This window comes from Photorhabdus sp. P32 (genome assembly GCF_038085095.1).
Lineage (GTDB): Bacteria > Pseudomonadota > Gammaproteobacteria > Enterobacterales > Enterobacteriaceae > Photorhabdus > Photorhabdus luminescens.
Genome location: NZ_JAZGJN010000257.1, coordinates 1 through 42788, shown reverse-complemented (window position 1 = coordinate 42788; position 42788 = coordinate 1). Strand labels below are relative to the sequence as shown.

Genomic DNA, 42788 nt, shown 5'->3' with positions numbered 1-42788 from the left:
TAGTACAACAGATTCCTGTTTATTTGATTACTCATCCACAACCAGGATTATTAGGTTCAGGTACCTATTTACGGCAACAGCTTTCACTTATTGGTTAAATTATAAATTCAGATATATTTAATATTGAAAGCAATGAAAATCTATTTTATTTATATGATGGCTGGATTTTATAATAATCTTATGGATTTTTAAGAATAAATTTAAAGAATATACATTATGATTTGTAAAATTAATGTGTGAAATTTTTATCTTTATAATTCACATTGAAAACAGGATATGAAATTTCAATTTAAGATCTTAATTCTATAAAATTGAATAATAATGAAGTTGATAATTTTCCCATATAATTTATATGGTTACGATTTTTTCTGGTAAATCATGAATATTATATGTAAATAAAAGGTGGGTAATTTATTAAAGCGCATTTTCTGTCAAGATTTACTGGTAATAAGCATACGTCTCCATGAATTTAAACTATTTTACTGTCTATAATCAATCTTCCTGTGCGCTGCTTAATCTCCCTAGATTGAATTTATTATCGGCAATATTTTAACCAAGTTTTATGATTATTTGGATGTAATATCAGAATAAATTATTATGTGATTATCAACGCCTAAATAGGTGGTATTAAAAGATCGACATGACATTTGACAATGAGATTTATATTCACAATATTTATGTAACTGATTGATTTGTTTTAGATGAAAACGGATATTTTGTTATGTTGTTTTTTTACATTTAAATACTTTTAAGTTATTGAAATTTTAATTGTTTTGTTTTCTCTTTTTATACTTTATAATCTGCAAAAATTTTTTATTTAGAACAGTACTGGATAGAAATGAAAACGATAGAAGTTGATGAAGACCTTTACCGCTATATTGCCAGCCATACACAACATATTGGTGAAAGTGCATCTGATATTTTGCGGCGAATGCTGAAATTTAACGCCGAGCAGCCAGTACAAAATGCGCAGCCTATCAGCGCGGTGGAGAAAGCGCCAGTAGCCCGCCAGCGTGATTCTGTTCGTGTGATACGAGAATTGTTGCTTTCAGATGACTATTCTGACAAGAAAAAATCTGTTGAGCGCTTTATGTTGATCTTATCTACGTTATACAGCTTGAATAGTGAAAGCTTTTCCCGGACGACTGATGCGATGCACGGTCGTACCCGTGTTTATTTTGCTGGTGATGAACAGACATTGCTCGCCAGCGGTAAACAAACTAAACCTCGCCACATTCCGGGCACACCTTTTTGGGTAATTACTAACACCAATACTGACCGTAAGCGTAGTATGGTTGAGCAAATTATGCAGGATATGAAATTCACCGCCAATTTTATCGACAAAGTGTGTGGCACAATTTAACTGATTAAGGCTGTGCTGGCAGACAAAGTACAGCGCAGCTCTTGTCCAGGGGAGATTTAAAGTGGTAAATCATCCGCGTGCGGGGCAGATTGCCCTCCAAAGTGATCTGATAAATGTAGCGCAGCTTACATCGCAGTATTACACCTTACATCCTCAGCCGGAAAACTCAGAGCATAAGGTTAAATTCGGTACATCCGGTCATCGTGGTAGCTCTCAGCGTCACAGCTTTAATGAAGCGCATATTCTGGCAATTACTCAGGCTGTTGCGGAAGTTCGCAAGCAGAGAGGAATCAACGGCCCTTGTTATGTGGGGAAAGATACCCATGCTTTATCGGAAGCGGCATTTATTTCCGTATTGGAAGTCTTAACGGCTAACAGCGTGAATGTGATTGTGCAGGAAAATAATGGGTTTACGCCAACACCTGCGATTTCTCATGCCATCCTTTGTTATAACCGATTGGGGAAAGCATTGGCTGATGGGATTGTGATTACCCCTTCCCATAATCCACCGGAAGACGGCGGGATTAAATATAATCCGCCTGATGGCGGCCCCGCAGATACGGATTTGACAGCAATTATAGAACGTCGTGCCAATGAGTTGCTGGCAGAAGGTTTGAGAGGTGTTAAGCGTTTGCCGTTTGTTCAGGTATTGAACAGCGAATATTTGCATCAGCAGGATTTAGTCGAACCGTATGTTAGCGCGTTGGGTGATGTGGTTGATATGGCTGCTATCCAGCGGGCCGGGTTGAAAATCGGTATTGATCCTTTAGGGGGCTCTGGCATTGCGTTTTGGCAGCGTATCGGCGAGCGCTACAATTTGGATCTGACATTGGTTAATGATCAAATCGATCAAACATTCCGGTTTATGCACTTGGATCATGATGGCGTCATTCGTATGGATTGCTCGTCCCCTTGGGCAATGGCGGGTTTGTTAGCCATGCGCGATAAGTTTGATTTGGCTTTTGCCAACGATCCTGATTATGACCGCCACGGTATTGTCACCCCTGCCGGTTTGATGAATCCGAACCATTATCTGGCGACCGCGATAAATTACCTATTCCGCCATCGTCCGCAATGGTCAGAAAGTGTTGCGATAGGTAAGACATTGGTATCCAGCGCCATGATTGATCGGGTCGTCGCGGATCTTGGCCGTAAATTGGTGGAAGTACCCGTAGGTTTCAAGTGGTTTGTTGATGGGTTACATAAAGGTGAGCTAGGCTTTGGCGGAGAGGAGAGTGCGGGTGCTTCTTTCTTACGTTTTGATGGAACGCCGTGGTCTACAGATAAGGATGGGATTATCTTGTGTTTGCTGGCGGCGGAAATGACCGCAGTAACAGGGGAAAATCCGCAGCAGCATTACAATAAGTTGGCAGCCCGCTTCGGTACACCAAGTTACAGCCGTATTCAGGCGCCGGCAACTTATCAACAGAAAGCATTATTAGCCAAATTATCGCCAGAAATGGTGAAAGCGGATAAGCTTGCTGGTGATTCAATCACAGCTCGGTTGACAAAAGCTTCTGGTAACGGAGCGTCAATCGGCGGTTTAAAAGTGATAACGGAAAATGGCTGGTTTGCTGCTCGCCCATCGGGGACAGAAGAAGCCTACAAAATTTATTGTGAAAGTCTCCTTGGCCCTGAGCACCGGCAGAAGATTGAGCAGGAAGCACTGGATATCGTTAACCAAGTTTTTGCCGCTGGTTGATCTTTTTGGCCGATTAAAAAGAATCCGCAATAGTGATAACGGCTTTTGCGGATTTTTTATTTTTCAGCCTAGAGCAACCATTAATGCACCGGCAGCAATTAATACAACACCGCCTGCGGCCATCAGTGATATTTTTTCACCAAATAGGATAACGGCCAAGATGACAGCAAACACGACACTGAGTTTATCAATCGGGGCAACCTGAGAAACATTGCCGTTTCTAATTGCCAGAAAGTAAAACAACCATGACAACGCCCCCGCCACACCGCTTAAAACGATAAAAAGCAGCGCCTTGCGGTTTACCAGTATTTCACTAACCAGATTTAATTTTCCCTGCACTACAACCACGCCGACAAGAAACAACGCCATAATGACTGCGCGTATTGCTGTTGCTGTATTGGCATCGAGATTTTGCAAACCGATTTTCCCGAAGATAGCGACTAAAGCGGCAGTAAACGCTGATAATAAGGCATAAATAAGCCAGGTACCCATCGCGAATAAATCCTGTTGTTAGTATCAAATGAATGGAGATGATAAGACAATTCTCTTTGTGTGAATATACCATTACTCTCATTAAGGAAATTAAAGAATAAACTCATTACTAATCCCAATTTTAGTTAGTGAATATTTTGTGCCTGTGAAATAGTTTCCAGTTTTAATCTCAGATGGCTTCATATAAATCTATAAATAATAATTATCCCTACCGGAGTTTAGCTATTAAACTAAAATATAGTTTTATTTATATGTTTCACTTTGAACATAATATTACAGTTTATTTTGGGGTTAGATTAAGTTGCGTTTCTCAGTTGATTAATGACTATTTGAATAGATAAATATTGAACTGAAAGGTTTTTATCTGAGATTAAGGGCCCTTTTTACCTGTGTTTTTGCCTGTTAAAGTGCAGGGTACTTATGTCATTATGTTGCTCATTAACATCACCAGCATTTGCTCTACGTTTAACATGTAACAAAAATGTCATATTCTGTTTGCAATTAACATCTGTTTTGATAATATATTAAAGATAAATTATATACCATTGGGTTTGCTTTATCGTACAGATCATCCTAGTGCTTTCCTCTACATTTTATTTTTTGTAGGGGCGAGTGGGTTTTATGTGATTCCATAAATATCTCAAATGATTGGTTTAAAAGATATCAATATAAATAATATAAGAACATAGCAATGAAAAATTTTTCTCTTAATAATTATACATCCATACCGGCATGTATATGGGGTCTATTCCTGGGGACTTTTGTAACAAGATCAACATCAATGATGGTATGGCCTTTTATATCCATCATATTATATACAAAGTTCAATTTTACTGCATCGATGATTGGATTAGTTCTCTCTTTATCCATTGCGATTTCATCAATATTAAGTTTTTATGCAGGTTACTTCTCTGATAAAGTCGGCCGGGCTAAGATAATTGTCATTGGATGTCTTATATCTTCATTGGCATATTTAATATTATGGTTATCTGAACATCAGTCTGGTTTTATTATTGGCACTTTATTAGCGAATATTTCTTGGGCGCTTGTAAATAACCCAATAAAAGCAGTTATTGGTGATATTATTGAGGAAAAGCAGGTAAGAGAGAATGCCATGTACTTAAGGTATTTATTTCTAAATGCGGGAGCGGTAGTTGGACCTTATTTAGGAATAAAATTAAGTCTGGATATTAATTCTATTTCTTTTCTGATTGTTTCGGTATCCTATGTGATTTTTATGATCCCTGTTTATCTATTTGGTAAGAAAATAAAAATAAACTTAACAAATAATGATGATTTTAAAGGAACGATAAAGGTTTTATTGAATGATCGTGTGTTTTTAATGCTGGTCATAAATAATATTCTCATGATGTTTATTTTTGGTCATTTTGATTCAACTTTGCCACAGTTAATTACTTCATTAGGGTTTAATGGGTATGCTGAATTTATTGCTTCGCTTATTATGTTACATGCGATAACCATCGTTGTTATGCAGTTACCGTTTTCCATGTTAACGCAAAAAATGGAGTTAGAAACTAAAATAAATATAGGGTCTGTATTACTCATTTTATCTGAATTAATGTTCTTTATTTCATTCAAGTATTATGATGTTTATTTATTGTGGTATATAGCCGCGTTTACCATGAGTATCAGTCAAACTATTTTGTTTCCATGTGTGAATGTTTTTATCGATCGTTTGGCGCCAAATGATTTACGTGGCGCATATTTTGGTGCAGCGTCACTTTATAGTATTGGTTTTTCTATCTCTCCATTGGTTGGTGGCGCTATTATCCAATTATTTGATGGTGGAGTATTATTTCAATTATTAGCTATATTAAGTGTGTTGATGTTGGTAATTTTCTGTCGGATGTTTAAACTAAGGGATAAACATGAAATTAATATTAGAAGAAGTCTCAAATCTTAGACCAACTGAATTACATTGTCCTGTTCGTGTTGAGCAATTAATAGAGAAAGTTAAACTTGAGGGTTTTTGGACTCAACCAATCTGGATTGATGAAGCAACGAATGTAGTTATTGATGGTCATCATAGGCTTGAATTAGCCAAAACACTAAAATTAAGTTGTATTCCTTGTTTGGCATTTGATTATGAGAAGGAATTGTTGGTTTATTCCCGCAATGAGGATAAAACAATTAATCACAGTGATGTTATTAAGGCGGGTTTGGATGGGCAACCTCTTGGTTATAAACAGACTCGTCATGAGTTTGCCGGGAATGTTATGGAAACACAAATTTCGTTAAAAATGTTAGGGTTTGTCAATGAATAAGCAGTTTTATGATGTAGTAATGTGTGGTGCGGGGCCTGCAAATATTTCATTAATCCCGGATTTATTAAAAGATGAAGCCATAAATAATTGTCTGATTTTAGAAAAAACAGAAATGGTTGGTTCTGGTTCATTAAAGAAATATAAGATTACCGCGAACTCTTTAGGTAGTGTATTTTTAGAGAAATTTGACGGCTGTGATGATGAATTGAGTCAATATATAAGATCAACATCGGAGTGGGAATATTTTAGCGCCAATAAAGATAAGCCAGTTGAATTGAGGTTTGTCGGCCAATATTTGGAGAGAGTTGCACACTTTATTCAGGAAAACAAATATGGTGATCGGTTTGGTGTTTTGACTGGTGCGGAAGTAAAAAAGATTAAGCAGAATGAAGATGGTAACTACGATATAACTTATCATAAAAATAATGAAGATTATATTGTATCAGCGCGGAAAGTATTGTTTAATATCGGTGGAAGTCCAAATAAATCCAGATTATTACATAATAGCAAAAATATTACATCAGGTGATTTCATTAAAGGTTTTTATGATGAGATCATTAATAGCGGCAGTGTAAGAAATATATCAATATTGGGTTCGTCACATAGTTCTGTTTCTTGTTTGATTAGGCTTATAGAACAATTAAAATTTGCAGGAAAAATAAATGTTTTTGTGAATAAAGATTTCAAGTTGTTTTTTGATTCACCTTTAAGTGCAGAATCTTATGGTTATGACTTCACGCAGGAAGATATTTGTCCTTTAAGTGGTCGGGTTAATCGATATTCAGGTCTGAGATATGATTCTTTTGCTTTTGCACAAGAAATTAAAGAAAGAAAATATAAAAATATTTCTATCTTGAATATTTCAGAAATTTCTGATGATGAAATTATTAAACTCATTAACTGTGATGATTTGCTTATTCATTGTACCGGGTATCATTCTAAACTTGTTGAAATAGTTAATGAAAATAATATTCCTATTGAATTTAAGAGTGATAGATATGGTTTGCTAACTAATGAAAAATTAAATCCTATATCAACTTCTGGTGAAGCACTCAATGATTTTCACACATTCGGTCTGGGATCTGGTGTAAAGACTGGCGGTGAAAATGGTGGAGAGGCAAGTTTTCATGGAAGAATTGACGGGGTTTGGGTATATCAGCATGTTATATATGACATCGTATTTAATTGATATTTAATTCAATATCAATTTTATATTATTAACGGACTACATTTTAGGTTAATTCCTATTTAACAATAAAAATAACCTTTTAACATCTATTTAAAATAATCAATTAATACTGACTATGAATATAAAAACCGTAATACTTCTCTGTGCCGGAAGAGGCAGTAGATTATCAACTAGAACAGCAAATAAACCAAAACCTTTGGTAGAAACAAATCAGATATCATTTATCGATAATGCGCTAAGGAATATCGAATCTGTCGGTATTGAAAAAGTTATTATTGTGGTGGGTTATAAGAGCGATGTTTTAATGTCTCATATTAAACAAAACGCATATAACTTGCATATTGAATTTGTTAATAGTGATAAGTGGGAATCGACGAATAATATCTATTCTTTATATCTCGCTAGAAATTGGATTAAGCAGGATACCCTGATTCTTGAAGGCGATATCTTCTTTACTAAGAAATGCTTAGAAAGTGTCATGTTAAAAGCGGGAGATCTTAATGTACTTGTTTCTCCTCTTAGCCCAAATATGGAAGGAACTTATGCAAAAGTCGATAATGATAATATCATTGCGCTAAATTCCACGAAAGATAGCAACTATCAGGTTGAAGAAGGTCAATATAAGACGGTAAATATTTATAATATTTGCACCGCTAATTTTGCTGAATATGTTGTTAAAGAGCTAGAAAGTTACGTTAATAGCGGATCGACTGGGTTATATTATGAAGATATATTTAAACAGTGTTTACTGAATAATGTCGCTGAATTTAAAGCCAGTATTGTTGATAATTCTCAATGGTATGAAGTAGATAATACTTATGATCTTGCTATTTGTGATTTCATTTCAAGTAATAATAAATTAGACCTTGTGCAAAACAGACACGGTGGTTACTGGCGTTACCCCATTATTGACTTTGGTTTAATTTATAATTTCAACTTTCCACCTAAGAAATTGAAAGATGAAATAAAGAATAATTTTGATGAAATATTGTTAAATTATCCTGGCGGGAATCGTTTAGTCGAGCATGCTTTATCTGAATTTATTGGGATAGAGAGAACGCAATTATGTATTTCAAATGGTGCTGCTGAGATAATTAAACGGCTTCCTGATGTTTATACAGGAAAAGTATTAGTCACTGTACCTTCATTTAATGAATATGCTAATTGCTTTGGAAAAGCAAGAGCGATATATAGTTATACCAAAGAGCATCAGCATTTTGAGATAGATATTGAAGAAGTATTAACTTTGGTAAAGGAAGAGCAACCAAGTGTGGTTGTTATTGAATCACCTAATAACCCGACAGGTAAATTGACACCTATTGATAGCCTGTTATATTTGGCTGACGAATTGTTGACATTAAATATCGACTTAGTTGTTGATGAATCTTTCTTAGATTTCTCTAAAATGCGTGATGACACAATGTTAAAGCATTTAGATAACTATAAGAATTTATCTGTTATCCGAAGCATGAGTAAAACCTTCGGGATTGGTGGTATTCGTATAGGATATATTGCCACGGCAAATCAAGAATTACTTAGTAAAATAAGAGCCGTGTTGCCAATTTGGAATATTAATGGTTTTGCCGAAGAGTTTCTATTAAGACTGCCTCAATATAGAGAGAGCTATAAATTAAGCTGTGAAAAAGTGATTAGTGATACGTTAAAATTACAGCAGGAATTAAACTCAATAGAGGGTATTACTGCATTTGAGACAGACTCTAATTTTGTTTACTGTAAATTGCACATTTCTGATGCAAATACTATTTCACGGTTACTTTTAGATATTCACGGGCTATATGTAAAAGAGTGTTCTGGTAAAGGAAATGTAGACTCTGATCTCTATTTACGTATTTCTTGCAGAACACAAAGCGATAATGAAGTTTTAATAAATGCATTACGTACAATTATGCAATGGCAAATAAACATTAATGACATGAAGTCGATTAAAGAAGTTAAAGAGGTTTGCGAATGAATAATCCCAAAACAGTGGTAATTTGTGGTAAAGGAGAATTGGCAATTTTCATTTGTCAATATTTCTTAAATCATAAAGGCTATAAAATATCGCACGTGGTGGCAGATAAATTCGAACCTGTAAGCACTGATCAGACGTTAATTGATTTCTGTTATCAAAATAATATTTCTGTTATTGAAGATAATAAGGTTGAAAATCTACCAGGTTATGAAAGTGGTGATTTCACTTGCGATTTATGTTTTGTTGTATTTCATAAGCGGATATTGCCTTTAAAATTCATTAATTCGTGTAAGAAAATATTAAATATCCATTTGTCTTATTTGCCTAAATATCGAGGCGTAAGACCGGTTAATTGGGCTTTGAAAAACGGAGATCAGTCTCATGGTGTGACGATCCATGAAATCAACGAAGGTATTGATGCCGGGCCGATTGTCAATCAGATCTCATTTTCTATTTACCCTGAATTTGAAGAGGTCATCGAGACTTATACAAGGGCTATTAGCTATGCCAGACAATTATTCCTTGACACGATGCCAATATTGGAAAAAATAACACCAAGACCTCAGATTGATTCAGAGGCAACAATTTATTATGAAAAGGATAATCATAGTCTGGAAGAGCGGATGACATTTACCAAGCAGGCATCGCTCGAATTACTTAATAAAGCTTAGATAATATACCCTATGGATTTCAAGTTGCATCGCGACGGCAAGGGAGCGAATCCCCGGGAGCATAGATAACTATGTGACCGGGGTGAGTGAGTGCAGCCAACAAAGAGGCAGCTTGAAAGATGACGGGTATAACTAAATACTGGAACGCTCTATGTATAATCTCATTGCCACAGATCTCGATGGGACGCTTCTACTTCAAGGAGATACAATTGGTAAGTTTACCCGCAAGGTGCTTACTGATTTATCAAGTATGGGAAAGCAAATCGTATTTGCAACGGGTAGACATCATGCTGATGTAAATTCCATTATTGGTGATTTTGATATCCCTGTGCATTTGATTACGTCGAATGGCGCTAGATTAACCAGTGCTTGTAAGAACCTGGATATTAGCCAACATTTACCAAGTCACGTAGTAAAAAGAGTGATTGAAGCAACTCAGGCGGATAATGACTTAGTGATCAATATGTATTGTGGTTCTCAATGGCTAACCAGTGAAGTAAAGCATAATTTTAGCGATTTTAGTCAGAATGATAATTTCAATCCAATATTCAAGCATGTTGATGAAATGCCTTGTGATGCGGTTGAAAAAGTTTTTTTCATTCATAAGAGTAGAGATCATGATGCATTGATTAAATTAGAACGTCATTTAATTGATCTCTTTTCTGATAATGTCAATGTTGCTTTTTCATTCCCTTGGTGTCTGGAGGTAATGGGTCGTGGTGTTTCGAAGGGGCAAGCTTTAATTCAACTCGCCGGGTTTCTTGGTATCCCAATTGATAAAACGATTGCGTTTGGTGATGGTATGAATGATGTGGAAATGCTTTCAACCGTCGCTAAAGGGGTCATAATGGGAACGGCGCATAATAGGGTGAAACAAGCTCTTCCGGGTGCCGATATTATTGGTTCTTGCTGTGAAGAATCTGTCGCCCATTATTTATCTGAAAATATGTGTCAGGCGAGTAGCGGTATCTTGTAACTGTCTGAGCTGAGTTTCTTTAAAATAAGGCTGTTAATTGCCTGAGGTTCGAGCAACGTTTTTATTTGAAATGTTATTCGTAGTCAGCCTCAGGCATTAAGGCATAAATCGATAACCAATACCGGTTTCAGTCAATAAATGTTTTGGTCTGGTTGGGTCGGTTTCCAATTTTTGTCGTAAATGCCCCATATAAATCCGTAAATAATGATTGTGTTCAACATAATTAGGGCCCCAAACTTGGTTGAGTAATTGGCGTTGGGTGAGTACTTTGCCGCTATTTGCTAATAATTCGCCTAGCAACCGGAATTCAATCGGGGTGAGATGCAGTTCTTCATCATTTTTGGTGATTCGGCGGTTAACCAGATCGACAACTACATCAGAAAAATGGACGATCGATTCTTCTTTATTAGTTCTGGCAAAACGACGTAAGGCAACCCGGACTCTTGCTAATAGTTCACTGATGCCAAAAGGTTTACTCAGATAGTCATCAGCGCCGACATCCAATGCCGCAACTTTATCCGCTTCTTTATCACGGGCAGAGAGAACAATAATGGGAATTGAACTCCATTGGCGCAAGTCACGGATCAGATTAATGCCGTCACCATCCGGCAAGCCCAGATCAAGAATAATTAAATCAGGCTTACGAGTTCCCGCTTCAATCAGGCCCCGTTTTAGCGTATCACTGTCAAATACGCGATAGCCTTCACCTTCCAACGCTAGCCGGACAAAGCGTCGGATCTCTTTTTCATCTTCAATAATCAAAATGGTGTTATTGCTAGTAATAATCACATCTCCTCAGTGAGCTCTTCAATTTCTGGTGGTTTTTCTAACGGTAAAACAAAGTGAAAACTTGCTCCACCTTTTTCGTTATTGGCCGCCCAAATCTTTCCTTGGTGGAGTTCAATGATTGCCCGGCAAATCGCTAATCCAAGGCCCACGCCCGGAATTGCAGATTCTTTACGAGCGCGGGAAAATTTATCGAAAATTAACTGTTCTTGTTCCGGCGGAATGCCTTTACCTGCATCCCAAACTTCAATATGAATTTGATTTTTTTCTGTTATCGCTTTAATGCCCAGTGGTGTTTGTTCATCGGTATATTTGATCGCGTTTTCCAACAGGTTGATAAATACCCGCTCCAATAAACTGGCATCGCAATGCAACAGTAAATCGGATGGCAGGGAAACCGCGACTGGGTGACGATTGAGCGCATATTCCAGCGAACGTAAGGTACTGCCGACGATCTCTTCCAGCGATTGCCATTCCAGATTGAGCTGAATTCCTCCCGATTGGATACGGGCCATATCCAGTAAGTTATTAACCAAACGGGAAGTGCTAAGAATTTGTTGGCGGATCTGATTCACCTGTTTGGTGTGTGGCGAGCCTTCAGCAGATAAATCCAGCATCAGGATTTCCGCTTGTCCGAACAGAACTGTCAGCGGTGTGCGTAGATCATGGGATAAAGCTGCCAGAAGCGAGTTACGTAACTGCTCCCGCTCTGTATCCAGTTTAGCGGATTCTGCCCGGCGCGAGAGTTGCAATCTTTCCAGTGCATTGGCGATCAGGCCGGTGAATGTTTGCAATAATCGCTGTTGTTCAGGGATCAGTAACTGGCGCAAATAGGATGGCTCAATAGCTAATACAGCCAGCGTCTGTGAAGGTGTGGCGATAGGCTGTAGTTGGTAAGGCACACTGGGTAGAGTATCTGTTCCCGCCCCGGCCGGCAGATTTTTATCAAAACTCCATTTTGCAATAGCGTCATCAATCAGCATATGGCCGCCATTATTTGTCGTTAGTTGATATAAGTTGCCATCCTTATTGGGTAAAAAGAGGCCAGTTTTAGCCTGAAAACCATTAGTAAGAAAATGGTAACTGGTGCGGGCAATATCTTCTTCATTCAGCGCTCGGCTTAGTTCACGGGTCATTTCATAGAGATTGCGGGTTCGTTGTTCGCGGTAACGGGCAATTCGCGCCTGATATCTCATTCCCGCTGTTAGGTTTCCGACGACGACACCCACTATCAACATAACAGTGAAGGTCAGCAGGTACTGCATATCGGTGACGGCAAGGGACCAGTGAGGCTGTACAAAGAAGATATCGAAACTAATGACATTAATAAAAGCGGCAAATATTGATGGTCGGCGTCCGTAAAATAGCGCAATGATGACGACGCCAAGCAGATAAAGCGTGACAAGATTGGCTTTATCAAGGGTCAACAAGAATGTTCGGGAGAACAAGGTGATCAGTGTGCAGAGCGCAATGGCGATCAGACAGCCTTGAACCTGTGCTCGCCATTTTTCACTGACAGAGCGGTTGTCCTGCTCTTTATCTGATTGTCTGCGTTCTTCTAATGCGACAATGACCAGATCTAAATCTGGCCCCAGTTTTCCCAGCCGGTCAGCAAAACTTGGGCGCCATTGCCAGCCAAATAGCTTCTGTTTGGATGTACAGCGACGGCCTATCAGAATTTTGCCAAGGTTATGTTCTCTGGCATAACGTAATACCGCTTTCTCTTTGTTTGAATCGGAAAGTGTCGCGGTTTCAGCGCCCAATTCATGGGCTAATCTGAGCGCTTTTAAAATAGTGCGTCGTTTACCTTCGGGCAATTGGTATAGTTTTGGGGTTTCAACATAGATTGCATGCCAGATACAGCCTAATCGGGCCGCAAGGCGAGCGGCAGTGCGGATGAGTTTTTCGTTACCAGAGCTGTTACCAATGCATAGCAAAAGATTATCACGGGTATGCCAAACCGGTTCATGTCCTTGTGTGTCGCGGAAAGCCCGCATTTGATCATCAACGCGATCGGCTGTACGGCGTAAGGCCAGTTCCCGTAATGCAATCAAATTACCTTTGCGAAAAAAATGTTCAATAGCACGTTCAGCCTGGCTAGGGATATAGACTTTACCTTCATTGAGTCGCTGGCGCAGATCATCTGGGGGCAAATCAACCAGGACAATTTCATTCGCCTGATCAAAGATATGATCCGGGATGGTTTCCCTGACCCGGATACCCGTAATATCGCCTACAACATCATTGAGGCTTTCTAGATGCTGAACGTTGATGGTAGTCAGTACATCTATGCCAGCCTCAAGCAACTCTTCAACGTCTTGCCAGCGTTTGGGATGACGGCTGGTGTGGGGATTACTGAATGCCAACTCATCCATCAAGATCATGGCTGGATGGCGGGCAATGGCGGCATCAAGATCAAAGACAGTGATTCTTCGCCGCCGGTAGTGGATCTGTTTAAGCGGCAGTTGTGGCAGACCAGCAAGTAAAGCGGCAGTTCCTTGCCGCTCATGAGTTTCTACTACGCCGATAACCACATCCAGCCCTTGAGCACGCAATCTCTGCGCTTCCTGTAACATGGCATAGGTTTTTCCCACGCCAGCGCAGGCACCGAAAAATATTTTTAATTTACCGCGCTGTTTCTCATTAACCAGTGTCAGTAATTCGTCAGGGTCAGGGCGCTGTGGTTCGTGTTGATCCATATTCCAGCCTTACTGTTTTTTCTTTTGCAAATTATCAAGGGCAAAATTAAGTTTTAACACATTAATCACTGGCTCACCGAGGAATTCCGATGGCGGCGGCTCAATATTATCCCTGATTACTTGTTTTATCACGTTAACCGGTAAACGGCGCGCCTCAGCGACCCTCTGGGCTTGAAAGTCAGCGGCTGCGGGTGAAATGTGGGGATCAAGGCCGCTAGCAGATGCAGTTACCAGATCAACCGGCACAGGAATGTCTGGTTGGCGGTTAAATTGACGCAGTTGCTCAACTCTGCGTTTGATTTCATCATTTAATATCGGGTTGGAGGCCGCTAAATCGCTGCCGCCAGAGGACATCGTATTATAGGGATAATCTACGGTAGCAGAAGGGCGCCCCTGAAAATAGATCGCTTTAGTGAACGGTTGACCAATCAGTTCAGAGCCAACGGTTTGACCATCATGTTTTACCATAGAGCCTTGTGCTTGATAAGGAAACAGCAACTCTGATAAACCAGTCGCCAGCAATGGATAAGCTACGCCGGTAATCAGTGTCAGAAATATCAACAACACAACAGAAGAACGTAACCAAATCATTTTCATCACCTTTATTTAAGTATCAGCAAAGTCAGCAACATATCTATCAGTTTGATGCCGATGAAAGGCGCTATCAGACCACCCAAACCGTAAATCCACAGGTTGCGGCGTAAAAGCGACAAGGCATTCATTGGCCGGTAGCTCACGCCTTTTAACGCCAATGGGATCAAGAAAATAATGATCAGTGCGTTAAAGATAACTGTCGATAAAACCGCCGAGGAGGGAGAGTGCAGATGCATGATATTCAAGATATTTAATTGCGGATAAGTGACAGCAAACGCCGCTGGGATAATGGCAAAATATTTTGCTATATCATTGGCAATACTGAATGTGGTCAGAGAACCACGTGTCATCAACATCTGTTTACCAATGTGGACGACTTCAATCAGTTTGGTTGGGTTGGAATCCAGATCCACCATATTGCCGGCTTCTTTGGCTGCCTGAGTGCCTGAATTCATGGCAACAGCAACATCGGCCTGAGCAAGCGCAGGGGCATCATTAGTGCCATCGCCTGTCATGGCGACCAGACGACCTTCGGATTGATATTGGCGGATCAGCGCTAGTTTGGCTTCGGGGGTAGCTTCCGCCAGAAAATCATCGACTCCGGCTTCTGCGGCAATTGCAGCCGCGGTCAGACGGTTATCGCCGGTAATCATAACGGTTTTGATTCCCATACGGCGCATTTCACTGAACCGTTCTTTAATGCCGCCTTTGACAATATCTTTCAGTGCGACAACCCCAAGGACTTGCTGATTTTCTGCGACAACCAGCGGGGTACCCCCTTTACGTGCTACTGTCTGTACCAAAATTTCCACTGCTTCTGGGAATTTTCCGTGATTGACTTCAATGTGGCGGCGGATGGCATCGACTGCGCCTTTGCGGATCATACGATTTTCCACATTAACGCCGCTCATTCGAGTCATGGCGGAGAAAGGCACAAAAGTCGCGTTCAGTGATCGCAAATCCCGTTCACGCAGATTGAATCGCTGTTTTGCCAGAATGACAATGCTGCGGCCTTCTGGCGTTTCATCGGCTAAAGAAGAGAGTTGAGCGGCATCTGCCAACTGTTGTTCCGTTATGCCGGGAACAGGTAAAAATTGGGATGCCTGACGATTTCCCAAGGTGATGGTACCGGTTTTATCCAGTAGCAACACGTCCACATCACCCGCTGCTTCAACGGCTCGTCCGCTGGTGGCAATAACATTCGCGCCTAGCATGCGGCTCATGCCTGCGACACCAATTGCAGAAAGTAGACCACCAATTGTGGTAGGAATAAGACAGACTAATAACGCTATCAATACCGTGATGGTGATAGGTTGACCCGATTGGTTAGCTTCCACGCTGAATATTGAAAATGGCAGTAGGGTGACACACACCAATAGAAAAATGATTGTCAGAGCCGTCAACAGGATAGTCAGTGCGATTTCGTTGGGGGTTTTACGACGTTTAGCTCCTTCCACCATTGAAATCATGCGATCAAGAAAAGTTTCGCCGGGATTAACTGAACATTCGACCACCAGCCAGTCAGATAGTACATGGGTGCCGCCAGTCACAGAGGAAAAGTCACCACCAGATTCGCGGATAACTGGGGCAGATTCTCCGGTGATTGCACTTTCGTCAACAGAAGCGCCGCCTTCGATAACTTCACCATCGCAAGGGATGGTTTCACCGGCTTCAATAATGACGATATCCCCTTTGCGCAGGCTGTCAGAAGGGACTTTCTCTCTGACTGCATTACGATTGGCTGAGGTGAGTTTAGTCGCCCAACTGGTTTTCCTTACCCCTTTGAGACTGGCTGCTTGAGCTTTGCTTCTGCCTTCTGCCAGTGCTTCGGCAAAGTTAGCGAATAGCACAGTAAACCACAGCCATAAGGCAATGCTGCCGGTGAATAACGCATTTCCCTTGAATTGACCCGCTAACATGGCGATCCATAAAATGGTGGTTAATCCACTGCCTAGATAGACGACAAACATCACTGGGTTACGCCATTGTGCGGCCGGATGACATTTTTTTACTGAATCAATCAGGGCATTACGAATTAAAGCGGGCTCGAATAATGTCTGTTGCTTGTTTGTCATGATATTCCTCTCTTTGGCGCTTATCGGGCCATTAGCCAGATTTGTAAATGTTCAATTACCGGGCCAAGGATTAGAGCCGGAATAAAAGTCAACGCACCGATTAGCATGATGGTCAAAATCAATAGACTGATAAACAGTGGGCTGTAGGTGGGGAGTGTACCGTTGCTGGCAGGCTGGCGTTTTTTTACGGCCAAAGAACCGGCAATAGCAAGTACTGGCAGGATTATGCCAAAGCGACCTAAAAATAGGATGATGGCTAGCAACAGGTTGTAGAACATACTGTTGGCACTGAGGCCCGAGAAAGCACTGCCATTATTGTTGGCCGCGGAGGAGAGGGCATAGAGCACTTCACTGAAACCATGAGCGCCAGGATTCAAAATACCTGCCCGCCCACTGGCGGTGGATATGGCAAGCGCTGTTCCTAAAAGAGCCAGCGTAGGGGGAACCAGAATCGCCAGCGCCACCATTTTTATTTCGAATACTTCGATTTTTTTACCGAGATATTCAGGCGCACGGCCTATCATTAAACCGGCGATAAAAACGGTCAGCAGAACGAACAGTAACATACCGTATAAACCAGAACCTACACCGCCAAACACCACTTCGCCAATTTGTATCAACCACATTGGGATCATGCCGCCAAGCGCAGTGAAAGAATCATGCATAGCATTGACTGCTCCACAGGAAGCGGCGGTTGTTACTACCGCATAAATTGAGGTTGCGAGGATGCCAAAGCGATTCTCTTTACCTTCCATATTGATATTACTGTTGGCGCCTAACAGACTGAAATGGGGATTTCCTTTCAATTCGGCATACATGACGCCTACGGCGGCAATGACAAAGATGATGCTCATTACCCATAATAGAGCGTGCCCTTGACGGTTATCGCCAACCACTTGCCCAAAAGCAAAACAGAGTGCGCAAGGGATCAAGAAGATAGACAGTATTTGAATGAAATTGCTGATAGCGGTTGGATTTTCAAAGGGGTGTGATGAGTTAGCGCCAAAGAATCCACCACCATTGGTTCCCAATAATTTGATAGCTTCCTGCGAGGCGACGGGTCCCATCGGGATTAATTGCTGTTGGCCTTCAATGGTATGGGTTAATTGATATGGTTCGAAATTCTGAATCACGCCCTGACTGACAAAAACTAGCGCGATAATCATAGACAGCGGTAACAGCAGATAAAGTGTGATACGTGTGATATCAACCCAGGCATTTCCTACGGTTTTGACGCCATGACGGGAAAATGCGCGTATCAGCGCAAATGCTACTGCAATACCGGTCGCCGCAGAAAGAAAGTTCTGCACGGTTAGACCTGTCATTTGGCTAAAGTAACTTAGTGTGTTTTCTCCACTGTATGCCTGCCAATCAGTATTGGTGATAAAGCTGACGGCTGTATTCAGCGCCAAGTCCCATTTGAGTCCTGGGAAATGTTCAGGATTAAGGGGAAGGGCTTGTTGTGTGACTAAAAGCGTGAATAGCAGTAATAATCCAGTCAGATTAAAAATAATGATGGCTAATGCGTATTGCCACCAGTTCATTTCTTTGATTATGCCGCCGGGTTTCTGTAAGCCACAGCAACGCCAAAGGCCAGATTCTGCTTTAGTCAACCCGTGTGGAATATTACCGTCGATCATGTTGGCGATAACATTTCCAAGTGGTTTTGCCAGTACCATCAAAATCAGCAAGAAACTGGCGATCAATAAGAAAGCGGATGCTGCCATTTAAAAATCCTCCGCATGGAGTAGCGCATAAATCAGATAAATCAGTAACAGGACTACTAATAACGCGCCGGAAATGAAGAATATGCTCACTGCTTATCTCCTGAAAACTTGGATGAATAAAGATTAGGGAAGGAGATGCAAAGAAGCTGATAAAAGAGTGAGGGGATGTGTAAAAAAAGTATAAAAATGATAATAGATGAGGTTAAGCAGAGCCGCCGTCACAAGTTACTCGGCTTAGTACTACTGTCGTATTTCTCTTTTTCAGCAGAAGATACATTTATAGGAAAGTTTAATATTATGATAAAAGATTTAAGTACTGTTGAGTATTAATATGATTATTAGCATTTAGCAAAAAATACTTAATTAATCTATGGCTTTTTTTCGGGAAAAATAAGCCATAGATTTTCGTCAATTTAAAGAGTTGACTATTTATTCAAATGTTGTATTTGAGTCTATTGCCTGATAGAAGCCATTTTCGACATGCATTGGCGTAATTATATTGGTATCTTTCAATATTGGTTTATTGTTAAAGAAAACAGATAATTTTTTTCCTACGTTTTGCTTTATAAGGAGATTAAATGGTTTGCTGCAATGAGAGTTGTTTTTCACTTTGATGAAAATGGAATAGTAATTATCCCCTTTTTTCGGGGTGATTTCCTCTATACATAATGGAGTCAAATGAAAAATTTCGCCATTTGCTTTATAGTCAATAGAAAAAAATGTTTTTTGGAGATGCAACCTGAAATATTTGTTATTAATATCAATAATATAACAGTTAATATCTTCATCTTTCCTCCTATTACCTGTTATAGTTAATTCACAATCATTCTGAGAAAATAGTATGCTTCAAAAGCTTACATCATTTTTCCGTGCTCATATAATAATTATCAATAAAAATTTTCTATTAGCAATCTCCGCTTCTATTTCTAGAATCAGAAGGGTATTTTCACATGCCTATATCGTTATCCGTAAGCATTTTTTTATTTTTTCCAATAGGATTATCTATTGAGTCCAATCCATTCTCTGAGCAAATGAGCAAATGAGCAAAGTGGAACCGATGATGACAGGAATATGAGTAAGGATTACGAAAAAATTAACGCTTATTGCTATTAATAACATTTTCACTGATCGTTAATAAAATGTTCATAATTTGTTTGTAATATTACATCTTTACTCTATTTTGTGTAATAAAATTACATAAAATAGAAAATATAGCGATAATAACGTCTTAAAAGTGGTCAGATAAGTGGTAAATTTTCATTTTTTGCGATAAAATTTTAAGCAATTTACAGATTGATTATTTTTAAGATTCTACGAAAAAGTGGGATCATTTTAAGGAGGACTAATATGTCTTCATATCGTGAATATCCTTGGTATCAAGTTCTTTTACGCCGTATTGGCGCTGTCACTTTCGGTATCTTGGCATTACCGGTGATGTTGTTTCGTCGTGATCGCGTCCGTTTTTACAGTTATTTGTATCGCATATGGGTAAAAACCAGCGATAAACCCGTATGGTTAAAACAGTCAGAGCAGGTTATGGCGGTCAGAAGTAGCTGACAACTGACAATTGGAGGCAGGTAACGGTATATTATTGCCATACAATCAATACACAGGACGAATATGATGCGTAATATTGAGCTGGAAAATGTGATTAACCGAGAACTGAAAATTAACGAGTTTCAGGATTACGCCCCCAATGGTTTACAAGTTGAAGGGCGTGCTCATATTCAGCGGGTTGTTACTGGCGTTACTGCTTGTCAGGCTTTATTAGATGAAGCGGTTCGTCATCAGGCTGATGCCATTATCGTTCATCATGGCTATTTTTGGAAAAATGAGCCAACAGTGATTCGTGGTATGAAACGTAATCGCCTGAAAACGCTGCTCTGTAATGATATAAATTTATATGGTTATCATCTGCCCCTTGATGCTCATCCATCACTGGGAAATAACGTGCAATTGGCTCATCAGATCGGCGCCAAAGTTGTTGGATTAATTGATGCATTCGTGCCGCATGGGGAATTTGAACAGCCGATAACACCGTTTGAGTTAACTTCACGTATTGAACAGGCTCTTGGTCGCAAAGCGTTTCATGTCGGTGACAATGCACCTGTGGAGATTCGTACCCTTGTTTGGTGTACCGGTGGTGGTCAGAGTTTTATTCAACAGGCGGCTGAATTTGGTGTTGATGCTTTCATTACCGGTGAAGTGTCAGAGCAGACGGTTCATATCGCCCGTGAAATGGGGCTGCATTTTTATGCTGCGGGTCATCATGCCACTGAACGTTATGGTATTAAAGCGCTGGGTGAATGGTTGGCTGATAATCATGGGCTGGATGTTACTTTTATCGATATTCCAAATCCGGCTTGATCACGTTTTCCTAAGGCGGAAATAAACGAAGCCCACTAACCGTGGGCTTCAAAGCTTTTGACAGACTTTTCATAATTAACGTTTTTTTGTCAATAACGTTATTCTATCCGATTCATAGAACTGTGAATTTTGATCCTGGTGATCTCGCTACACACGCAAATAGAGGCTACGTTTGATAATTTAGAGAGCAAGTCGCTAGTACCTACTCTTGGATAACGAGCATACACAAGGAAGGTGATGAGATCAATTTCTACGATGCTTTAAACCTTACGGGTATGGCATCAAATTTCACCGAATAATCTTTCCAATTAAATAAAGCCCTAACTATTAAGCTAGAGCTTCGCCCTTATCGTAATCGAATTTTATTATTATTTTTCAAGCTGGCTTTCGAAATCACGTTTTGTGTAGCCGGTATAGAGTTGACGTGGGCGAGCGATTTTCACGCCGGCGTCATGCATTTCGTTCCAGTGAGCGATCCAGCCGATAGTACGGGCAATGGCGAAAATAACAGTGAACATGGTGGATGGAATACCCATTGCTTTCAGGATAATGCCCGAGTAGAAATCCACGTTCGGATACAGTTTCTTCTCAATAAAATAGGGGTCGTGTAGAGCAATACGTTCGAGCTCCATAGCAACTTCCAGCAGGCTGTCATTCAGGCCGAGTTCATCTAGCACTTCATGGCAGGTTTCACGCATGACGGTTGCGCGAGGATCGTAGTTTTTGTAAACACGATGACCAAATCCCATCAGACGGAAAGCATCATTCTTATCTTTGGCTCGTTTAATAAATTCCGGAATATGTTCAACTGACTGAATTTCTTCCAGCATACGCAGACAAGCTTCGTTTGCGCCGCCATGAGCAGGTCCCCAGAGAGAAGCGATACCTGCGGCAATGCAGGCAAATGGGTTGGCGCCGGAGGAACCTGCGGTACGTACTGTTGAGGTAGACGCGTTTTGCTCATGGTCCGCATGCAGGATTAAAATGCGATCCATAGCACGTTCCAGTACTGGGTTCACTTTATATTCTTCGCATGGTGTGGAGAACATCATGTGCAGGAAGTTGCCTGCGTAGGAGAGGTCATTACGTGGGTAAACAAATGGTTGACCAATAGAGTATTTGTAGCACATGGCGGCCACTGTCGGCATTTTTGACAGCAGGCGATATGCGGTAATGTCACGGTGACGTGGATTGTTCACATCCAGAGCATCATGATAGAAAGCAGCCAATGCGCCGGTAACGCCGCATAGTACTGCCATCGGGTGTGAATCACGGCGAAAGCCATTGAACAGGCGGTGGATCTGTTCATGGATCATGGTGTGACGGGTAACGGTTTTTTTAAATTTATCAAACTGCTCTTGTGTTGGTGTTTCACCATACAGCAGGATATAGCAGACTTCCAGATAAGTAGATTTTGTCGCTAGCTGGTCGATAGGGAAGCCACGGTGCAGCAATACACCTTCGTCACCATCAATGTAGGTGATCTTGGATTCGCAAGATGCCGTAGAAGTAAAACCAGGGTCGTAGGTATAGAAACCTTGGGAGCCGAGAGTACGAACGTCGATGACTTTAGACCCAAGGGTCGGTGTGAGCACGTCCAATTCAATAGCAACTGAACCGTCTGGGGTTAGAGTTGCTTTGTTATCTGCCATTACAGTCTCCTTAGCGCTTTCATTTTTATAACTCTTAACAACCACAGCAGAAAGACACCGTAATAGAGTCTATCTTATCAGGCTATTTTATCGACTATTCTTTGTCATCAAGAACAGGCTTGGACGGTGCTCTGACAAAAGCGATCACTTTTGAATGCACTTTGGCGTGGCCCGCGCCGGTGAGCGATTTGTGGGAGAATCGCCTTTTACAGACTGTGTGCATACTCCGGTTGCTGTGCAATCTGTGTTCCCAATTTATTGACAAGAATGGTCTATACCTATGATGCCTGGTGGAATAGGTTCTTATACTGTGTCCCCTGACACTGTACTACCAGGGAAAAGCTGAAATCAGGCCAATATCACATTTAAGGCTGAAATTTCACCCTGGACGACAATGGTTTTCAGGTTGTTAGCGAATTTTTGAGAGTTATGTTTTATGCATTGACTACAAAAATGATTATGATTCGTGCGGACTACACAGTTACATAACTTTAGCTTTGCTTGAGGTCTTTCCTCTTATCAAAAATCAATCTCAAAAGTGTTTTCAACCATATATGTAAGATAAATGTTTAAAGTTTGTCAAACAAGATAATTAATTTTGTGCAATATGTTTGAATCGTGATCTTAATCACTGTTCAGTGGAAATGTAGCTAATCATATTGTGTTGGAATTGTAATAATAATGTGAAGCACATATACTGCCGCCAGGTCTCCGGATTACCCTGCTGTAGGAGCACCCAGCGTAACTAAACCACAACATTTTTTAACATGAAGGATCTATCGTCTGATTGAATGTTGTGTCTTTGTATCCTCTTATCGCTGTCTGATTTCCGCCCAGGTCCGGAGGAAGGAAAATAATAAAAGAGCTGTGTGGGCAAAATTGTGAAAAAACAAAGACCTGTCAACCTTGATTTGCAGACGATACACTTTCCAGTCTCTGCAATAGCCTCGATCTTGCACCGTGTCTCTGGCGTCATTACTTTCGTAGCAGTAGGAATTCTCCTCTGGTTGTTAGGAATGTCTCTCTCCTCGCAAGAAGGGTTTCAGCAAGCCGCCGATATTATGACGGGATTTTTCGCTAAGTTTATTGTGTGGGGCATTCTGACCGCACTGGCTTACCATATCTGTGGCGGTATCCGTCATATGTTGATGGATTTCGGCTACTTGGAAGAAAACTTAGCGGTCGGTAGTCTCTCTGCCAAAGCGGCAATCGGGATTGCTGTTATTCTGTCGATTCTGGCTGGAGTACTGGTATGGTAAGTAACGCATCTGCATTGGGTCGCACGGGTATCCATGATTGGCTATTATTGCGCGCGTCCGCAATGATTATTGTTTTATATGTTCTTTATATGTTGGGCTTCGTCGTGACAACGTCGGAGATCACTTATGAAGTCTGGCGGGGTTTCTTCGCTTCATCCATCACTAAAGTCTTCACTGTGCTGGCGCTGTTTTCCATTCTGGCTCACGCCTGGATTGGTATGTGGCAAGTACTAACTGACTATGTAAAGCCGTTGGCGCTGCGTTTAATGTTGCAATTGGCGATTATCGTTGCACTGATGGCTTACTTGATTTACGGAACAATTGTGGTGTGGGGTGTATAGATGAAACTGCCAGTAAGAGAGTTTGATGCAGTCGTTATTGGTGCAGGCGGCGCTGGCATGCGCGCGGCACTACAGATTTCACAAATGGGATTATCCTGTGCTTTGATTTCCAAAGTATTCCCAACCCGTTCTCATACTGTATCCGCGCAGGGGGGGATCACCGTTGCGTTGGGTAACTCCCATGACGATAACTGGGAATGGCACATGTATGATACGGTGAAAGGTTCCGATTATATCGGTGACCAGGATGCGATTGAGTACATGTGTAAAACCGGTCCCGAGGCCATTCTGGAACTGGAACACATGGGGTTGCCATTTTCACGCTTAGATGATGGCCGTATTTATCAACGTCCATTCGGCGGCCAGTCAAAAAACTTTGGTGGTGAACAGGCGGCACGTACCGCCGCGGCGGCAGACCGTACCGGTCATGCCCTGTTGCATACGCTGTATCAGCAGAACTTAAAAAATCACACCACTATTTTTTCTGAATGGTATTCATTGGATCTGGTTAAAAATCAGGATGGCACTATTGTTGGTTGTACTGCGATCTGTATTGAAACCGGTGAAGTGGTTTATTTCAAAGCGAAAGCAACTATTCTGGCAACGGGTGGCGCAGGTCGTATTTATCAATCAACAACTAACGCTCACATTAACACTGGTGATGGCGTCGGTATGGCGCTGCGTGCGGGTGTACCTGTACAGGATATGGAAATGTGGCAATTCCATCCAACCGGTATTGCCGGTGCGGGTGTTCTGGTAACAGAAGGCTGCCGTGGCGAAGGCGGTTATTTGTTGAATAAAGACGGCGAACGCTTTATGGAGCGTTATGCGCCAAATGCTAAAGATCTGGCTGGTCGCGATGTAGTAGCGCGTTCCATCATGATCGAAATCCGCGAAGGTCGTGGTTGTGATGGTCCTTGGGGGCCTCATGCTAAGCTGAAACTGGATCATTTGGGCAAAGAGGTGCTGGAATCTCGTCTACCGGGTATTCTTGAATTATCCCGTACTTTCGCCCACGTTGATCCGGTAAAAGAACCTATCCCGGTTATTCCAACTTGCCACTATATGATGGGGGGAATCCCAACTAAAGTTACCGGTCAGGCGCTGATGGTTAACGCAAAAGGTGAAGATGTGGTTATTCCGGGCCTGTTTGCTGTCGGTGAGATTGCCTGTGTATCGGTTCACGGCGCAAACCGTTTGGGGGGTAACTCTTTGCTGGATTTGGTGGTGTTTGGCCGTTCTGCCGGTTTGCATCTGAAAGAATCGCTGATGGAGCAAGGTACTAGCCGCGAAGCCAGTGAATCTGATATTGAAGTATCCCTGCAACGTCTGAACCGTTGGAATAGTACGCGTACTGGTGAAGATCCGGTTAAAATTCGTAAAGATTTGCAAGCGTGCATGCAGAACAACTTCTCTGTATTCCGTGAAGGTGATGCAATGGCGAAAGGGCTGGAAGAACTTAAAGTTATCCGTGAACGCCTGAAAAATGCACGTTTGGATGATACTTCCTCAGAGTTCAATACTCAGAGAATTGAGTGTCTGGAGCTTGATAACCTGATGGAAACGGCATTTTCTACGGCTGTCGCTGCTAATTTCCGTACTGAGAGTCGTGGTGCTCATAGCCGTTTCGACTACCCGGATCGTGATGATGCGAACTGGTTATGCCACACCCTCTATCTACCGCAAACTGAAACTATGACGCGTCGTAATGTCAACATGCAGCCAAAACTGCGTGAAGCATTCCCGCCGAAAGCGCGTACTTACTAATGAGTTGCTGATGATCCAGTTGCGGAGGAATAGATTATGAAACTTGAATTTTCGATTTATCGTTACAACCCGGATGTTGACAGCGCTCCTCGTATGCAGGATTACACGCTGGAAGCAGAAGAAGGGCGTGACATGATGTTGTTGGATGCGTTGATCCAGCTTAAAGAGCAGGACCCAACACTCTCTTTCCGTCGTTCTTGTCGTGAAGGTGTTTGTGGTTCTGACGGCCTCAACATGAATGGCAAAAATGGCCTGGCCTGTATTACGCCTGTTTCGGCTTTGCGGCGTGGTAGCAAGAAAATTGTTATTCGCCCGTTGCCCGGCTTGCCGGTTATTCGTGACTTGGTTGTCGATATGGGGCAATTCTATGCGCAATATGAGAAGATTCGCCCATATTTGCTGAATGACGGCAAAAACCCGCCGGCACGCGAACATTTGCAATCACCTGCACAAAGGGAAAAACTCGATGGTCTGTACGAGTGTATTCTGTGTGCATGTTGCTCAACTTCCTGTCCGTCATTCTGGTGGAACCCTGATAAATTTATCGGGCCTGCGGGCTTACTGGCAGCATATCGCTTCCTGATTGACAGCCGTGATACTGAAACGGCTTCACGATTAGACAAGCTGAATGATGCTTTCAGTGTTTTCCGTTGCCATAGCATCATGAATTGTGTCAGTGTGTGCCCTAAAGGGTTGAATCCAACAAAAGCTATTGGCCATATTAAGTCTATGTTACTGAAACATAGTGCATAATAGGTCCGCCCTCCGCGAGATTTTCTCTGTGGAGGGCACAAAGAATTGAAGAGTATGAGTTGCCAACTGCTAATGATGACAAAAGCTTGAGGCGAGGAACCTTTAAAAACGATGAGGCGGTTTTTAAAGGTTCCTTGAAGGGTTCCGAAACCCAAAAGAGAACATGCATAAAGCACGTCCAAATGAACCTTTTATCGATACCGTATTTAAACGGTAATAGTTAACCACGGCGAAAACTAAAGCTTTTAAAGCTTAAGGGATCACAATGCAGAACGGCGCAATGAAGGACTGGCTGGATTCAAGCTTCCTGGCTGGTTCAAACCAGTCTTACATAGAGCAGATCTATGAAGACTATATAACCGATCCACACTCCGTTGATGCAAGTTGGAGAGAGATTTTCCAACAATTGCCGAATGCGGGACTCAACGGTGAACAACTCCACTCGCAGACGCGTGATTACTTCCGCCGTCTTGCGAAAGATACTACCCGTTATCATTCCTCTGTCAGCGATCCAGCAATGGATGCAAAACAAGTTAAAGTTTTGCAGCTCATCAACGCATTCCGCTTCCGCGGCCATCAAAATGCGAACCTTGACCCGTTGGGATTATGGAAACAGGATAATGTGCCTGATTTAGATCCTGCTTTCCATAATCTGACGGAAGCTGATTTTGCAGAGACATTTAACGTAGGTTCTTTCGCAGTCGGCAAAGAGACGATGAAATTGGCTGATTTGTATGAAGCGCTGAAACGCACTTATTGCGGTTCTATTGGCGCTGAATACATGCACATCACCAATACGGAAGAAAAACGTTGGATTCAGCAGCGTCTGGAGTCTGTGACGGTCAGCTCTCAGTTTAGCGTAGAAGAAAAGCGGCGTTTTCTGGCAGAACTGACGGCAGCGGAAGGTTTGGAGCGTTATCTGGGAGCGAAGTTTCCGGGAGCGAAACGTTTCTCTCTTGAAGGTGGTGATGCGCTGATCCCAATGTTGAAGGATCTTATCCGCCATGCGGGTAAGCATGACACACGAGAAGTTGTGCTGGGGATGGCTCACCGTGGTCGCCTCAACGTCTTGGTTAATATCTTAGGTAAAAAACCGGCTGATCTATTTGATGAGTTTGCTGGTAAGCATAAAGAGCACCTTGGTACTGGTGACGTGAAATATCATCAAGGTTTCTCGTCTGACTTTGCCACCGAGGGGGCTCAGGTTCATTTGGCATTAGCATTTAACCCATCTCACCTTGAGATTGTCAGCCCTGTAGTTATTGGTTCAGTACGCGCCCGCCGTGACCGTCTGGATGAAGGCCGCAGTAATATGGTATTGCCAATCACTATCCACGGTGATGCTGCTGTTACCGGCCAGGGAGTAGTGCAGGAAACTCTGAACATGTCTCAGGCTCGTGGTTATGAGGTAGGCGGTACAATTCGTATCGTCATCAACAACCAGATCGGTTTCACAACGTCTAACCCGAAAGATGCCCGTTCAACACAATACTGTACCGATATTATCAAAATGGTACAGGCGCCGATTTTCCACGTTAATGCAGACGATCCAGAAGCGGTGGCATTTGTTACCCGTTTAGCACTGGATTTCCGTAATACCTTCAAACGTGATGTGATGATCGATCTGGTCTGTTACCGTCGTCATGGTCATAACGAAGCTGATGAGCCAAGTGCGACTCAGCCAATGATGTATCAAAAAATCAAGAAACACCCAACGCCGCGTAAAATCTATGGCGACAAGCTGGCGGCTGAGAACTTGATATCAGTCGATGATATGACCGAAATGGTTAACCTGTATCGTGATGCCCTCGACCGTGGTGATTGTGTCGTTGATGAGTGGCGCTCAATGGGGCTGCATTCATTTACTTGGGAGCCTTATCTTAATCACGAATGGGATGAAGAGTACCCACATAAAGTTGATATTAAGCGTTTGCAAGATCTGGGTAGACGTATCAGTTCCGTCCCGGAAGAAGTGACAATGCACTCCCGTGTAGCGAAAATTTATAACGACCGTGCAGAAATGGCGAACGGCGATAAATTGTTCGATTGGGGCGGCGCAGAAACATTGGCCTACGCGACTTTAGTGGATGAAGGGGTCCCGGTGCGTTTGTCTGGTGAAGATGCGGGTCGTGGTACTTTCTTCCATCGTCATGCGGTTGTTCATAATCAGGCTAACGGTTCTGTTTATGTTCCTCTGGCGAACGTTCATAACGGTCAGGGAGCATTCGATGTTTGGGATTCTGTTCTGTCTGAAGAAGCGGTATTGGCGTTTGAGTATGGCTATGCAACAACAGAACCTCGTGCTCTGACAATCTGGGAAGCTCAGTTTGGTGATTTCGCCAACGGCGCACAGGTTGTTATTGACCAATTCATTAGCTCCGGCGAGCAGAAATGGGGCCGTATGTGCGGCTTGGTTATGCTGCTGCCTCATGGCTATGAAGGGCAAGGGCCTGAACACTCTTCAGCCCGTTTGGAGCGTTATCTGCAACTGTGTGCAGAACAGAATATGCAGGTTTGTGTGCCATCAACGCCAGCTCAGGTCTACCATATGCTTCGCCGTCAGGCTTTGCGCGGTATGCGCCGTCCGTTGATCGTTATGTCGCCAAAATCACTGTTGCGTCATCCATTAGCCGTTTCCAGCCTGGATGAGCTAGCTAACGGTAAATTCCAGACGGTTATTAGTGAAATTGACGATCTTGATCCGAAAGGCGTTAAACGAGTTGTACTTTGTTCAGGTAAAGTCTACTACGACCTGTTGGAGCAACGTCGTAAAAATGAACAAACTGATGTCGCTATCGTGCGTATTGAGCAACTATATCCATTCCCTCATCAGGATGTTCAGTCAACACTGGAACAGTATGCTCATGTACATGATTTTGTCTGGTGCCAGGAAGAGCCATTAAATCAGGGGGCCTGGTATTGCAGTCAGCACAACTTCCGTGAAGTGATCCCGTTCGGGGCTTCTTTACGTTATGCAGGTCGTCCTGCGTCTGCTTCCCCGGCAGTTGGATATACGTCAGTTCACCAGCAACAACAACAAGAGCTGGTTAATGACGCACTGAACGTTGAATAAATAAAGGATATAAAATGAGTAGCGTAGATATTCTGGTTCCGGATCTGCCTGAGTCTGTTGCTGATGCCACTGTGGCAGTTTGGCACAAAAAAGAGGGTGACCGTGTTGAGCGTGATGAAGTGCTGGTTGAAATCGAAACAGATAAAGTTGTGTTGGAAGTGCCTGCCAGTGAAGCGGGTGTTTTAGAAGCCATTTTGGAAGAGAAAGACGCCACTGTTCTGTCTCGTCAGCTTCTTGGTCGTATCCGTCTGGGCGATAGCACTGGCAAGCCGGCGGAAATAAAAGAAAAGACAGAAGCAACTTTGGCGAAACGCCAGGCGGCGGGTTTAGAAGAAGAGAGCAATGATGCGCTCAGCCCGGCGGTCCGCCGTTTGATTGCAGAGCATGATCTTGATGCTACAGCGATTAAAGGCAGTGGTGTTGGTGGACGTATTGTCCGTGAAGACGTGGAAAAATACATGGCTGATAACGAAAAAGCGGCTAGCAAGTCTGTAGAAGCCCCTGTTTCTGCCCAGGATTCTCTGTTGCCGCACCGCAGTGAAAAACGTGTTCCAATGACTCGCCTGCGTAAGCGTGTGGCTGAACGTCTGCTGGAAGCGAAAAACAACACGGCGATGTTGACAACATTTAACGAAGTTAACATGAAGCCGATTCAAGACATGCGTAAGCAGTACGGCGAGGCGTTTGAAAAACGCCACGGTGTGCGTCTGGGTTTTATGTCTTTCTATGTGAAAGCCGTGGTTGAAGCACTGAAACGCTATCCAGAAGTGAATGCTTCTATTGATGGTACTGATGTGGTTTACCACAACTATTTCGACATCAGTATTGCGGTATCGACACCGCGTGGCCTGGTAACGCCAGTCCTGCGTGATGCCGATGCGTTGAGCATGGCTGATCTCGAAAAACGCATTAAAGAGCTGGCTATCAAAGGCCGCGACGGCAAATTGACCGTTGAAGAGCTGACGGGTGGTAACTTTACCATTACTAATGGCGGTGTATTCGGCTCCTTAATGTCTACGCCAATCATTAACCCACCACAGAGTGCGATTCTTGGTATGCATGCCATCAAAGATCGCCCAATGGCGGTTAATGGTCAGGTGGAGATCCTTCCAATGATGTACCTGGCGCTGTCTTATGACCATCGTCTGATTGACGGGCGTGAGTCTGTAGGCTTCTTGGTGACCATCAAAGAAATGCTGGAAGATCCTGCACGTTTGCTGCTGGACGTATAGCAACATAATCAGGGCAGATACGCGCTAATATCTGCCCAGTCTGAAGTAAACAAATGTATATGTACAGCCAGTCTTTGGACTGGCTATATCCAAAGCAACAAAAAAATCAGAGAGCAACTTACTTATTTTTGCTCTTCTCAGACTTAATTATGGATAGAACATCATGAATTTACACGAGTATCAGGCAAAACAGCTTTTTGCACGGTATGGTTTACCCGCTCCGGCTGGTTACGCCTGCACGACACCGCGTGAAGCAGAAGAAGCTGCATCTAAAATCGGCTCTGGCCCTTGGGTGGTGAAATGCCAGGTTCATGCTGGCGGTCGCGGTAAAGCGGGCGGCGTGAAAGTGGTTAACAGTAAAGAAGAAATTCGCGCTTTCGCAGAGCAGTGGCTAGGCAAACGTTTGGTTACTTACCAGACAGATGCGCAAGGGCAGCCTGTTCGTCAGATTTTAGTGGAAGGGGCAACTGATATTGCGAAGGAGCTGTATCTCGGCGCTGTGGTTGATCGTGGTACACGTCGTGTAGTGTTCATGGCTTCTACTGAAGGTGGTGTTGAAATTGAAAAAGTTGCGGAAGAGACTCCGGAACTGATCCATAAGGCGATTATCGACCCGTTGATTGGTCCTATGTCTTATCAGGGGCGTGAACTGGCATTTAAACTGGGTTTAACCGGTAAACAAGTCAGCCAGTTCACTAAAATTTTCTTGGGGTTGGCAAATCTGTTCCTGGAGCGCGATCTGGCGCTGGTTGAAATTAACCCACTGGTTATTACTACTCAAGGTGATTTGATTTGTCTGGATGGCAAACTGGGCGCTGATGGTAACGCACTGTTCCGTCAGGCTGAATTGCGTGAAATGCATGACCCATCTCAGGAAGATCCCCGTGAAGCTCAGGCGGCACAGTGGGAGCTGAACTATGTCGCGCTGGATGGCAATATTGGTTGCATGGTAAACGGTGCAGGTTTGGCAATGGGAACGATGGATATCGTTAAATTGCATGGCGGCGCGCCAGCTAACTTCCTTGATGTGGGTGGTGGCGCAACCAAAGAGCGTGTGACAGAAGCGTTTAAAATTATCCTGTCAGATGAAAATGTGAAAGCGGTATTGGTTAACATCTTTGGTGGTATTGTTCGTTGTGACCTGATTGCTGACGGTATTATTGGCGCAGTGGAAGAAGTCGGGGTTCACGTACCGGTTGTTGTTCGTTTGGAAGGGAACAATGCTGATCTGGGCGCGAAAAAATTGGCTGACAGTGGTTTAAATATCATTGCCGCAACCAGCTTGACAGATGCAGCTAAGCAAGCAGTAGCAGCAGTGGGGGCAAATAAATAATGTCTATTTTAATTGATAAAAATACCAAAGTTATTTGTCAGGGTTTCACTGGCAGCCAAGGTACTTTCCATTCAGAACAAGCGATTGCTTACGGTACTCAAATGGTTGGTGGGGTAACGCCGGGTAAGGGCGGTACTGAGCATCTGGGATTACCTGTTTTCAATACCGTTCGTGAAGCGGTAGAAGCAACAGGGGCAACGGCTTCTGTTATCTATGTTCCCGCGCCATTCTGTAAAGATTCTATTCTGGAAGCGATCGACGCAGGAATTAAACTGATCATCACCATTACTGAAGGCATCCCGACGCTGGATATGCTGGCGGTTAAAGTGAAACTGGATGAAGCGGGTGTGCGTATGATTGGCCCTAACTGTCCGGGAGTCATTACGCCAGATGAATGTAAGATTGGTATTATGCCGGGACACATTCATCAAGCAGGTAAAGTTGGCATCGTTTCCCGCTCAGGAACGCTGACTTATGAAGCGGTAAAACAGACAACGGATGCTGGTTTAGGGCAATCTACTTGTGTTGGTATCGGTGGTGACCCAATTCCAGGTTCTAACTTCATTGATATTCTGAAACTGTTCCAGGAAGATCCGCAAACAGAAGCCATCGTAATGATTGGTGAAATTGGTGGAACAGCGGAAGAAGAAGCGGCGGCTTATATTAAACAGCACGTCACTAAGCCGGTTGTTGCCTATATTGCCGGTGTAACCGCACCAAAAGGTAAGCGTATGGGGCATGCTGGCGCCATCATCGCAGGCGGTAAAGGAACGGCGGACGAAAAATTCGCTGCTCTGGAGTCGGCGGGTGTGAAGACAGTTCGCAGCCTGGCGGATATCGGTGATGCAGTAAAAGATTTACTTGCTGGCAAGTAAAGTCCAATAAATAATTCTTATCTATTAGGCCGCTGTAAAGTGGCCTTTTTATTTGTATAGACAGTATTCACCGCGATTAAATTCATTAAATCCTTATTTTCAATTTGTTATTCTCCAATTAAATTAAACTGAATTTCATTAATGCTATTTATTAAAATGAAATTTAATTAGAGGAAAAGTTAATAATAATATTTTCTTAAGGATGAAAATAACAAGTTAATTTTAAAAGTCATTTTACATCAATATAGAAATCAATATTTATCTAAATAAACAAATAATTAACAATATATCAACCAAAATGAAATAATGGACAAAGTAATTAACACTAATCAGAAAAAGATACCTAAAATCAAGTTATTACTATGGCATTATTGCTTTAATTTGCTTAAATTGACTTTGATCAAATTAATTCCCATTAAACAATAACCGCAATTCTTGATCTATATTCAGAATTCTAATCTGAATCACGTAAAACCTATTTATTGTATGGGAATATAAGCGTACTATACTATTAGTCTAATTAGTTTTTAATTTACTTGGTTATGAGTTGTTATTTTAAAGGCATTTATTGCTGGTAGTTATGAGGCTTCTGCATGAGTGCTTTGCGAAAAGCGCTTATATGAAGTCAGGTTGCCGCAAGTCGGTGTCTTCCTGCTAGGAGCAAGGAGTCAAGATGTTTGATATTGTCGAACTGTCACGATTACAGTTTGCCTTAACCGCGATGTATCACTTCCTATTCGTTCCGCTAACGCTGGGTATGGCGTTTTTGCTGGCGATCATGGAAACGGTATATGTGCTCTCCGGTAAACAGATTTATAAAGATATGACAAAATTCTGGGGCAAGTTATTTGGTATTAACTTTGCTCTGGGGGTTGCAACAGGGCTGACTATGGAGTTCCAGTTTGGGACTAACTGGTCATATTTCTCTCACTACGTCGGTGACATTTTCGGTGCGCCTCTGGCGATTGAAGGGCTGATGGCGTTCTTCCTGGAATCTACATTCGTAGGCTTGTTCTTCTTCGGTTGGGATCGTCTCAGTAAGACGCAACATCTGGCGGTAACTTGGTTAGTCGCATTAGGATCTAACTTCTCTGCACTTTGGATTCTGATTGCTAACGGTTGGATGCAAAACCCGATTGCTTCTGATTTCAACTTTGAAACCATGCGTATGGAGATGGTCAGTTTCTCTGAACTGGTGCTGAACCCGGTTGCTCAGGTGAAATTTGTTCATACCGTTGCAGCGGGTTATGTGACCGGGGCGATCTTCGTTCTCGGTATCAGCTCTTACTACCTGCTTAAAGGCCGTGATATTCCATTTGCTAAGCGTTCATTTGCGATTGCTTCAAGCTTTGGTATCGCGGCTGTACTGTCTGTTATTGTATTGGGTGATGAATCTGGTTACGAAATGGGCGACGTACAGAAGACTAAGCTGGCCGCCATCGAAGCTGAATGGGAAACCCAACCACCGCCGGCAGCTTTTACACTGATAGGTATCCCGGATCAGGATAAAATGGAAAACAAATATGCCATTCAGATCCCTTATCTTATGGGGCTGATTGCTACCCGTTCTGTTGATACTCCGGTCATTGGTCTGCGTGATTTGATGGACCAGCACGAGCAGCGTATTCGTAATGGTATAAAGGCTTATCACTTGTTGGAAGAATTGCGTGCAGGTAACACCGACCCGACTGTTCGTATTGCATTCAATGAGAATAAACAAGATCTGGGTTATGGCATGTTGCTGAAACGTTATACCAGCAAAGTGACTGATGCCAGTGAAGAACAAATCAAAGCGGCTGCAAAAGATTCCATTCCTCGTGTTGCGCCGCTCTATTTTGCATTCCGTATCATGGTTGCGGCAGGTTTCCTGATGTTACTGTTGATTGGTCTGGCGTTTTGGAGTGTTATCCGTGGCCGCATTGGTAAACAAAAATGGTTACTGCGCGCCGCCCTGTACAGTATTCCATTGCCGTGGATTGCCATAGAATCAGGCTGGTTTGTGGCGGAATATGGTCGTCAACCGTGGGCAATTGGTGAAGTTCTGCCAACTGCGGTGGCGAGTTCCAATTTAACTGCCGGCGATATCTTGTTCTCTATGGCGCTGATTTGCGGCCTTTATACCTTATTCCTGATTGCGGAAATGTTTTTGATGTTCAAATTTGCCCGCCTTGGCCCAAGTAGCCTGAAAACGGGTCGTTACCATTTTGAACAGAAAACAATTTCAGCACCTGATGCTCAGTAAACAGGAGTCCACGTATGTTTGATTATGAAGTACTACGATTTATATGGTGGCTACTGATTGGTGTGTTGCTGATCGGTTTCGCGGTAACTGATGGTTTTGATATGGGAGTTGGTATCCTGTTACGTATCATCGGCAAAAACGATACTGAACGTCGCATCATGATTAACTCAGTGGCGCCGCACTGGGATGGTAACCAGGTTTGGTTGATTACCGCTGGTGGAGCGCTGTTCGCCGCATGGCCGATGGTCTATGCTGCGGCGTTCTCTGGCTTCTATGTTGCTATGATCTTGGTGTTATCTGCATTGTTCTTCCGTCCGGTTGGTTTTGATTACCGCTCCAAACTGGAAGACCGCAAGTGGCGTAACATGTGGGATTGGGGAATATTTATCGGTAGCTTTGTTCCGCCATTAGTTATCGGTGTGGCATTCGGTAATCTATTACAGGGGGTGCCGTTTAACGTTGATTCTCAACTCCGCCTGTTCTACACCGGCTCCTTCTTTGGATTACTCAACCCGTATGGTTTACTGGCGGGGGTGATCAGCTTGATGATGATTGTGACTCAGGGGGCAACTTATCTGCAAATGCGTACTACGGGTGAACTGCGTCTGCGTTCTCGTACCGCAACTTATCTTTGTGCGCTGGTGACAATGGCGGCTTTCTTGCTGGCAGGCGTATGGCTGATTTATGGTATTGATGGTTATGTTGTGACTGGCGGCTTAGATACAATGGCTCAGTCTAACCCATTACATAAAGAAGTTGCTCATCAGGCGGGTGCTTGGCTGACTAACTTTAACAATTATCCGTGGTTGTGGGCGCTACCGGCACTGGGTGTGGCTTCGCCTATGCTGACGATGCTGATGACCCGTATGAATAAAGCTGGATGGGCATTCCTGTTCTCTTCACTGACAATGGCTGGCATCATTCTGGCCTGTGGTGTAACGATGTTCCCATTTGTGATGCCTTCAATCACTGATCCTAATGTCAGTTTGACGATGTGGGATGCTACTTCAAGCCTGATGACGCTGCGTGTCATGTCTGTAGTTGCATTGATTTTTGTCCCAATTGTTCTGGGATATACCATTTGGTGTTACTACAAAATGTTTGGGCGTTTGGATAAAAGTTTTATTGAAGATAATAAACATTCACTGTACTAAGGAACATAAAGCATGTGGTATTTTGCTTGGATTCTCGGAACGCTCTTGGCTTGTAGTTTCGCTATAATCGCTGCCTTAGCTTTTGAGCATAATGAAGAAGAAAAAGCCGCTGAAAATGGCGAAAAATCGTGTTGATAGATAAAGGCCCTGTTCGGGGCCTTATTCTTATCGCGGCATTAATGTTTGCTGCTTGTGTATTCTGGGACCCTGCTCGTTTTGCGGCTAACACCAGTTCATTGCAGATATGGCAAGGTATTTTGCTAATATGGGCTGTATGCACAGGTGTGATTTTTGGGGTGGGTTTCCAGCCAAGAAATAGCGTCTGGCGCATTTTTTTCTCCCCTTTGCTGGCATTCTTGATTTTGATTTGGGGTTTGTATCATTTCTTTATGAGTTAATTCTGTATGTTATAGGGCCTCTAACCCATAAATTTTTTATTTGCACATTATTCCAAAGCCGCATTGTCTTGAGTATAGTGGCAGCGTTAATTCGCCTTATGTAGGATTGAAAGTGAGTAATACGTTGTTCCGGTGGCCCATTCGTATTTATTACGAAGATACAGATACGAGTGGGATAGTTTATAACGGTCGTTATGTCGTCTTTTATGAAAGAGCGCGTACTGAGATGTTACGTCAGCATGGAATTCATCAACAGCGTTTACTTGATGAACAAATTGCCTTTGTTGTTCGGCGTATGGTGGTTGATTACCGTGCCGCGGCCCGGCTTGATGATATGTTGGAGGTGCAGAGTGAAATTACGGATATTCGCAGAGCGTCTTTGACATTTATTCAACGCATTGTTGATGATAATGGAGTAATTCTTAACAGCGCAGAAGTGTTAATCGCCTGCGTGAATACATCTCAAATGAAGCCGATTGCGCTTCCAAAGTCTATTGTCGCGGAGTTTAAGCAGTGACTGACATGAACATTCTAGATTTATTCCTGAAGGCGGGCCTTTTGGTGCAGCTGATCATGCTTATTTTGATCTGCTTTTCCGTTGCTTCATGGGCGATCATTATTCAACGGACCAAAATTCTCAATGCAGCAACCCGAGAAGCGGAAGCGTTTGAAGATAAATTCTGGTCGGGTATTGAATTATCACGCTTATATAAGGAAAGTCAGTCGCGTCGAGATTCTTTAGGTGGAACAGAACAAATTTTTTATTCTGGGTTCAAAGAATTTGCCCGTCTGCGTCATGCAAATAATCATGCGCCAGAAGCGGTGGTAACAGGGGCTTCACGTGCAATGCGTATCTCAATGAATCGTGAATTGGAATCGTTGGAAAGCCATATTCCATTCCTGGGTACAGTTGGCTCAATTAGCCCGTATATTGGTCTATTTGGTACGGTCTGGGGAATTATGCATGCATTTATCGCGTTAGGTGCGGTAAAACAGGCTACTCTCCAGATGGTGGCGCCGGGTATTGCAGAAGCGTTAATTGCAACGGCGATTGGTCTGTTTGCGGCGATTCCGGCAGTTATGGCATACAACCGCCTGAATCAGCGTGTTAATAAGCTAGAGCAAAATTACGATAACTTTATGGAAGAGTTTCTGGCTATTTTGCATCGTCAGGCTTTCGCTGCTGAAAATAAAGCAGAGAACAAATAGTAAGGGGAGAGGCTATGGCACGCACTCGTAGTCGCAAGCGTGAGCTGAAATCCGAAATCAATATCGTTCCCTTACTGGACGTATTGCTGGTTCTGTTGCTTATCTTTATGGCAACAGCGCCGATTATCACTCAAAGCGTAGAAGTTGATCTGCCGGATGCGGTAGATTCTAAAACGGTTTCCAGCTCCGATAATCCACCGGTAATCGTGGAGGTTTCTGGTGTTGGTCAATACACCATGATAGTTAACCATGAACGGTTGGAGTTACTGCCTGAACCGCAGATTATTGCGGAAGCTCAGGCACGAATAAAAGAGAATCCAAAAACCGTTTTCTTGATCGGTGGTTCGAAGGAAGTGCCTTATGATGAGATTATTAAGGCACTTAACATGCTGCATCGGGCAGGTGTGAAATCCGTTGGTTTAATGACTCAGCCTATCTGAGTTTGGCCGGCAGTTGCTGTTATTTGAAGATCTTGGATATCGAGCGTGGGAAAGACAAACGGGCAAAACAATAAATTAAATCGCGCTGTTATCGTTTCGGTTGTGTTGCATATTATTTTGATCGGGTTACTTATTTGGGGTTCCCTGACACGAAAAACTGAAATGGGTGGCGGTGGTCAGGATGGTTCTGTTATTGATGCTGTTATGGTCGATCCGAATGCGGTAGTACAACAGTACAACCAACAGCAACAACAACAGGCTGATGCTAAGCGTGCAGAGCAGTTACGAAAGAAAAAAGCGGAACAGCAGGCCGCTGAATTAAGGGAAAAACAGGCTGAAGAGCAGGAGCGTTTAAAAGCGGTAGAAGAAGAACGAATTAAGGCGCAACAGGTAGCGGAAGAACAGAAAAAGCAAGCTTTAGAAGCCGCAAACAAAGCCCGCGAAGAGCAAAAACAGGCAGAAGAAGCGGCGGCAAAGGCTAAGGCTGAAAAAGAAAAACTGATTAAAGAGCAGGCAGAGGCACAGAAGAAAGCCGAAGCTGAAGCTAAGAAAGAAGCTGAAGCCGCTGCTGCTAAACAAAAAGCCGCGGAAGAAGCAAAAGCTCAAGCAGAAGCTGAGGCTAAAGCGAAAGCTAAAGTTGAAGCGGATGCTAAAGCCAAAGCTGAGGCAGATGCAAAGGCTAAAGCCAAGGCCGAAGCTGACGCCAAGAAAAAAGCTGCTGAGCAAGCCACTAAACAGGCAAGTGAAGTTGATGATTTACTGGGTGGTTTAACTTCCAACGCACCTAAACAGCAAGGAGGAGCTTCTGCCGCGGGTAAAGGCGGCGGCAAGAAAAGCGGTGCTTCGAATGCTGACATTAATAACTATCTGGGACAGATCCAGATAGCGATACAGAATAAGTTTTATGATCCAAGCATGTATCGTGGGCGTACCTGTATATTGCGGATTAAGCTTGCTCCTGATGGCTTGCTAATTGATGTAAAACCAGAAGGGGGGGATCAGGCGTTGTGCCAAGCAGCGGTAGCGGCGGCTAAACAAGCGAAAATTCCGAAACCGCCAAGCAAGGAGGTTTATGAAGCGTTTAAAAATGCTTCGCTGGAGTTCAAACCTCAATAAAGTTGTCATTTAGAAGTTATTAATAACAAACAAAACCATTCTATACCCAATGGATTTCAAGATGCATCGCGACGGCAAAGGAGCGAATCCCCGGGAGCATAGATAACTATGCGACCGGGGTGAGTGAGTGCAGCCAACAAAGAGGCAACTTGAAAGATGACGGGTATATATTATTAAGCTATCTGGTTTTGTTTGTTGACGTTTGTTAATATTCTGCGAATTATTGCGACTATTCCATCGTGATAAGGGAGAGATTAATGAGGCAGGCTTTTAAAGTAGTGCTAGGCATTTTAATGTTGTGGGCCACGGTTGTTCAGGCAGAAGTTCGTATTGAGATCACCCAAGGTGTTGATTCTGCGCGTCCTATTGGCGTTGTGCCATTTAAATGGACTGGCGCGGGCAATGCGCCAGAAGAGATTGGGGCGATCGTTGGGGCCGATCTTCGCAACAGCGGTAAGTTTAACCCTATTGATGCTAGCCGTATGCCACAGCAACCAACGACGGCATCTGAGGTGACACCGGCTGCATGGTCGGCGTTGGGAATTGATGCTGTTGTTGTTGGGCAGATCCAACCAAGTGCGGATGGTGGTTTTTTAATCTCTTATCAATTGGTTGATACTGCGAGTGCTCCGGGTACAGTGCTTGTTCAGGATCAATTTAAAGTGACCAAACAGTGGTTGCGTTATGCTGCGCATACAGCCAGTGATCAAGTATTTGAAAAACTGACGGGCATCAAAGGGGCATTCCGTACTCGTCTGGCTTATATCGTCAAGACTAATGGCGGTAAATATCCGTATGAATTGCGTGTATCTGATTACGATGGTTACAACCAGTTCACTGTTCACCGTTCGCCGGAACCGTTGATGTCGCCGGCCTGGTCTCCTGATGGCGCCAAACTGGCTTATGTGACATTTGAAAGTGGCCGTTCTGCCTTGGTTATCCAGACTTTGGCGAGTGGCGAGGTACGTCAGGTTGCTTCCTTCCCGCGTCATAACGGTGCGCCTGCATTTTCCCCAGATGGCAGCAAATTGGCATTTGCTCTGTCTAAATCGGGTAGTTTGAATCTTTACGTGATGGATTTGAGTTCAGCTCAGATTCGTCAGGTGACAGATGGCCGCAGTAACAATACTGAGCCAAGTTGGATGCCGGATAACCAGACTTTGGTTTATACCTCTGATCAGGGTGGTCGTCCACAGTTATATAAAATCGATATTAATGGCGGTGCTCCGCAACGGCTCACTTGGGAAGGCACACAAAACCAGGATGCTGATGTAAGTGCGGATGGTAATTTTGTGGTGATGGTCAGCTCAGAGAGTGGTAAGCAGCACATTGCTAAACAAGATCTGGCAACGGGAGCCGTTCAAACTTTGACGGATACGTTCCTGGATGAAACGCCGAGTATCGCACCTAACGGCACTATGGTGATTTATAGCTCCACTCAAGGGTTGGGGACTGTATTGCAGCTAGTTTCGACTGACGGGCGTTTCAAAGCGCGTCTTCCGGCAACCGATGGACAGGTAAAATTTCCTGCCTGGTCGCCGTATCTGTGATGCATAATAAAATAATATGTATGGCAAATTTTAAAAGGATCAAAGAGATGCAACTGAACAAAGTGCTAAAAGGGCTGATGTTAGCTTTACCAGTTATGGCCGTAGCAGCGTGTAGTTCTAACAAGAATGCTGATAACGATCAGACTGGTGTCGGCACTGTTAACGAAACTAATGCGGGTCTGTCAGCAGAGGAATTAGCTCGTCAGCAAATGCAAGAGCTACAAAACAACAATATCGTATATTTCGGTTTTGACAAATACGATATTGGCTCAGATTTTACTCAGCTGCTAGACGCTCATGCGGCATTCCTGCGCAGCAACCCATCTTATAAAGTTGTTGTAGAAGGTCATGCTGACGAACGTGGTACTCCTGAGTACAACATCGCATTAGGTGAACGCCGTGCTAATGCAGTGAAAATGTACCTGCAAGGCAAAGGTGTTTCCGGTGAGCAAATCTCTATCGTCTCTTACGGTAAAGAGAAACCTGCTGTACTGGGTCACGACGAAGCAGCTTATGGCAAAAACCGTCGCGCAGTACTGGCATACTAAGAGTAGTTCATGAACAGTAACTTCAGACATCATTTTTTGGGTCTGTCGTTATTGGTTGGCGTAGCGGTTCCTTGGGCCGCTATTGCCCAAGCGCCAATCAGTAATGTCGGATCGGGTTCTACCGATGAGCGCCTTACCCAATTAGAGCGTATTTCCAATGCTCACAGTCAGCTATTAACGCAGCTCCAGCAACAACTTGCTGATTCTCAACGTGATATTGACATGCTTCGAGGGCAGATTCAGGAGAATCAGTATCAGCTCAATCAGATTATAGAGCGGCAGAAGGATATTTATCAGCAACTGGAAGGAGCTACCAGTTCTGAGGGGAGTAAGCCTACTGCAAATACAGCTTCTTCAACGGCAAGTACAAGTAATAGTGGCAATCAGGCATCATCATCTATTGGTACGGGCAGCGAGAAGGGTGATTATGACGCTGCTGTTCATTTGGCGGTGAATACCAAAGAGTATGATAAAGCGATTGTAGCCTTTCAGAGTTTTGTGAAGAGTTACCCGAAATCGAGTTATGTGCCTAATGCTAATTACTGGTTAGGACAGCTTCACTATAACAAGGGTAAGAAAGACGAAGCCGCTTATTACTTTGCTACGGTAGTAAAAGAGTATCCTAAGTCGCAGAAGAGTGGCGAATCGCTTTATAAAGTTGGTTTAATCATGCAGGACAAGGGCCAGAAGGATAAAGCGAGATCTGTTTATCAGCAAGTCATGAAACAATACCCAGGTTCGAATGCAGCTAAACTGGCAGAGAAAAAGCTTTCTACTCTATAACTATTGGCCCCGGAAGGATGTAGTAATACATTTTCGGGGTTGATTGAGTGCTTAATAAGCATTTAAACGTAATTTCAAAAAATAATCATTGCGTAACGCGGAGAAATCAGTAATATATGCCGCCGTTGCCGAGAGAAGTCACAAGATGGGTCGTTAGCTCAGTCG

The 42788-nt window shown here is 43.1% G+C and carries 38 protein-coding genes; 30 read left to right on the top strand and 8 right to left on the bottom strand.

What is annotated here, in order from left to right:
• The 3 genes from V2H77_RS10815 to pgm form a co-directional block, all read left to right on the top strand.
• The coding region (locus tag V2H77_RS10815; RefSeq protein WP_341498782.1) for a glucokinase at positions 1–98 on the top strand (98 nt) is incomplete at its 5' end.
• A 740-nt stretch (positions 99–838) separates the two neighbouring features.
• Positions 839–1363, top strand: coding sequence for a replication initiation negative regulator SeqA (gene seqA / locus V2H77_RS10810; RefSeq protein WP_341498780.1), 525 nt, complete (start codon positions 839–841; stop codon positions 1361–1363).
• A gap of 61 nt (positions 1364–1424) precedes the next feature.
• Entirely contained in the window at positions 1425–3065 is a 1641-nt protein-coding gene (gene pgm, locus V2H77_RS10805) for a phosphoglucomutase (alpha-D-glucose-1,6-bisphosphate-dependent) (protein WP_341498779.1), read from the top strand.
• Between the two features lie 63 nt (positions 3066–3128).
• Here pgm and V2H77_RS10800 read toward each other — a convergent pair whose 3' ends face one another.
• A complete protein-coding gene (locus V2H77_RS10800; RefSeq protein WP_341498778.1) occupies positions 3129–3557 on the bottom strand; it encodes an EamA family transporter in 429 nt (142 codons plus the stop codon).
• Positions 3558–4248: 691 nt separating this feature from the next.
• On the opposite strand from V2H77_RS10800, the gene V2H77_RS10795 reads away from it, so the two are divergent.
• The 6 genes from V2H77_RS10795 (at position 4249) to V2H77_RS10770 (ending at position 10650) form a co-directional block, all read left to right on the top strand.
• Positions 4249–5481: an MFS transporter gene (locus V2H77_RS10795; RefSeq protein ID WP_341498777.1), complete on the top strand. Its 1233-nt coding sequence runs from the start codon at positions 4249–4251 to the stop codon at positions 5479–5481.
• Positions 5447–5842 carry a ParB N-terminal domain-containing protein gene (locus tag V2H77_RS10790; RefSeq protein WP_341498776.1) on the top strand — a complete coding sequence of 132 codons (396 nt, stop codon included), beginning with the start codon at positions 5447–5449 and terminating at the stop codon, positions 5840–5842. The genes V2H77_RS10795 and V2H77_RS10790 overlap by 35 nt, the downstream gene beginning before the upstream one ends.
• The gene (locus tag V2H77_RS10785) at positions 5835–7031 is read left to right on the top strand and encodes a hypothetical protein (RefSeq protein WP_341498775.1); all 1197 of its coding nucleotides are present in this window, start codon (positions 5835–5837) and stop codon (positions 7029–7031) included. Before V2H77_RS10790 ends, V2H77_RS10785 begins: the two co-directional genes overlap by 8 nt.
• A gap of 115 nt (positions 7032–7146) precedes the next feature.
• Positions 7147–9003 (top strand): aminotransferase class I/II-fold pyridoxal phosphate-dependent enzyme, encoded by a 1857-nt coding sequence (locus V2H77_RS10780; RefSeq protein WP_341498774.1) that lies wholly within the window; start codon positions 7147–7149, stop codon positions 9001–9003.
• Entirely contained in the window at positions 9000–9674 is a 675-nt protein-coding gene (locus tag V2H77_RS10775) for a formyltransferase family protein (RefSeq protein WP_341498773.1), read from the top strand. The genes V2H77_RS10780 and V2H77_RS10775 overlap by 4 nt, the downstream gene beginning before the upstream one ends.
• A gap of 151 nt (positions 9675–9825) precedes the next feature.
• Entirely contained in the window at positions 9826–10650 is an 825-nt protein-coding gene (locus tag V2H77_RS10770) for a Cof-type HAD-IIB family hydrolase (RefSeq protein ID WP_341498772.1), read from the top strand.
• 96 nt (positions 10651–10746) lie between these two features.
• Here V2H77_RS10770 and kdpE read toward each other — a convergent pair whose 3' ends face one another.
• The 6 genes from kdpE to kdpF are packed head-to-tail and all read right to left on the bottom strand — an operon-like array spanning position 10747 to position 18621.
• The gene (gene kdpE / locus V2H77_RS10765) at positions 10747–11439 is read right to left on the bottom strand and encodes a two-component system response regulator KdpE (protein WP_341498771.1); all 693 of its coding nucleotides are present in this window, start codon (positions 11437–11439) and stop codon (positions 10747–10749) included.
• On the bottom strand, positions 11436–14135 hold the full coding sequence (gene kdpD / locus V2H77_RS10760; protein WP_341498770.1) for a two-component system sensor histidine kinase KdpD: 2700 nt from the start codon (positions 14133–14135) through the stop codon (positions 11436–11438). The genes kdpE and kdpD overlap by 4 nt, the downstream gene beginning before the upstream one ends.
• 9 nt (positions 14136–14144) lie before the next feature.
• Positions 14145–14726, bottom strand: coding sequence for a potassium-transporting ATPase subunit KdpC (gene kdpC / locus V2H77_RS10755; RefSeq protein WP_341498769.1), 582 nt, complete (start codon positions 14724–14726; stop codon positions 14145–14147).
• 11 nt (positions 14727–14737) lie between these two features.
• Complete coding sequence (gene kdpB / locus V2H77_RS10750) at positions 14738–16804, bottom strand: potassium-transporting ATPase subunit KdpB (RefSeq protein WP_341498768.1); 2067 nt, start codon at positions 16802–16804, stop codon at positions 14738–14740.
• A 20-nt stretch (positions 16805–16824) separates the two neighbouring features.
• Entirely contained in the window at positions 16825–18531 is a 1707-nt protein-coding gene (gene kdpA, locus V2H77_RS10745) for a potassium-transporting ATPase subunit KdpA (RefSeq protein ID WP_341498767.1), read from the bottom strand.
• Positions 18532–18621, bottom strand: coding sequence for a K(+)-transporting ATPase subunit F (gene kdpF, locus V2H77_RS10740; protein WP_341498766.1), 90 nt, complete (start codon positions 18619–18621; stop codon positions 18532–18534).
• 1257 nt (positions 18622–19878) lie between these two features.
• Between kdpF and V2H77_RS10735 the strand changes: the two genes are divergently transcribed.
• Positions 19879–20088 carry a YbfA family protein gene (locus V2H77_RS10735; protein WP_088372445.1) on the top strand — a complete coding sequence of 70 codons (210 nt, stop codon included), beginning with the start codon at positions 19879–19881 and terminating at the stop codon, positions 20086–20088.
• A gap of 66 nt (positions 20089–20154) precedes the next feature.
• Positions 20155–20898, top strand: coding sequence for a type 2 GTP cyclohydrolase I (locus V2H77_RS10730; RefSeq protein ID WP_341498781.1), 744 nt, complete (start codon positions 20155–20157; stop codon positions 20896–20898).
• Positions 20899–21266: 368 nt separating this feature from the next.
• On the opposite strand, the gene V2H77_RS10725 is transcribed toward V2H77_RS10730, so the two are convergent.
• Complete coding sequence (locus tag V2H77_RS10725; protein WP_341498765.1) at positions 21267–22550, bottom strand: citrate synthase; 1284 nt, start codon at positions 22548–22550, stop codon at positions 21267–21269.
• Between the two features lie 869 nt (positions 22551–23419).
• Here V2H77_RS10725 and sdhC point away from each other — a divergent pair.
• From sdhC to cpoB, 19 genes are all read left to right on the top strand, one after another.
• Complete coding sequence (gene sdhC, locus V2H77_RS10720) at positions 23420–23809, top strand: succinate dehydrogenase cytochrome b556 subunit (RefSeq protein ID WP_214069416.1); 390 nt, start codon at positions 23420–23422, stop codon at positions 23807–23809.
• Positions 23803–24150 carry a succinate dehydrogenase membrane anchor subunit gene (gene sdhD / locus V2H77_RS10715; RefSeq protein ID WP_341498764.1) on the top strand — a complete coding sequence of 116 codons (348 nt, stop codon included), beginning with the start codon at positions 23803–23805 and terminating at the stop codon, positions 24148–24150. The genes sdhC and sdhD overlap by 7 nt, the downstream gene beginning before the upstream one ends.
• Entirely contained in the window at positions 24151–25917 is a 1767-nt protein-coding gene (sdhA, locus tag V2H77_RS10710) for a succinate dehydrogenase flavoprotein subunit (RefSeq protein ID WP_341498763.1), read from the top strand.
• A 36-nt stretch (positions 25918–25953) separates the two neighbouring features.
• Positions 25954–26670, top strand: a complete 717-nt coding sequence (locus V2H77_RS10705; RefSeq protein ID WP_036780842.1) for a succinate dehydrogenase iron-sulfur subunit — start codon at positions 25954–25956, stop codon at positions 26668–26670.
• A gap of 265 nt (positions 26671–26935) precedes the next feature.
• Positions 26936–29743: a 2-oxoglutarate dehydrogenase E1 component gene (gene sucA / locus V2H77_RS10700; protein WP_341498762.1), complete on the top strand. Its 2808-nt coding sequence runs from the start codon at positions 26936–26938 to the stop codon at positions 29741–29743.
• Between the two features lie 14 nt (positions 29744–29757).
• Positions 29758–30975 carry a 2-oxoglutarate dehydrogenase complex dihydrolipoyllysine-residue succinyltransferase gene (gene odhB / locus V2H77_RS10695; RefSeq protein WP_341498761.1) on the top strand — a complete coding sequence of 406 codons (1218 nt, stop codon included), beginning with the start codon at positions 29758–29760 and terminating at the stop codon, positions 30973–30975.
• 163 nt (positions 30976–31138) lie between these two features.
• Entirely contained in the window at positions 31139–32308 is a 1170-nt protein-coding gene (gene sucC, locus V2H77_RS10690; protein WP_265380314.1) for an ADP-forming succinate--CoA ligase subunit beta, read from the top strand.
• Positions 32308–33183: a succinate--CoA ligase subunit alpha gene (gene sucD / locus V2H77_RS10685; protein WP_265380313.1), complete on the top strand. Its 876-nt coding sequence runs from the start codon at positions 32308–32310 to the stop codon at positions 33181–33183. Before sucC ends, sucD begins: the two co-directional genes overlap by 1 nt.
• Positions 33184–33856: 673 nt before the next feature.
• On the top strand, positions 33857–35425 hold the full coding sequence (gene cydA, locus V2H77_RS10680) for a cytochrome ubiquinol oxidase subunit I (protein WP_139656398.1): 1569 nt from the start codon (positions 33857–33859) through the stop codon (positions 35423–35425).
• Positions 35426–35439: 14 nt separating this feature from the next.
• Entirely contained in the window at positions 35440–36579 is a 1140-nt protein-coding gene (cydB, locus tag V2H77_RS10675; RefSeq protein WP_341498760.1) for a cytochrome d ubiquinol oxidase subunit II, read from the top strand.
• Positions 36580–36591: 12 nt separating this feature from the next.
• Positions 36592–36714 carry a cytochrome bd-I oxidase subunit CydX gene (gene cydX, locus V2H77_RS10670; protein ID WP_341498759.1) on the top strand — a complete coding sequence of 41 codons (123 nt, stop codon included), beginning with the start codon at positions 36592–36594 and terminating at the stop codon, positions 36712–36714.
• Positions 36708–36977, top strand: a complete 270-nt coding sequence (gene ybgE, locus V2H77_RS10665; protein ID WP_341498758.1) for a cyd operon protein YbgE — start codon at positions 36708–36710, stop codon at positions 36975–36977. The genes cydX and ybgE overlap by 7 nt, the downstream gene beginning before the upstream one ends.
• 112 nt (positions 36978–37089) lie before the next feature.
• A complete protein-coding gene (ybgC, locus tag V2H77_RS10660; RefSeq protein WP_341498757.1) occupies positions 37090–37494 on the top strand; it encodes a tol-pal system-associated acyl-CoA thioesterase in 405 nt (134 codons plus the stop codon).
• Positions 37491–38186, top strand: a complete 696-nt coding sequence (gene tolQ / locus V2H77_RS10655; RefSeq protein ID WP_036812848.1) for a Tol-Pal system protein TolQ — start codon at positions 37491–37493, stop codon at positions 38184–38186. The genes ybgC and tolQ overlap by 4 nt, the downstream gene beginning before the upstream one ends.
• Positions 38187–38200: 14 nt before the next feature.
• On the top strand, positions 38201–38626 hold the full coding sequence (gene tolR, locus V2H77_RS10650; protein WP_049583530.1) for a colicin uptake protein TolR: 426 nt from the start codon (positions 38201–38203) through the stop codon (positions 38624–38626).
• 45 nt (positions 38627–38671) lie between these two features.
• Positions 38672–39742, top strand: a complete 1071-nt coding sequence (gene tolA, locus V2H77_RS10645; RefSeq protein WP_341498756.1) for a cell envelope integrity protein TolA — start codon at positions 38672–38674, stop codon at positions 39740–39742.
• Positions 39743–39999: 257 nt separating this feature from the next.
• A complete protein-coding gene (gene tolB, locus V2H77_RS10640; protein ID WP_341498755.1) occupies positions 40000–41292 on the top strand; it encodes a Tol-Pal system beta propeller repeat protein TolB in 1293 nt (430 codons plus the stop codon).
• 47 nt (positions 41293–41339) lie between these two features.
• A complete protein-coding gene (gene pal / locus V2H77_RS10635) occupies positions 41340–41840 on the top strand; it encodes a peptidoglycan-associated lipoprotein Pal (RefSeq protein ID WP_065390540.1) in 501 nt (166 codons plus the stop codon).
• A gap of 9 nt (positions 41841–41849) precedes the next feature.
• Positions 41850–42623 (top strand): cell division protein CpoB, encoded by a 774-nt coding sequence (gene cpoB / locus V2H77_RS10630; protein WP_341498754.1) that lies wholly within the window; start codon positions 41850–41852, stop codon positions 42621–42623.
• Positions 42624–42788: the final 165 nt, after the last annotated feature.

Coding starts and splice junctions, on each gene's coding strand:
- seqA (WP_341498780.1), top strand. CDS start 839: ATGAAAACGATAGAAGTTGATGAAGACCTTTACCGCTATATTGCCAGC.
- V2H77_RS10800 (WP_341498778.1), bottom strand. CDS start 3,557: ATGGGTACCTGGCTTATTTATGCCTTATTATCAGCGTTTACTGCCGCT.
- V2H77_RS10795 (WP_341498777.1), top strand. CDS start 4,249: ATGAAAAATTTTTCTCTTAATAATTATACATCCATACCGGCATGTATA.
- V2H77_RS10790 (WP_341498776.1), top strand. CDS start 5,447: ATGAAATTAATATTAGAAGAAGTCTCAAATCTTAGACCAACTGAATTA.
- V2H77_RS10785 (WP_341498775.1), top strand. CDS start 5,835: ATGAATAAGCAGTTTTATGATGTAGTAATGTGTGGTGCGGGGCCTGCA.
- V2H77_RS10780 (WP_341498774.1), top strand. CDS start 7,147: ATGAATATAAAAACCGTAATACTTCTCTGTGCCGGAAGAGGCAGTAGA.
- V2H77_RS10775 (WP_341498773.1), top strand. CDS start 9,000: ATGAATAATCCCAAAACAGTGGTAATTTGTGGTAAAGGAGAATTGGCA.
- V2H77_RS10770 (WP_341498772.1), top strand. CDS start 9,826: ATGTATAATCTCATTGCCACAGATCTCGATGGGACGCTTCTACTTCAA.
- kdpD (WP_341498770.1), bottom strand. CDS start 14,135: ATGGATCAACACGAACCACAGCGCCCTGACCCTGACGAATTACTGACA.
- kdpC (WP_341498769.1), bottom strand. CDS start 14,726: ATGATTTGGTTACGTTCTTCTGTTGTGTTGTTGATATTTCTGACACTG.
- kdpB (WP_341498768.1), bottom strand. CDS start 16,804: ATGACAAACAAGCAACAGACATTATTCGAGCCCGCTTTAATTCGTAAT.
- kdpA (WP_341498767.1), bottom strand. CDS start 18,531: ATGGCAGCATCCGCTTTCTTATTGATCGCCAGTTTCTTGCTGATTTTG.
- V2H77_RS10735 (WP_088372445.1), top strand. CDS start 19,879: ATGTCTTCATATCGTGAATATCCTTGGTATCAAGTTCTTTTACGCCGT.
- V2H77_RS10730 (WP_341498781.1), top strand. CDS start 20,155: ATGCGTAATATTGAGCTGGAAAATGTGATTAACCGAGAACTGAAAATT.
- V2H77_RS10725 (WP_341498765.1), bottom strand. CDS start 22,550: ATGGCAGATAACAAAGCAACTCTAACCCCAGACGGTTCAGTTGCTATT.
- sdhD (WP_341498764.1), top strand. CDS start 23,803: ATGGTAAGTAACGCATCTGCATTGGGTCGCACGGGTATCCATGATTGG.
- sdhA (WP_341498763.1), top strand. CDS start 24,151: ATGAAACTGCCAGTAAGAGAGTTTGATGCAGTCGTTATTGGTGCAGGC.
- V2H77_RS10705 (WP_036780842.1), top strand. CDS start 25,954: ATGAAACTTGAATTTTCGATTTATCGTTACAACCCGGATGTTGACAGC.
- sucA (WP_341498762.1), top strand. CDS start 26,936: ATGCAGAACGGCGCAATGAAGGACTGGCTGGATTCAAGCTTCCTGGCT.
- odhB (WP_341498761.1), top strand. CDS start 29,758: ATGAGTAGCGTAGATATTCTGGTTCCGGATCTGCCTGAGTCTGTTGCT.
- sucC (WP_265380314.1), top strand. CDS start 31,139: ATGAATTTACACGAGTATCAGGCAAAACAGCTTTTTGCACGGTATGGT.
- sucD (WP_265380313.1), top strand. CDS start 32,308: ATGTCTATTTTAATTGATAAAAATACCAAAGTTATTTGTCAGGGTTTC.
- cydA (WP_139656398.1), top strand. CDS start 33,857: ATGTTTGATATTGTCGAACTGTCACGATTACAGTTTGCCTTAACCGCG.
- cydB (WP_341498760.1), top strand. CDS start 35,440: ATGTTTGATTATGAAGTACTACGATTTATATGGTGGCTACTGATTGGT.
- cydX (WP_341498759.1), top strand. CDS start 36,592: ATGTGGTATTTTGCTTGGATTCTCGGAACGCTCTTGGCTTGTAGTTTC.
- tolR (WP_049583530.1), top strand. CDS start 38,201: ATGGCACGCACTCGTAGTCGCAAGCGTGAGCTGAAATCCGAAATCAAT.
- tolB (WP_341498755.1), top strand. CDS start 40,000: ATGAGGCAGGCTTTTAAAGTAGTGCTAGGCATTTTAATGTTGTGGGCC.
- pal (WP_065390540.1), top strand. CDS start 41,340: ATGCAACTGAACAAAGTGCTAAAAGGGCTGATGTTAGCTTTACCAGTT.
- cpoB (WP_341498754.1), top strand. CDS start 41,850: ATGAACAGTAACTTCAGACATCATTTTTTGGGTCTGTCGTTATTGGTT.